The following is a 56,489-nucleotide window of genomic DNA, read 5'->3' as shown; positions in this document are numbered from 1 at the left end:
TCACCGCAGTCACCACCAATCACCGGTTCGACCTGGTCGCCGAGACCGAAGAAGAGTCCACCCTCTACCTCGACATTCTCGATGGCGAAGGCCGGGGACGCGACCACACCCAACTGTGGGGATTATCGGCCGTCCTGAGCCGCGCGCGCCGCGTCGTCGACGCCCCGGTGAACCCCGTGCGCGTCTCGCTGCGCCAGGCCGCGCCCGCGCACGTCGAAGGTTTCCGTGCGGTATTCGGTTCCGCCACGCTGGAATTCGACGCACCCACCGATTCGATGACCTTTCGCACTACAGACCTGGAACTGCCGCTGACCACCGCCGATCCGGTACTGGCCGCGGTCCTGCAACCGCTGGCCGCCGCGCTGGCGCCCCCGCCGACTCTCGTCTCCGCCTGGCCGAGACGAGTGGCCGACGCCCTGGACCAAGCTATCGAGGCTGGGGAGGTTTCCCTCCACAGCGTCGCCCGGATCCTCACCGTCAGCCCTCGAACCCTGCAGCGACGGCTGACCGAATCGGGCACGACCTGGCGGGCCGAACTGGATCGGGCCCGCAGTGCGCGCCTGTCTCAAGCGGTCTCCACGGGGTCACTCAACGGCGCCAGGCAAGCCGAGCTCCTCGGCTACTCCGATGCGGGCTCGTTGCGCAGGGCAGCCCGGCGCTGGTCATCGGATTCCCACCAGACCCGGCCCCTTACGTCCTGAGGTAGGTCGAGGCGATCTGCCAGAATGTTTCCCGCTCCAACAGGCGGAAATCCCATCCGTCGATGATGTCCCGGAACGCAGCGACTATCCCGGCGACATCGAAATCGTCCCGGGTCGCGGTCCCCTTCGCCTCCAGCGCGGAAATCACGTAGGCGGTGGCGCTCTCCCTTGTAACCGACACCGCAGCCTCCTATTGTTCAGACACCGACCATTTGAACGTAAGTCTTGAATCCCCTCGCGGCCACGACAAGGACAGAACGCGCCAACCTCCTGCCGAACGCGCCAACCTCGGGGCCGATCTGTCGACATGCGGCTTTCACCGGCGCCGACCTGGCATCGGGTTTCACCCGTTCCGGATGAGGTCGGCGCCGACGTTCGCTGGTTGGCTGAAACTCGCCGACCGCACGAACGGCGGTCCGAGGCGAGGAGCGTTCGTGAACACGTACCCGCCGATCGACGAGCACGGCATCGTCGGCGATTTGCAGACCGCAGCCCTGGTATCGGCCGCCGGAACCATCGACTGGTGGTGCGCGCCCCGGTTCGATTCGCCGAGCCTGTTCGCCTCGCTGCTCGACAGCGAGAAGGGCGGACATTGTTCGCTCGCCGTCGAACCCGCCGACAGCGCGGTGACTGTGCGGCAGCTGTACCTGCCCGACACCGCGATCCTGTTGACGCGGTTCTCCGGGCCCGACGGAGTGGGCGAGGTCGCCGACTTCATGGAACCGATTCGCGGCACCGAACCCGCCACCCGGCACAGGTTGGTGCGAGTCGCACGAGTGGTGCGCGGAACCTTGACGTTCGCCCTCGAGTGCCGCCCTCGGTTCGACTACGCGCGCGCCACCCACACCCTCGACCGAGTCGACGAACGAACCGCCGTCTTCCGTTCCGCCGACGCCGATCTCCATCTGCAGGCCACCGACCCGATCGCACTGCACCCCGACGGCGCCGACATCACCGCGCGGTTCACCCTGTCCGCTGGTGAGCGAGCCGCGGTCGTGCTCACCACCGCCCCCGCCGGCGCGGAGGTCACGTCGGCACCGATGTGGGAGGCGATCGCCCACGAATTCGACCAGTGCCGTCGCTTCTGGCAGACGTGGTTGCGCTCGTCCACCTACCGCGGGCGGTGGCGGGACATGGTCAACCGGTCCGCGATCACCCTCAAACTGCTCACCTACGCCCCGAGTGGCGCGCCGATCGCCGCGGCCACCATGGGGTTGCCCGAACAGATCGGCGGCGAACGCAATTGGGACTATCGCTACACCTGGATTCGGGATGCCTCGTTGTCGGTGCGGGCGCTGGTCGACCTCGGTTTCACCGAGGAGGCCTACGCTTTTCGTCGCTGGCTGCGCGAACGGGTCGAAGCGGGCGGCACCGCCTCGGGCGAACCGTTGCAGATCATGTATCGCGTCGACGGTGACCCACACCTCGACGAAATAATCCTGCCTCATCTGGAGGGATACCGGGGCTCGGCGCCGGTACGGGTCGGCAACGGCGCAGCCGACCAGATCCAGCTCGACATCTACGGCGAGGCCGCCGACGCGCTGGCGCAGGCAACCGATATGGCCGCCATCGCCGGCTGGCGGACCTTCACCGGCCTCATCGACTGGCTCGCCGACCACTGGGACCGTCCCGACGAGGGCATCTGGGAAACCCGCGGCGGCCGCCAGGAGTTCACCTACAGCCGACTGATGACCTGGGTGGCCTTCGACCGCAGCATCCGCATGGCGACCGAGAACGCCAGGCCCGCCGACGTGGTTCGCTGGACCGCCGAGCGCGACGCGGTCTTCCGACAGATCATCGATCGTGGCTGGAGCGAGAAGCGCCGAGCCTTCGTCCAGCACTACGCCACCGAGGTACTGGACGCCTCGCTGCTGCTCATGCCCCGGATGGGATTCCTGTCCCCCACCGACCCGATGTGGCTGAGCACGCTCGACGCGATGGACAAGGAGTTGGTCAGCGACAGCCTGGTCTACCGCTACGACCCCGAGGCGGCACCCGATGGCCTGCAGGGCACCGAAGGCACTTTCAACCTGTGCAGCTTCCTCTATGTCGAAGCCCTCGCCCGGACCGGCCGCGTGCAACAGGCCCGCTACGCCTTCGACAAGATGCTCACCTATGCCAATCACGTCGGCCTGTTCGCCGAGGAGATCGGCCCGTCGGGCGAGCAGCTGGGCAACTTCCCCCAGGCTTTCACCCATCTGGCCCTGATCGCCGCCGCCATCGCGCTCGACGAAGAACTCGATCGCGCCGAGGCCGAGCCGCCCTCGACGACACACTGATCCGGTGCACGCGCTGCCGTTTTGCACAGCACGCCATTCTGATCAGCTCTCGGCGGCGACGACGCAGAACTCGTTGCCGTGCGGGTCCTGCAACACGGTCCATCCGAAACCGGGCAGCGAGTGTTCGCCGAGGGCCGTGGCGCCGAGGGCCGTCAGCCGGGCGACCTCCGCAGCGCGGGTTGTGGTCTGGAAATCGATATGCACCCGATTCTTGGCCCCCTTCGCCTCGGGAACCTTTTGGAACGCGAGATAGCGCCCCTCCCCGAAACCGACGCCGGGCGGGGTGATCATGACGTAGTCCGCGGAGTCCGTGAGGACTGTGTAACCGAGTGCGGCGCACCAGAACTCGGCTAGTTCGGCGGGGTCGTCGGTATCGATGGTGATGCCGCCGACGGTGATGGTTTCCGACATGGACGCAACGCTATGCCGTGGCACCGACAACTACCGGCGTCACCGAATCCGACCGCCGTCGCTGCCCGATTCGGGCGCCATGTCGATCGGTCGGGGCACCGCAGACCCGACGGGCGTGCCAGACTAGCGACGTGAGCGGGTCGGTGAAGAAATCCAGTGGGGCGCAACCGAACGGAAAAGCGTCGCGTGATCGCGGGGACGTGATCGGCGGCGGGGTCCTGTGGCTGGCGAAATGGTCGCTGTGCATCGTGGCGATCGCGGCGGGAGCGTGGGTACTCGGCACGATCACCGCTCGGCTCTGGGTGGTGATCCTGCCTGTCGCGCTGGCGATCGTGGTGACCACCATCCTGTGGCCGCCGACCCGCTGGCTGACCGAGCAGAAGCTGCGGCCCGCGTTGGCCGCTTCGATCACCCTGCTGACATTCGTCGCAATGTTGGCCGGGGTCGTCGCGCTGATCGTGCCCTCGGTGGGCGATCAAGCACCTCAGCTCGCCGACAAGGCCACCGACGGGGTCAACCAAGTACGCGACTGGATCCAGGGACCACCGTTCCGCATCCGCGACGAGCAACTCGATTCCGCGGTCGAAGCGATCGTCGGACGGCTCCAATCCAGTGGTGCGCAGATCGCCAACGGTGTGTTCACCGGCGTGTCTACCGCCACCTCGGTCCTGATCACCGTGTTCTTGGTCTTGGTGCTGGTGTTCTTCTTCCTCAAGGACGGCCCCCGTTTCCTGCCCTGGATGCACGGGGTGTTCGGTAACCGCAGCGGCCGCCACGTCGAAGCCGTCCTGGCACGAGTCTGGGCGACCCTGGGTGGGTTCATCCGCACCCAGGCGATCGTCAGCATGGTCGACGCCGTTCTCATCGGCGCGGCACTGTTCATCCTCGATGTTCCCCTGGCGCTGGTGCTGTCGGTGATCACCTTCATGGGTGGATTCATCCCGATGGTCGGCGCTTTCGTCGCCGGCGCACTCGCCGTCCTAGTCGCACTGGTGGGCAACGGACCGACCACAGCACTGATCGTGCTGGGCATTGTCATCGCGGTGCAGCAGCTGGAAGGCAATGTGCTGCAACCAGTCCTCCAGAGCCGCAGCATGGAGCTGCACGCCGTCATCGTGCTGCTCTCCGTCACCGCGGGCGGCTCGCTCTACGGCATCACCGGCGCCTTCCTCGCGGTACCGGTGGTCGCGATGATCGCCGTGGTCATCCGCTATATCGGCGAACAGATCGACGCGGCCACCGGACGAGAACCAGAGGTCGATGATCCCGATACCGGCGAGGTGGTGACAGCGCCGTCGCCCGACTCCGGCACGTCACCCGACCCCAGCGCCTAGGCCTGCCTGTCAGCGAAGTTCCTCGACCAACCCGATGATGATGCCTCTCAGGTCCGGCGCATGAACGCGAGCATGTAGTACACGTTGTCGATGTTGCGTTCGACCACGCTGACCAGCTGCCAACCCTGGTTTTCGAGCATCTCGACGCCGTTGAGCAGGTGAACGACCGGTTCGAAGATCGCGCGCTGGTAGGCGGCCGAGCCGAATACGAAGCCACCGGTCTGCGGCGAGCTCAACACCAGATTGCGGCGCGGATAGGACTGAAGGTCCACTGCTCCGTTCAACACAGCGATGACATCGAAGACAGGTCCGGGCGCAGGAGCATTCACGCCTTCATCGTCCTATACGCGCTGCGCTCTCGTCGTCTTCTCGATCGACCGTTGGCAGCGCCGGTACTTACGAAGTAGGCAGCGCCGACGACGCGCGGTTCGCCTCGACGCCGGAGCGTCAGTCCGTCGGCTTCACGCCCGCGACCTGCAGAACCCCCGAGTTGTCGGTGAGCAGCAGCAGTCGGGCGATGAGATCGGTGAGATGTTCTCGCGTGGCGGCGAATTCCCCGCGCATCCACGCGGCGACCAGCTCGAGAGTTCCGCTGACGACCGCGTAGGCGGCCATGTCGGAGTCGAGGGGATCGACGACCGATTCGGCGACCAGTTCGCGGCCGACCGCCGACATGGCCCGGGCGATCGCGTGTTGAGTGGTGAGCCGCGCCGCTTGCAACGCCTCGGTGCTGTGCGCGTCGAGCAGCAGGGCCTGTCGGCGGGGGTCGGCCAGCAGAAACCCGATGGCCGCGTCGGCGGCGGCGTAGACCTGGCTGTGGAGGTCAGGGGCGGCCTCGTGGGCCGCGGTCACCACCGCGACGATGCCGAGTTCGGTGTGCTCTTCGACGAGCGCGGTGAGCAATGCGTCGCGGTCGGTGAAGTGATCGTAGAAGTAGCGGTCGTTGAGCCTGGCCCTGGCGCACACCGCTCGCTTGGTGACAGCGGGCGCACCGCCTTCGGCGAGCAAGTCCAGCGCGGCGTCGACCAGCGCGCCACGGCGGCGGGATCGGCGCTCGTCGGCTGCTACCCCGCCGTAGGCGCGCGGCGCCGCCGCGACATCAGCTTGCTCACGCATGCGCTCGATCGCCTCCGTTCCGATGCCCGCCACCGCAGCCGTGGTTGTGGAGCTGTAGTGCACCAGAGTAGTGGATAAGGACTCTTGACCATCCGGCAATTCTGGTGCACTCTGACACCACACACGTTGTGGTGCCGTGCAGCACCACAACCAGTGTTGGCGGGCTCGACACGACACAGCCCCCAACGGCGGAACAAAGGAGTTCACCGATGACCTGTCCCGTGCCACACCAGGAACTGCGTGCCGACAATGTCGCAGCCTCGGCGCTCGAATCGCACGCTGCCGTCGAACGATTCGAGCGCGTCGGCGGCTCTGTCCTGTTCAGCCTGTTCGGCGTCGGACTGTTCGATCAGCCGATGCTGCCACCGGTCTCGGCGGCACTCGAGGCGACCGGGCGTTCCCGATACGAGCCATGGGGACGCGCGGTCCGCACCGCCGCGGCCGACCAGCTGATCTACCACGGCGAGGACGTCGATCGCGACGCCGAGTCCCGCCGACTGATGCTGCTGCACCGCGACGTCAAGGGCGTCGGCCCCGACGGCGAGCGCTATTCCGCACTCAACCCGCACGCGTGGAACTGGATCCTCTACTCCACCTTCTTCGTCCAGCGCAGCGCCTACGTGGTGCTCACCGGTGACACACCGTCGGCGGCGGACAACCAGGCGATCTGGGAGCAGTACCTCCACAAGACGAGCGGGCTGCACCTGCCGGGCAATTCGGCGCCCATCGCCGACTACACCGAGCTGGTCGCCCACTACGACCGGATGGTCGCCGAGCTGCGCGTGACCCCGGCGCTCGAGGCCGCCACCAGCGAGGTGCGAAGCTCGGTGCGACCGTATTTCCTCCCCGCCGTCACCGAACCGCTGTGGCGGCTGAGCGCGCCAATCCTCGGCCATGTCGCGATGATCCTCGGCTGCGGCGTCATGCATCCCGAGGTCCGCGCGAAGATGCCGATCACGTGGACCAGCCGCCACGATCGGGAATTCCGGCTCCTCAGCGCGATACTGCGGATCGCCTTCGCCCGGCTGCCCGCGGCAGTCACCGACTCCCCCATGGCACGTAATCGCCGCAAGTATCAGCAACTGGTCGGCAAGTACCGCGAGGTCGGCTTGACCTCGTTCGCGCCCGATCCCGCCGTCCGCGCGATACGGCGCTGACGAGGTCTCGATGCCAGGAATCCGACGCCTCCGGCGACGCCCCGCAACCACCGAAGCCGCGAGCTTCGCTCCTGCCGCGCGTCGCCGGGGGCCGGCTCGACGAACGACGGAGTCCACGCGATAAGCCCGAACTAGGGCGCGTCACCGTAGATGACGAGCCAGATCGCGCGTCCGAGCGAATCGGCCAATTCCTCCTCGCCGATACCGGTTTCGACGGCGAAAGCGACCGAGATCGTGCGTTCGACCATCGACGTGAGAACCAGTGCGGTGGCCCGGGGGTCGAGCCGCTGTGCGATGTGGCCCTCGCGCTGTTCGGCTTCCAGTCGCGCGCGCACCAGTTCGGCGAAAGTCGCCACCCTCGAACGCCAGTAAGCACCGACTTCCCGGTCGTAGGAGCCGACTTCGGTGAGGGCGAGCAACAGATAGCGATGATCACGGAAACCGCCGATCATCGCGCGCATGGCACCGACGACCCCGGCCTGCTGATCGGTGTGCTCGGCACTCCACCACATCTCCGCCGCCGCGAACAGATCGGTGGTGGCCAGCTCGGCCATCCGGATCAGCAGCCTGCTCTTGTCCGGAAAGTAGCGATAGAAGGTGGACCTGGCCGACCCCGAAGCCGCGGCGATCTTCTGCACGGCGATCTCGGTGAACGGTGTTCCGTCGGCGAGCAGGTCTTCGACCGCGGCCAGTACACGACGCTCGAATTCGGCCCGCCGATCGTCGGCGGGTTTGCGCGCCGATCGCGGGACACGGGTCAGCGAGGGCATCGGCGATCCGTCGCCGAGGCAGCAGCTCGTGCGCTGGCATTGACCATGTGCCCATTGTGCCCGCAGCGCCGCGGGCCGCCGCGTCGGCGGGGTCCAGGCGACGGCAATCCCCCTGTCCAGGTTCGCTATTGACACCTGTCAGCGACCCGCCTCATCATCAATCGGACACACTGTCCGAGACTTAGTGACCGAGGTGGTTCCCATGGTCGATTCCCCTGCCACCACGGTCGAACGGGCCGACGTCGTCGTGGTCGGTGCGCGCTGCGCGGGATCGGCCACCGCGGCGATCCTGGCGAGGGCCGGGCACGACGTCGTCGTACTCGACGCCGCCACGTTGCCCTCGGACACGCTGTCCACCCACCTGCTCTGGCCTGGTGGACTGGCCGAACTTCAGCGCCTCGACATGTTGGCGGCAGTCGAAGCGCTCGGTGCGCCGCGCCTGACGAGGGCCTACGCACAGGGGGCCGGGTACGGTATCGGCTCCCCCTTTCCCCCGGTCGACGGCATCGACTATGCGATGTGCGTGCGTCGCACCGGGCTCGACGCCGCACTGTTGGGCACGGCGGTAGCCGCCGGCGCCGAGGTGCGGGCACGCTGCCGGGTCACCTCAGTGCTGTGGGACGAAAACCGTTGCGCCGGTGTGCGTTATCTCGACGCCGCGGGCCGGATCGTGGAGATCCGCGCCCCGTTGGTCGTCGGCGCCGACGGACGCCGCAGTACCATCGCCCGCGCGGTGGGCGCCGAGCAACCGTTTCTGACCGTGCCGAGCGGGCGCGACTGCTACTTCGCGTACTGGCGCGACACCGCCGACGCCCACCGCCACATCGCCGCCCAGTGGCGGGTAGGCGCCGACCTCGGCACAGCCTTCCCGTGCGATGACGGCCTGGTGCTCAGCCTGGTGCAGCCGCCTTCGGTCAACGAACCCGGACGCGGCCCCGGCGAGGCCGAACGCCGCTACACCGAGGCTCTCGCCCGGATTCCGGACCTGACCGACCGGCTGAGCGACTGTGAGCGGGTGGGCAGGGTCCGTTCGGCCACCGGCATCGCCTCGTACTTCCGGCGCTCCGCGGGCCCCGGGTGGGCCCTACCCGGCGACTCCGGGCATTTCAAGGATCCGGTCACCGCGCAGGGCATCCGCGACGCACTGCACTACGGACGCACCCTTGCCGAATCGGTCGCCGACGTTCTCGATGACCCGCGCGCACTCGACGCGGCACTGGCGGCGTGGGAGCGCCGTCGCGTCATCGAGTGCCGCGAGATCTTCCACTGGACCAATCGGCTGGCACGCGGTGAGACGATGCGGCCCTTGGAGATCGAGCTCTACCGCACCGCCGCCGACGATCCGGAACTGGCGCGGATCACCGCGGGCATCTTCTCCCGCACCCACCGGCCCGCCGAGCTGTACACCCCGTCCCGCGCGCTGGGTCTCATGGTCCGCGCGCTGCGCCATCAACGAGCGCATCTGCCCGCCCTCCTCACCGACGTGGCGCGCGAGATCCGTGACTCGACCAGCGAATGGCGCACCACGCGAACAACGTTGCGTGGCACCACACCACACGACGCGGCACCGTCCGCGCCGCGCTCCACCCTCACCATCGCAGGTCCAGGAGAACACCATGCCTGATCAGCCGACACCGTTGTCAGCACCGATCACCCGGCGCACCGCGTTGCGCGCCGGACTCGTCGCCGGAGCCGCACTAGCCGTCGCCGCTCCGAGCGCTGCCGCCGCTCCGGGCGTGCGGCGCTCACCACTATTGCGCTTCGGCGGTAGGGCGGTGGCGATATTCGGTGGCGGCATGGCCGGTCTGAGCGCGGCTCACGAACTGGCCGAGCGCGGATACGACGTCACCGTCTACGAACCCGCGTTCCTCGGCGGCAAGGCGCGCAGCATGGGTGTGCCGGGGACGGCGTCGCCCGGTCGCCAGGAACTGCCGGGTGAGCACGGATTCCGCTTCTTCCCCGGCTGCTATCAGCACGTACCCGACACGATGAGTCGAATCCCGTTCCCCGGCAATCCGAACGGCGTGCGCGACAACCTGGTGCGGGTCGAAGGTACGGTCGCCGGGTTCCAGGACCTCCCGCCGATCTTCGCGCCGGTCGAGCTCGGTGGACTGAGCCAGATCACGCCGGAGGTGGTGCAGAACAGCATCATCGGCGCGCTCGGCTTCATCCCCGACCTACCGCCGCACGAGCTGGCGTTCTTCGCCAAACAGATGCTCGTGTGGTTCACCTCCAGCACCGAACGGCGCTTCGGCCAGTGGGAATACGTAACCTGGGAACAGATCATGCAGGCCGAGGGGAAGTCGCCCGCGTACCGGAAGTACCTGGTGAACGCGCTCACCCGGATCACCGTCGCCGCGAAACCACAGACCAGCTCGGCCCGCACCATCGGCACGATCGGCGAAGCACTCGTCCTCGCCGCGTCCGGCACGATCCCGCAGTTCTCCGGCGGCGTCGACCGTATCCTCAACCGCCCGACCAACATCGCGTGGATCGATCCGTGGGTCGGGCACCTGCACTCGCTCGGTGTCCGCTTCGTCATGGGGCAGGGGCTCGCCGCGTTGCAGATGGCCGGAGGCCGCATCGCCTCGGCGACGGTGCGCGGAACGAGCGGAACCACGACGGTGACAGCCGACCACTATCTGTGCGCCATGCCGGTCGACCGCGTTGTCGATCTCCTCGACAACGACATCATCGACGCCGATCCGCGCCTGGGCGGCATGCGGAATCTGGTCACCGACTGGATGGTCGGCATCCAGTTCTACCTGCGTCGCACGACCGATATCCCCGAAGGACACATCGCCGCACTCGGCTCCCCCTGGGCACTCACCGCCCTGCGCCAAGCCCCCATGTGGGTGGGCGATTTCCCCGCCACCTACGGCGACGGCTCGGTGCTGGAATGCCTCTCTGTCGACATCTCCGACTGGGACACCCCCGGAATCCACTTCGGCCGCACCGCCAAGGAGTGCAGCGCATCCGAAATCGCCACCGAGACCTGGGCCCAGCTCAAAGCCTGGCTCAACACCGGCACCGACTGGCTCCGCGACGAGGACATCCATTCCTGGCACCTCGACCCCGGCATCACCTGGTCGGGCGGCGCCATCGACAACCAGACCCCGCTGCTGGTCAACACGGTCGGCTCCTACGACCATCGCCCCGACGCGCACTGCGCAATACCCAATCTCTACTTCGGCGGCGACCACGTCCGCAACCACATCGACCTGGCCACCATGGAAGGTGCCAACGAATCCGGTCGCGCCGCCGCCAACGCCATCCTCGATTCCGCCGACGACCCGAGCCCCCGCGCCCAGATCTTCCCGCTGGTCTCCCTCCCGGCGTTCGCTGCCGCCAAAGCCATAGACGCCGATCGCTTCCGTGCGGGCCTACCGCACCTGCTCGACGGCTGAACCGCCCGATCACCAGCCCTAGCAGGTTTTCGGAAGCGTCGGCGTCGCACCGGGTGTGAGGATCGTCAGACGTCGATCCGAGGAGAAATCATGCGACGACATGCTGGGCTGGCCTTGTTGGCGGCCGTGGGGTTGCTCAATACCGCACCCGCCCTCGGTGCGATCGCACCGACGGGAATGTACGCGGCCTACGGCATAACTCCGGCAGGGCCCGATCTCGAGGTGGTGCTGCGGCATCGGGCCGTACTGTTCGCCGTCATAGGTGCCGGTCTGGTGGTAGCGGTCTTTCGCCCCGCGCTGCGACCGATCGCGATACGCGCCAACGCGATCAGCTTCGCCAGCTTTCTCGCCCTGGTCATCGCCGACGGTTCGGTCGGCCCGGGGTTGATGCGTGTGGCAGCTGTCGACGTCGCGGGCCTGGTAGTGCTCGGAGCCGGCGCCGCGCTACTACGGGATGACCGCGCTGTCGAGCAGGAGCGCTCGGTGGTGGTAAGTCGATGAGAACCGTTGTGCTCTGCATTGTCGGTGTGCTGTTCGTGGGGATGGGGCTGTATGCGCTGGCCGCCCCTGCCGCGCTGGTGCGGCCGTTCGGATTGTCGGCGCCGACAGCGGCAGGCCGGTCAGAGATTCGCGCCGTGTACGGCGGTTTCGGCCTGGCTGTGGCAGGGGTGTTGTTCTGGTCGGCGTTCGGTGCCGACGAATTGCGGACCGGGGCAGCGTTGACAGTGGGGTTCGCGTTGGCCGGGATGGCGGGTGGCCGCGTCATCTCGAGGCTGGTCGACAGCGAGGTTCGCTTCTATCCGATCTGGTTCTACTGCGTGGTCGAGCTCGTGGGCGCCGCGCTGGTGCTCGGTGTCGCCTGACATGCTCGTACACGGCAGGTCTACTGCGATGATCACGCCTATGACAGTCGAACCGGGCGAGCGCACCCTGTGGCTCTGGCAGGGGCACGCGGCGTTCCTGGGCCCGTCGTTCCAACTGGACACGCATTCGACACCGGTTCAGTGCTTCGTTCTCGGCGTCGACGAGATGCTCACCGTGCGCACGTCCGACGGTGAGCGTCGGCGGCGCAGCGTGCTGATTCCAGCGCGCACGGCCCACAAACTCGAATCCGTCGGACGCGTCCTGTTCTACTATCTCGATCCCCGCTCGGCGGCGGCTGCCCGCCTGCGAGCCGCGATGAGGGAACCGCCGACGCCTGTAGCGGCGGGACACCGCGATGAAGCGACCTTGACCGCCTATCTGAATCGGCCCGACCCACCAGACCCTCGAGAGCTGCGCCGGATCATCGCAGGCCCCGAGGCACCGGCGACGATCGATGAACGGATCCGAGCGGTGATGAACACGATCGTCGACGATCCCGCCGGGCAGGCAGGGGCCGCCGAACTGGCCGCCGACCTCGGGATCTCCACTTCCCGTTTCCTGCACCTCTTCTCGGCCGACGCCGGGACCAGTTTCCGGCGCTATCGCCTGTGGGCACGGCTGTTGTCGGTCGCAGGTGCCGTCGCAGAGGGCGTCGATCTGACCCGCGCCGCGGCCGACGCGGGGTTCGCTTCGGCCAGCCATTTCAGCGACACCTTCCGAACACTGTTCGGGCTCACCGCGACCTCGGTACTCACCCAGGGCGTGCGCATCGTCCTCGTCCCCGACACAGCGCAGATCCCATGACGGGGACAGCCGCAGGGTGAATACCGACCGCGCTCAGAGCCGGGCGATCACCAAGGCGACACAACCGATCAGCGGAGGAAGCAACTGGATCAGTGCCGGACGCGCCCTACCTGGTGACGACGCCAGCAGCACCACACCCGCCGCCACCATCGAGCCGGCCCCGGCCAGCACCAGCGCCAGCCCGATTCCCTTGTCGCCGAACGCGGTGAACCCCATCCCGATCGCCGCGACAACGGCCAGGAAAAGGTTGTAGAACCCCTGATTGAAAGCCATTTCCTTGGTGGCCTCCGCGTCCGCGGCCGACATCCCGAACGTCGCCCGCGTCCGCGGCGCCGTCCACTGCAGTGACTCCATCACGAAGATGTAGCCGTGCAGCAGCACAGCCACTCCGGTGAAGACCAACCCGATTGCGGTCATCGATCCGCCTCCCACGGCCCAGCACCTGCCGAGCTTTCGCGGCGATTGTCGCCCATGTACTCAGTCGCCGCTCTTCTTGCCTTTGCCTTTTCCTTTGCCCTTACCCTCACTCTTGCCTTTGCCCTTCCCCTTGCCTTCGCTCCCGGAATCATCGGCGTTTTCGTCCGATGCCGCCTCGGGAGCAGACTTGCTACCGATTTCGTTCCCGGCCACCTCGCTGTGATGCTGCTGAGGGATTGGTGCCGATGGTTGAGCGGAGACGGTGCCCGCGGCCAGGAAAGCGGTGAGGATGCCGGCGGCGACGGCGAACTTATGATTCGACAACGTGTGAGCCCCTTCTCGTGGTGGAAGTGCTACGGCTGCTGTGATCAACCTACGAGCCCCGCGGATATGTCTGTGACGCGACGCGCGGACAGTCGAGCGCCATCGTGGCGAAGCAGCCATTTCGCGAGGACACTGTGAACAGACACGCCAACTCGTCCTCAGGAGGACACGCGATGGCAAATACCGGGCCATTCGGCATCGATCCAGAAGACTTCGAACGCGCACTGCGCGGGACGGGCGCCGAGCTCAGCGACCTGTTCGGGAAGGCCGGCGGCTACCTGGATCGGATAGATCAGGCCGGCGTCGGCGCACTGGCTTCACTGCTCGGACAGTTCGTCCAGCCTCAACGTCCACAGTCGACGGCACCCGAGGGCGAGACCACCGGCGAGACCGGCAGCGGAGTGTGGGCGATCTACACCGTCGACGATGCCGGTCAGGCCAGGATCGACCAGGTCTTTCCCGACGAGCTGGAGGCCTTACGCGCCCACCGCGACAATACCGACGACCGCCGTCGGGTGCGCTTTCTCCCGTATGGCGTTCCGGCGAGCGTGCTCGACTCGCCCTGATCGAAGCAGGCTCGGCCGGCGGGCTTCACCGACGGCCACCGAAGGTGAACCCGCGTCGTTGCCACGCAGGCAGCCCGACGCGGACCATAGTGGTCGAATGGGTAACAATGCCGCGATCGCCGCCGCGTTCGAACCTCTGCTGCGAGCCACCCTCGGCCCGCATCCGGCGGTGGGATTCGAATTCTGGGACGGCAGCACGATCCAACCCGATGGTGACAGCCCCGGCACGATGCGCGTGCGATCCGAGGATGCGCTGCGCCACCTCGTCTGGGCACCTGGCGAACTCGGCGTAGCGCGTGCGTTCGTCTCCGGCGCGGTCGATCTCGACGGCGACATCTTCACGATGCTTCGCGCACTCCAGTCGACCGCGCCGAACGACGCCCGTCTCGGCCTCGGTGCGGCCTGGCAGGCCATCGGCGCGGCGCGGCACCTCGGGGTGCTCGGGCGCCGCCCGCCACCACCACCGGAGGAAGCGCGACCACAGCGCGGACCGTTGCACACCAAACGTCGCGACGCGGCGGCGATCAGTCATCACTACGACGTCAGCAACGATTTCTACCGGCTGGTGCTCGGATCGAGCATGACCTACTCCTGCGCGCGGTTCGTGCCCGACGACGACGGCTCACTGGAGAACGCCCAGCGCGCCAAGCACGACCTGATCTGCCGCAAAGTGGGGTTGGCCGAGCGGTCGGGGATGCGCCTGCTCGACGTGGGATGCGGCTGGGGGTCCATGGCGATGCACGCGGCGTCGACCTATGGGGCGCAGGTCGTCGGCGTCACCATCAGCAGTGCCCAGGTGGAACTCGCCCGCAAACGAGTCGCCGAGGCGGGCCTCGCGGACAGTGTCGAGATCAGGCTCACCGACTATCGGGACCTGCGCGGCGAAGAGTTCGATGCCATCTCCTCGATCGGAATGTTCGAACACGTCGGCTCCCAGCGTGCCGCGGAGTACTTCGACACCCTGCGCGCACTGCTGCGCCCGCACGGACGGCTGCTCAACCACGCCATCTCCTCGCCGGGCGGCTCCGTCATCAGCGATCGTTCCTTCATCGGGCGCTATGTCTTCCCGGACGGCGAACTCGTCGACGTGGGCGAAGTCGTCCTGGCCATGGAACGCGCCGGCTTCGAGGTCCGTGACGTCGAGGCGCTGCGCGAGCACTACGCGCTGACCCTTCGCCAGTGGGTCGCGAATCTGGAAAACGCTTGGGAACAAGCGGTTTCACTCGTCGGCGAAGGGCGGGCGCGAATTTGGCGGCTCTATATGGCCGCCTCCGCCTTGGGCTTCGAGGACGGCGGACTCGGGATCCACCAGGTACTCGGCGTGGTGCCGGAAGCAACGGGGAACGCCGCGATGCCCGCGACACGACGCGCCTGGGGATAGATCCCGCCGAACGCTCGACAGCGCGTCCAGGACTCAGGGTTTGCGGCCGATACCTGCCCAGTACCAAGCACTTTCGGCCTCGGCGACGGCGACGGGACGGTCGACGAGTTCGGGTCGCCACGCGGCGACGGGGACCAGACCCGGATCGATGAGGGTGGTTCCGGTGAACAGCTCGCTGGTTTCGGAGTTGCTCCGTGGGTTGAAGGAGATCCCCGACGCTTCCGCGGCCGCCTTGACGCCGGCCATCGCCTCGGGTGCGAAATCCGCGGTGGGGTGCGTGATCACGACATAGCTGCCGGAGGGGACGGCATCGAGCAGCGCGGCGATGATGTCCTGGGGACGGTCGCTGTCGGCGAAGTACATCATGATCGCCACGAGCATGATGGCAACCGGTTCGGTCAGGTCGAGGGTGTCGGCGATATCGGGGTGGTCGAGGATGGACTGCGGGTCGTGCAGGTCCGCGTGAATGAATCGGGTGCGACCTTGCGGAGTGCTGTCCATCAACGCCCGAGCGTGGGCGAGCACGATCGGATCTTTGTCCACGTAGACGACCCGCGCGTTGGGATCGAGCTGCTGGGCGACCTCGTGCGTGTTTCCGGCCGTGGGTATTCCGGTGCCGATATCGAGGAACTGGGTGATCCCGGCGTCGGCGACCAGATGCCGGACCGCACGACCGAGAAAGGCGCGGTTGGCGCGCGCCATCGTCTTGATGGCAGGGACGTGCTCACCGATGGCGTCGCCGAGCGCCCGGTCCGCCGGGTAGTTGTCCTTGCCCCCGAGCCAGTAGTCGTAGACGCGGGCTTCGTGGGCGATGGTGGTGTCGACGTCGGTGGACAGTGGGGCACCGAAGGCGTTGTCTGACATGGGATCTCTGTTCTTGTCGGGTTCGCTAGAAGGAGAGGTCGACAGTAGCGGGGCTCGTTCGCAGCGTGTCCAACAGCTCGGTGGTCTGCCCGGGCGGAAGAGCACAGACACAGAGCCGATCCCAGGCCGCGTTGAATCGGTCCAGCTCGCCGGGCTTCTCGAGGAACTGGGGGCCCGACAGGTGCAGAAAGTGCGCGATATCGCTCAACTCGGGCGCCGCGAACCGCAACATGGTGAAGGGGGTCGCGCTGATGGCTGGGCCGCCGATGTGATCGGGCAGCACCTGCACGGTGATATTGGGGCGCTCCGCCAACTCGGCGAGATGCTCGAGCTGCGCCTGCCAGATCGCGGCTCCACCGATCGGTCGACGCAACGCGGCTTCCTCGATGACGAACCACGCCCGTGGCGGATCCGCGCGGGTGAGCAGTCGTTGCCGCCTGGCCAGCACTTCGATGCGGTGCTGGATCTGCGCGGCCGGTTGCTGGTCGGCGATCGCGAAGATCGTATGCGCGTAGGAGGGCGTCCACACCAACTCGGGCATCAAGCTCGGTGCGTAGCAACGGATCAGCGCGGCGGCGTCCTCGAGTGCCAGGTAGGTATCCGGACGCGCGACCGTCAGATCCGGACCGGCCTGCCAACGTCCGGTCCCGTTGGCCCGCTGCACCAGGAGCCGGTACTCGTCCCGCAGATCGGCATCACGCACCCCGTACGCGGTCAGTAGATCGTCGACGTCGGCCACACGGAAGCTGACTCGACCGGCCTCGAGACGACTGATCTTGGAATGTGAGGCACGAATCATCCGGCCTGCCGCGTCCCCGCTGATACCGGCCGCCTCACGCAACCGCCGCAGGCGCACGCCGAGTACCCGACGCAGCAGAGCAGGGTCTTCATCCGGATCCGGCCCGGTGCAGGCACCGACGACGGCGGTCAAATCCTCACTCACGGCCACTCCTGTCAGCATCGAACTTCGCGAAGCTGAGTGTGCCACAACCTATTACATGGCACAGCACGATGCCGTGCACGTGCAGATGCACGTGCAACACGTTAGGCTCCAGAAGGGAATCGGTACGGATTCCCGATTGGGGTTGCAATGAGAACGAGTGACACAGCCGCAAGATTCGCTTCCGCTCCGTGCGACAGAGTCGGGATCGCCGACGTCGTGCGGTCCTATGGCATCGACCGGGTACACAACCGGATCGAGCAACTGCGCGGCACCGGGATGCATCACGCGGCAGCGGCTATCGAGCGCGAGCTGAAGGAGCTCGGCTGATCGTCGATCGGTCCGGTGATCGCCCGGTGCGTTCGATCAGGTTGACCTGACCCAAGCGCAGACCGCGGCCACGCCGTCGACATCCAGGACGCCGAGGTCGCCGTAGTCCAGCCCGAGCCGACCGCGACGAAGCAGTCGCGGAACCCGACGGGATCCTTGGCGTCGCAGGCCCGGAAGTAGCGGTGCTCGAGCGCGATGATCGACTCTGTCGCCGCCAATCGCGCGAGCTGCCGGGCAATGCCATCTGAGTGCAGGGCCGCGGACGCACCGCCGCGGTACCGCGTCCTTCCGTCGCCGTGAGCACCAACCGTACGACCGCGGGCCGGCGCGTTCAAACCGATGACGGCATACGTATCGCAAGTCCATTCATTCAGACAAGATCAGTACCACGTAGAAACTTTTCTGGAATTAACTATTCGCAGTAAATATCTAATAGCGGATAATGATATTTCAGCACTCTTGAATTGACGATTTCAACCACAGAATTATGAGAACAGGTTATATTTTTTGAACATCCATTTTGCGGTTCGACTTCCCGTCATACCGCTGCTCTATTTCCTGGAGTTCGCCATGAGATCGACCTCGTCCCTGTTTCGTGCCGGCCTTATCGCTCCGGTGGCCATCGCCACCGTCTTTTGTTTGGCGGCACCGGTAAATGCCGCCCCCATCAGCGTGAACTGGAGCTGTAAGGGCACCGTCTTCGGCATCGGCCAAACCTCGAGTATGACCACCTCGGTCACCGGCACCGCACCGGGCTCCGCGGCGTCGGGCTCCGCGGTGGCCATCACCATCACACCGGGCGCCTCGTCGGTTCCCAGTTCGGCTGCCGGCTTCACCGTGAACAACATCAGCAACCTGAAGATGACCATTCCGACTCCGGCGAATTCGACATTGGTCTCGGCCACCGCCTCCGGGGGCACTGTGGCCGGCACCGTCGCCACGTCAGGCGGAAATGTCGTTCTGACCGTGCCGGGTCCGATTGCCGGCGGGACCAGCTTCACCCCGCCCGCGGTGACCATCAATGTCACCGCAGGCGCCGCCGGAACATCGATCACCAGCAAGTACGCGGGGACCAGCTACACCAGTCCCGGCATGACCATGACGACCAACGTCTCCTTCGTCGGCAACGTCGCGACCTCGTGCTACCCCAACCCGTCCCCGACCCTCACGACCACATCTGTCACCTAATCCCGCGGACAGGCGCCACAGCACGACGGCCGGTATCCGCCGGCGCCTGTGGCGAACATGCGGACCGGGTTGTGTCAGCAACCCGGTCCATCCGGAGCTGGTGACCACCGATGCCGATAGTGGTTGCCACGCTTCAGGTTTGACGTTGATGCAGCCACCTCGATCGAATAATTCGATGCGCAGTATCGCATCGGCCGCCGTGTCGTACAGTGCATATCCGACACAGCCACGTTTCGCTTCGACGGCCGGTGCGGTGCCGCTTTCGTGACGTTCGACAGGAGCCGAGATGTCATCCATCGAGACCACCGATCTCCCTGACTCCCCGGGACCGAATCGGGCGATCGACAACCGAGGACTCCCTGATCGGTGCCTCTGCTGAGCGGTTCTCTGTTTCAAGTGATCGATGGGAAAGCCTGTGTGCCCGACGACAAGCGAACCCGCCCGGATCTCGGTCGAGCTCAAGAGGGCGCTGGAGTTCTATCACGGAACCGTCGATGATCTGATCCGGGAATTGGTCCGAGTGCTCGGCGTGAACGAGACCGATCGGCGTGCACTGGAAATCGTCCTGCTCGGGGAGGAAAAGTCCACGACGCCGGGAACGCTGGCCGAACGGCTCGGCCTCACCGCGGCCGGCGTCACGATCATGCTCAACCGCCTGGAGAAGCAGGGCTATATCGCCCGCTCGCTGCACCCGACCGATCGTCGTCGCGTCATTGTGGTGGCCACCGAACTCGCAGCCCACCGCATACAGGAACTCGTCGTACCCATGATCGTCGAGAGCTACAAGATGTTGCTGAGTTATTACGATTCCACCGAACTCGAAATAATCGCCGACTTTCTCACCCGGGCGGGCGAGCTGCAACGAATCCACTCGAAACAGTTGCGCGAAGTGGATCCCTACTCGAGACCCTGAAAGGCTCGATCACATCAGTGCCCGGCGCGTCGCGAGGGAGAAAGCAGGAGTGGAATGCGAACCGTCGACAACAGCGCCGGAGCGCCATCGCCCGATCGGTTCCGGCGGCAGATGTCGCATGCGAGCGTGGTGACCGCATTGGTCACCACGGCGATCGGGATAACGCTCATGGTAAGGGCGGATTCGAGTCCGCCGCTGCGGACGAACAATGCGGAGCCGTTCTCGGGTGAATCGACGATACAGACTTCCGAGTACAGCGCCGTCCCGAGCCGGCCCGGCCTGACGGAGACGAGCACGACCTATGTCCTACCGAGCGAGATCCCCGTACCGAGCGACGTCTCGGCCGCCGACACGGCTGCCGTTCCCGGGACCGCCCAATCGACCGCCGATTCGACCGACCCTGCCACGAGCGCGGCCCCTGCCCCGGAAACGACGGCAGCCATGACCACGGATACCTCGCCCGAGAACTCGGCGGCGATATCGGTGAGCGCGAGTTTCTCGGCCACGGTGAGCCTTCCGGCTCCGGACCCGTCCGGTGCGCAGGACCCGAGCACGGTCGCCTCGACCTCGATATCCACGGTGACCGTCATCATGACCCCGACAAATACGTCGACGGTCACGGTGACAGCCGATCCGAGCACGGTGACGGTGTCGGCTGATCCCTCGACCACCACGGTGCCGACTACCACCACGACAACCACGATTCCGGCCCGCCCGACCACAACATCCACGTCGCCGGTGAAGTCGACAACGCCCGCATCACCGACGACCACATCGACTCGGCCCCCGACGATTACGACACCGACGACGACCGAGCCCCCGGCCACGACGAAGCCGACGCGTCCGACTCCGTCGCTCGCGCATCCACCGACCACATCACCGAAGGTCGCGTCAACCAGCTCTCCCCACCCCGAAAATCGTTAGCGCACCACAGCACCCCCCGGATCCGCACTCACGAAAACGCGGTCACTCCTACCTCGCGACGGCATCGCGGCGCGCTTGCTTCGTCGCGCGGCGCATCCGCAGCAGGTAGCGCGGCGTCGGCGGGTTCCAGCCGAGCTGCATGGACATCCCGAGATCGTCGCGGTTGGCCCAGTGCTCGACGACCTTGCCGTCGAGCACACGGATCCAGTGCGTCTGAGTGATCGCGAATGACTTACCCGTGGCCGGAAATGCCTGCGCGACGTCACCTTTCGCGTCATATGCGACGAAGGGACCGACCTGTCGCCCAGCCATCGTCACATGCACGGCGACCACGTCACCCTCGGTCACGACGGTGTGCACCTGCCAGTGCAGGTCCGCAAACGCCTGCCGCAGCCACAGGGCGGTGGCATAGAAGGCCGCGGGCCCGGTGCCCCGGCTCGCAGGGGGTTCCTGCACGCCTTCCCGGTTGAACGCCTCCGGATGGACCAACTCCTCGAAATCAGCAGGCTCTCCCGCCGACATGATCTGAATCGAGCGCACTGCCAGGTCTGCGATCGCGCCGTGTACGTATGCCATGATCGTGGCCTCCCAAGATTAGAATGAACGTCGATCTATTAGTTAGAACGTTGATCCATCGAAAGTGGTTCAAGGAGACCTGTGACCGGCAAGCGGCGATACTCGACGGCTCTGCGCACCCAGCAGACCGCCCTCACCCGCGCGCGCATCCTGGACGCCGCCCGGGAACTGTTTCTCGAGCACGGCTACCTCGGCACCACCATCACCGGGATCTCCCACACCGCGCAGGTCAGCGTGCAGACGATCTACAACACCATCGGCACCAAGCCTGCTGTGTTCAAGGCCGTCTACGACACGACGCTCGCCGGCGACGACGATCCGATCCCGATGATCGACCGACCCCAATTCCGCGCGATGCTCGCTGCCGAGACCGCCACCGAATGCCTCGCCCGCTATACCGCCATCGCCGCCACCATCGCCCAGCGCGTCCTCCCCTTGGTCTCGATGGCACTTGCCCAGTCCGCGAGCGGTGACCCCGAGCTACGCGATTTCACCGATACCACGGAAAACGAACGCAATTTCGGCGCTACCAACCTCGCCGACCACCTGCACCGCCGTTTCGGCCTGCGCTCCGGCCTCGCGCTGGTCGACGCCGGGGACATCCTGTGGGCCCTCACCGCCCCCGAACTCGCCGACCGGTTGGTCAACCGCCGCGGCTGGAGTTGGGACAAGTACCAGAAATGGCTCTACACCGCCGCCACCGAATCTCTGCTCGGCCCAACTCGATCGAGCCCTGAGCGAGGCAGCACTACACTGCTTCCATGACTGTCGGCTGGATCGTCTTCATGGTCATCGTCATCGTGGCGGTGGCACTCGCGGTCATCATGCTCATCACCCGATTCATCCTTCGCGCGATCCGCCGGACCGCCGAGGCGGCCATCGCGGAGAACTTCGCACCCGGTGAAGCCGTGCGCAGCGACCCTGTCGCCAACTACTTCGGGCGAGCCTCGAAGAACGGGCGACAGGTGCGCGGCAACGGCGCGCTCGTACTGACCGATACGCGACTGTGGTTTCGCCGAGCGGGCTCGGATGGCGCACTGGAGATTCCGCTCGCATCGATCACGTCGGTGGATCTCGTGCGCTCCCACGCCGGAAAATCGATCGGTCGCCCGCTGGTCAGCGTGAGCTTCAACGATGACAGCGCCGCGTGGTACGTGCGCGATTCGGCACAGTGGCACGACGACATCGCGCGCAGGTGCCCGGCAGCAGCATCTGATCAGTGAGCCAACCGCATCGACGGCGGCACCTGCGCACTGACCACTCTCGACCATCCGCAATTCGGTGATCGACGCCGCGACGGCCGTGATGATCTGGCAGGCGATGAGCGCCTGACCCTCGTTCGATACGGGTCGCGCCCAGGTAGCGCAGGAGTAGAGGCCCGCGCTACCCGGGCGATCGACACTATTCGCGCAGCCGAACCTTCTCGAGCATCGGCCGCGCCCCGCTCGGTACCCACCAGTTCCAGGTGCCCGCCAGTCGCATGAAGGCGGGGACCAGAATCATGCGGATCAACGTGGCGTCCACCAGAACAGCCAGCGTCAATCCGACGCCGAGCATGCGCATGATGGCGACCCCGCTCGTCGCGATCGCCGCGAAGATCACGATCATCATCGCCGCCGCCGCGGTCACCACCTGCCCGGAACGGGCGAGCCCGACCGCGACTGCCCGATCGTTGTCGGCGCTGGTGTGCCCGGAGGTCTCCCATTCCTCGGTGAAGCGCGCGAGCAGGAAGATCTCGTAGTCCATGGATAGCCCGAATGCCACACAGAACAGCAGCACCGGGACCGTGGCGACGGTGAAACCGGTTATCTCGGTGCCGAATCCACCGAGGTGTCCGGACTGGAACACCCAGACCATCGCACCGAAGGTCGCCGTGAGGGAGAGGACGTTGAGCGCCAGCGCCTTCAACGGCAACAGGAGGCTGCCGGTCAACAACATCAGCAGGATGAAGGTGGTGACGGCGATCCAGGCCAGGGCTTTCGGGAACGCAGCTGCGATCCCGGCTGCCGTGTCGCGCTTCTGCTGAGCCAAACCGCCGAACACCGCGTCGCCGGGTGCGGCGACCGCGTCGAGCTCGTCGAGTTGCCGCGCGGCGGCAGGTGAGTACGGATCGAGTGAGGTGGCGATCGTCAGATGGGTACTGTCGGCGCGCGCAGCGCCGGGATCGCCGGGCCCCACCGGTTGGCCGCCCGCATAGATCCCCGACGGCGCGAGCACCACATCAACATCGCGCACCCGAGACAGTGCGGCCGCGTACTCGGCCGTCGCGGTGTCGGCACCTTCGCGGTGGACGATGATGTGGACGGTGCCGGTGGCATTGGCGTCGAACTGTTCTCGGATCGTGTCACCGACCTGGCGTGCCTGCGCGGTGGCAGGCAGGACTCGATCGTCGGGCAACCCGACCTGGAGTCCCAGGACCGGCGCACCGGCGATCAGCAGAATTCCCAGCACCGGCAGCGCGATGAGCACGGGGTGCCTCTGCACCGCCACCGCCAGTCGGTACAGGAACATCGACTCGACCACAGCCGCCTCTCGCAACGGCTTTCGGGTGATTCGCTCACCGAGGAGTGCGAGCAGGGCGGGCACACACGTCAGCGCCAGCACGACCGACAGCGCGACCACGGCGACGCCCGCGTACCCGATGGAACGCAGAAAGTTCATCGGGAAGAACGACAATCCGATCAACGCGATCGCCACCGTCACCCCGGAGAACAGCACGGCCCGCCCACCGCGGCGCATAGCCAGTGTGATCGCGGTGTGCTGGTCGCGCCCACGAGCGACCTCCTCGCGGAACCGCCCGATGATGAGTAGTGAGTAGTCGATCGCCAGCGCCAGCCCGAGGGCGGTGGTGATGTTGAGCGCGAAGACCGACAGGTCGATGACGAAGGTCAGCACGAACAGCACCGCAGTGGTCGCGACGATGGCCAATACTCCCACCGCGATCGGAATCGCCGCGGCGACCACACTGCGCAGGAACCAGATCAGCAGCAGAAATGTCAGCGGAATCGCGATCGATTCCGCCAACGCGAGGTCACGCTCGGCGCGTACGTTGATCTCCTGGAACGCCATCGCCTGTCCGCCGGCGGTGACGGTGATCTCGCCCGTGGACCTGGTATGTCGGGCGGCCAGGTCGGCCGCGGTCTTCTGCGCTTGGTCGTCGTCGCCGGCCAGACCCGCCACGATCAGTCCGACGTGTCCGTCCCGGTCGGTCAACCGGGCGCGACTGTTCGGGTCGGTCCACGGCGAATCGACCGACAGAACCCGGTCGTCGACGCGCAGGTCGTTCACGATGTCGTTCGCGCGATCGGCCCCGGCGCCGGTGAGTACATCACCGGGTGCTTCGACAGTGAAGATCAGCTGCATTCCCGCGATGTCGAAGTCGCGGGCCAGTGCTTGCTCAGCCTGTGAGGACTCCGCGTCGGGGTCGAGAAACCCGCCCGCCGACAAGCGGTCGGTGACCTGGGCACCGAGCAGACCGAACAGCACTAACGCGATACCCGCCACGGCGAGAACCAGTTTCGGCGTCCGGATCGCGATCTCGGCGAACCGTTCGATCATCGCAGGACTGCGCGATCGCCCTGGGTCCACGCGACCGGCGCCACGCTGTGCCCGTAGCCGAGGTCGACGGGTTCGAGCACCTGCCAGCCGAGGATCTCGCACATCTCCCCCACTCCCACCCCCTTCGCCTCGCCGTAGCACGGCAGATTCTTCGCCCGCGCCACCTTCATCACCCGTGTGAACAGCGCGGCCCCGGTGCGCTCGTAGGCCAGCACATGCGCGCACTGTCCTCGCTGCCCGCGCTCGATGTTCGACGGCATTGTCGGTTGCATATTTCATTTCCCCTTCTCGGCGGGCACGGTGACCATCCGTGCGCACCCTGATAGCGAGCGTCGACCTTCGCGCCCTCGGCGGCGCGTGGCGGGCGTCGTCGATCATTCGCGTCGTCGGCGACCGGTGCGCTGAACACGACGTAGGCCTGGGCTTCGAGCAGATGATCCTGTGCGGCAAGACCTTCCATCAGGTCGCCGGGTGGCAGTGCCGACGCGCCGCGGACACGCCCGCTGACATGGACGACCGGCCACGGCAGGTCGAGCCCGCGCAAGGCGGCGTCGGCGCAGTCGAACGCTTCGGTGAGCTCCGCGTCGAGATCGTAGTCCGGGGCCGGTGCGAACGAACTCACGGAGCGCCGGGCCGGAATGAACCGCGCGAGATTTCCAGGAATCGAAGGGACCGCGTCGAAGAACACGGGTCAAGAATCTGTTGTTCGAATGTCATGCAGCCCCTCAGCACAACGGGATCAGGCTTGGCCGATATCACCACCTCCAGCACATACTGATCACCATATGCTTTGTGTCACAACTGTTTTCACGGCGCATCGGAAGGTCGATTCCTCACGCCTGCATGAAGGTTGGTCAACCGTTGACAGGCTGTCGAGACAGTGAGAGGCTTCGAGAGTCACTCTCTCACATGCGATCCGGCAGCCGCCAGTCTTCGAACGGGGTCAACGATGACCACACCACTTTCCGTACCCGCCGCACCCCATAGCCTGCGCGGTTGAGGAATTCATCGATGCACCGCCAACGAGGAACCTCGCTGCTGCGCCGGTACGTCGGCGATCGACGATTCCTGCTCGCCTTGCCGCGGGCGGTGGGGCTGCAGATTCTGCACCCGGCCATCGCGACGGCTCTCGACGAGCACCTGGCAATGAGGCTGTGGTACCACAAGGCACGGACCGTCTCGCAGACGATCGACATGGCCTATAACGACCGAGACCAGCGGCACCGCATGGTCAACATTCATGGGCACATCAGTGGAACCGACGACCGCGGTGCGCGCTTCCACGCGCTGAATCCGGACGTGTTCCACTTTCAGCACGCGACCTACATGGAGACGCTGGTAGTCGCGATCAATACCTTCATCTCGCCGATGTCGGATCGCGACCACGAACGCCTGTACGCGGAGTGCTGCGAATGGTATCTGCAGTTCGGGGTGTCCGCGCGGGCCATGCCACCGGACTGGGCGAGTTTCGGCGACTATTTCGAGCGGACCTGCGCGCAGCAGCTGCGTCTCACCCCAGCCGGTCGCACGCTCGCACCCGAGGTCTTACGTCCGACCAGCTGGGTTCCGCGGCTGCTGCCATCCGTCGCCGTGCGCGAGTTGCTACATCCTCGCACCAGGGAACTGCTCGACGTGCGAGCGCGACTGGGAGATCGGGCCGCGTTCCGCTCCTACGCCACCGGCCTCCGGATGGCGGCAACGATAGCGCCGTCAGGGATTCGCTACGTTCCTTCAGCACGTGCAGAGAGGTCACCGCGGCCCGCGTAGAAGGATGATTTACCTAGCCCCCGAGTCCGGGCAGACGGAGACCGCACCCCGCCTGCCCGGTCCTGCGCTACGGCAGCGGTGTCGACTCGGCACGACCTCGGCGAAACCTGGTCACCATTTCGACCCCACTTTCTCTTCGTTTACGAGAGAATGCTCGGTAACATAAGGCGGTCAATCACGGCTGCCACCTTCCGAATTTCGCGAGGCCGAGAAATAGCGCATGAACATGACCGATCCACCCCTCTTCGGCGGGCAGGGCCAGAGCTCCGCGCCGGGCGGTCGCAGCACCTGAACGGCAACTCGATGGGCGACTCAGCTATCGGCGTCACCAGATGCCGCCTCTGCGAGCCCTCCCCCACCCGACAGAACAACAGCATGATCCATCTCGTGACAGAGTGATATACAAAACATCTCACTCTGTCTAAGCTGGTCTGTAGACCGATACGGCTATCCAGGAGAAAATGTGTCTGAATCCGCAACACCCACCGTCGACGCCACTGAACTGGCTGTTCGAAACCCGGCATCCGGAGAATTGGTCGGCACCGTTGCCGTGTCGACCCCGGAGGAAGTAGCCGCAGCCGCGTCCGCGCTGCGCAAGGCGCAGCCGCGGTGGGCTTCGATCAGCGCGTCCGGACGGAAGCAGTGGCTGCTCAAGCTGCAGGATTGGGTGCTCGACCATACCGACGAGCTGGCGGATTCGATTCAAGACGAGTCGGGAAAGCCCCGCGTGGAGGCCGAGGTCGAGGTCGCGTTCACTGTCGATCTCCTGGGCTACTACGCACGCAACGCCGCGAAGTTTCTGGCCGATACCGCCGTGAGCCCCCACACCCCGCTGATGCGGATCAAGAAGTTGACCACCACCTACACGCCGTATCCGGTGGTCGGCATCATCACGCCGTGGAACTTTCCACTCGCCATGCCTGCCTCCGATCTCGTTCCGGCGCTCGCCGCAGGTGCCGCCGTGCTGCTCAAGCCCTCGGAGGTGACCCCGCTGACCCCGCTCGCGCTCGCCCGCGGCTGGGCCGAGATCGGCGCGCCGCCGGTGTTCACGGTGGTCTCCGGTGCCGGAGCCGCTGGTGCCGCGGTGGTCGAGAACGCTGATTTCATCCAGTTCACCGGCTCCGGCAACACCGGGCGCCGCATCGCCGTCGCGTGCGCGGAACGCACGCTGCCCTACAGCCTCGAGATGGGCGGCAAGGACCCGGCGATCGTGCTCGCCGACGCCGATCTCGACCGCGCGGCCAACGGCATCGCCTTCGGCGCGCTGACCAATGCCGGTCAGCTGTGTGTGTCGGTGGAGCGGGTGTATGTCGAAGCTCCGGTGTACGACGAGTTCGTCGACAAGCTGGTCACCCACGTCAAGTCGCTGAGGATCGGCCGCGACGACCGCAGCGGAAACATCGATATCGGTCCGCTCGCCAACCAGGCCCAGCTCGACATCGTCACCCGCCACGTCGACGACGCGATCGCCGGCGGAGCGCGCGCGCTCACCGGCGGAAAGGCCACGGGCGAGGGGAACTTCTTCGAACCGACCGTGCTGGTCGACGTCGACCATTCGATGTCGTGCATCACCGAGGAAACCTTCGGCCCGACCATCCCGGTCATCAAGGTCGCCGATGAGAACGAGGCGATCAAGCTCGCCAACGACTCCGAGTACGGGCTGTCGGCGTCGGTGTGGACGGGCAACAAGTCCCGCGGGCAGTCGATCGCGCGGCGATTGACCGTCGGCGCGGTGAATATCAACGACGCCACCATCAACCTGTTCAACTTCGCGCTCCCCCACGGTGGTTGGGGACAGTCCGGCACCGGATACCGATTCGGCGGCGCGGACGGCGTGCGTAAGTACTGCCGTAAGCAGGCGATCACGGCTCCGGCGCTGCCGACGCAGAAGTCCGAACTGGTCTGGTACCCGTACAGCCTGAAGAACTTCGGGTTCATGAGGAACGCGATGCGCGTGGCCGGTGCTCGCGGTCGGCGGCGCTTCGGCAAGTAAGTGAACTTTGCCTCGGGGGGATGTGTCGCCGACCGGTGACACATCCCCCCGAGGCGAGCGGTGATCAATGCCCCGCGCGTAGGACTTAGCGAGGCTCGGTGTCGGCCTCATCGCTAGCGGCGCGCACGTCCAGCGGACGGAACCCGGGTGCGATGTGATCGCGGGCGAACCTGCGTGCCGCGGCCTCGTCGTCGAGCGGGATGACCGTCGGCTTGGTCAGCACCAACGACAGCGCGGTGCGAGCCACCAACTCGGCTACGGGCAGCGGGTCGTAGGCGGGGAGCTTGCCCGCCTCCTGCAACCGGGTGATGAACTCGGCCAAGAAGTCTCGACCGAGCTCGATCACCGGCGCCCCACCGGTGGTGAGGTAGGGCAGCACGGTGGCGGCGTCCGTGGCGAGCAGGCGATCGAGCAGCGGGTTCTCCCGCAGGCCGAGGGCGAAGACGACGAACAGTTCGACAATCTGGTCTTCGGCGCTGGCACCTTCCTCCGCCTGCCGACGCATCGAGGCGTCGGCCTGCTCCAGCAGGTGGCGCACCTGCCAGAGCCCCACCGCCTGGACCACGTCGGTCTTGCCACCGAACCGGCGGTACAGGGTCGCCAAGGACAGCCCGCCACGGCGGGCCACCTCCCCCATACTGGTGCGCTTGATCCCGAAGTCCAGAAACGCGGCCAAGGCACCGTTCAGGACATCGGCGTTATCGCGTTCGACACCGCCGTGCCCGCGAATTCGGGCCAGCAACCTGATCGACTCGGCCATATCCCATTCCCCTCAGCTGACAAGAGCCCGAACATAATGTGGTCTGCCGGTGGCCCGCAACCTCGCTGCTCTCAGACCAACGGGCGGCCGAGTCGATGGCGGCGCCGCATGTCCCAGAGCACGGCCGAGTACGGCTCGATCCGCGCGCGGACGGGTAGCCGTCCGTAGACGGTTCCGATGGCTCGGAACATCAGCCGATGCCGCCGCTCCTGCGCGTCGGTCCACGGCAGGTAGAGCTGCGCGCGCATAGTCTCGGGCAGCAGACCGGTGACAGCGAAACGATGAAAATTGGCGAGCACACGCGGCCTCGGCACATTGCGCAACCCGACCAGCTTGCGCAGGTATTCGGCGACCACGTCGTCGATCTGCATGCTCGCCAGCCCGGCTTCGAAATAGCTTTCGAAAGCCGCCAGGTCTGCCGGCCACATGTCGGGCCGCATCTGCAATCCGGTGCCGAACTTGGCCGCGTACTGCACGAAGACTTCCTTGGTGGCCGTGTCCAGTGGCCCATAGAGGCGTTCGTGGGTGTCCATGACTCCCCAGCACAGGCAGACCGCGACCCACTTCTGCAGCTCGGGATCGAACGCGTTGTACTTCACCTCGGCGCCCGGCGCCGAACGAACGCGTCGATGGACGCTACCGACGGCCTGTCGATACACGTCCCGGTCGTCCTCGGTACCCAGCATCGCCACCGCGATGTAGGTCAGTGTGGTGCGCAGCCGCTTCCACGGATGGACATCGGCGCGACCGGAGTCGACAGTGCTCTGGACAACGCCGTACCCCACCGGCCGATTCGCCAGCTGCACGATGACATTCGCACCGGCCCCGGCGAAAGCGCCGATCCCGTCGAGAAATCGCTCGATATCGAAATCCTCGACAGTGCCGTAGCGGCACCTCAGGACCTCGCCGAGATCGTCGACCATGACGGGATCGCTCACCGTTGAAACTTCACGCATAGTCCTGCGTCTCCTTCTCCTGAGCCACGAAGGCTTGATACGTTGAGATGATATTCGACTAATCAACTCAAGGGAAGCCTTCGGCACGAACCGCTACGCACCGACGCCCCGTAGCGCCGAGGCGCTACGGGGCGTCGTGGTTTCCTGCCGGATCGCTATCAGGCGTGTTCCTTGCGGAGCAGGTGTTTGATCACCTTGCCGCCCGCGTTGCGCGGCAGTTCGTCGACGACGATCAGGTCCTTGGGGTGCTTGTACCTGGCCAGATTGGCGTCGAAATGCGGGGCGAGGGCGACGAGGGTGAGCTCGGCGTCAGGCTCGGCGACGACCACCGCGATGGCGACCTCACCCCACTTGTCATCGGCGCGCCCGATGACCGCGGCTTCGCGCACGGCGGGGTGGGCGAACAGGACGTTCTCCACTTCGGCGCAGTAGATGTTCTCACCGCCGGAGATGATCATGTCCTTCTTCCGGTCGACGACGTAGACGAATCCTTCCTCGTCTCGGCGGACCAGGTCACCGGAATGGAACCAGCCGCCTTCGAACGCTTCGGCGGTCGCCTCGGGCTTGTTCCAGTACTCGCGCATCATGGTCGGGCCCCGGTAGACGATCTCGCCGATCTCGCCGGGGGCGACATCGTTCATCTCGTCGTCGACGACGCGGGCGGCGATGGTCGGAATCGGCTGCCCCACGGAACCGAGTTTGCGGATCGCGTCCTTGCCCTCGAGGACACAGGTGATCGGCGACATCTCGGTTTGCCCGAAGACCGCGATGTTCAAGGCGTCGGGGAAAGTGTCGGCCATCGCCTGCAAGACGGTGTCGGAGGCCGGGGCCGCGCCCCAGCTGATCACCCGCAGACGCAGATCACGGTCGCGCACAGTGGGATCGGCGCACACTATCTGCCACTGCGCCGGTACCAGGAACACCGAGGTAGCCTTCTCGCGCTCCCACGCGTCGAGCACCTGACCGGCGTCGAAGGCGAGCAGCGGATGCAGCACGGTGAGGGTGCCGAGCACGAAACACGGTGCGATACTGCCCAATCCGGCGATATGGAACAGCGGCGCCGCGCAGAAGGCGACATCCTCGGTGGTGTATTGCATCGCGCGGATACAGGTGAGCGCTTGGGCCTGCATATTGGTGTGGGTCAGGACCGCGCCCTTGGGGCTGCCGGTCGTCCCCGAGGTGTACATGATCAGCGCGGCCGAGTCCTCGCTGACGTCGACCGCGGGATGGGGTACGCCCACCTCGGCCAGCAGTTGCTCATAACCCTCTGCGCCGTCACCGGTTTCGCCGCCGACGACGACGCAGGTGGTCAGAGCGTCGGTCTGCGCGCGCACCGCCGCGACGAGGGGGGCCAAGGCGGTGTCGGTCACGATCGCCTCGGCACCGCTGTCGGCGATCAGGTACAGGATCTCGGGTGGGGTGAGACGGAAGTTCACCGGGACCGCGATGGCGCCCAAGGTGTTGATCCCGAAGACCGCCTCCAGGTATTCGGTGCTGTTGAGCATCAACACCAGGACGCGGTCACCGAAACCGACACCGCGGCGGGCGAGCGCGTCGGCGAACGCTTCGGAGCGATCGTGCAGCTGCTGCCAGCTCGTGTCGACCCCGCGAAACCGCACGGCGGCGGCGTCGGGTTGGACAGTCGCCTGCAGGGCGACCTGGTTCATCCAGTGGTTGCGGCGCGAACGGATCGGTTCCACGTCGAGGTTCATTCGTTTCCTTGCGGTGCGTCGGTGAATCGGGGAGCACGCTTGCCGAGCATGGCCATGGTGCCTTCGTAGAAGTCGGGTGAGACGAGCAGTTCGATCTGGGCGGTTGCCTCGCGGTCGAATGCCGGTTCGAGTCGGTCCAGGGTCGCGGCGTTCACCGCGGCCTTGGTCAGCTCCAGTGCGCGGCGCGGCCCGGCGGCGAGGCGGGTGGCGATGGCGTACACGTGTTCGGTCAGCTCGGCGTCGGGCACGGCCGCGGTGATCAGACCGGCCGCGGCGGCCTCGGATGCGGGCAGCCGGTTGCCGAGCAAGGCCATTTCCATCGCGCGGGCGCGACCCATCCCCGCGGGGACCAGGGCGGTGGCGCCGCCGTCGGGCAACAGCCCGATGGCGGTGAAAGGCAGGAGGAGATAAGTGCTTTCGGCCGCATAGTGCAGATCGGCGGCCAGGGCCAGCGACGCGCCGACGCCCGCGGCGGGACCATTGATCTGGGCGATGACCGGGATGGGCGCTTGGACGACCGCGCGGATCATGCGCGCGGCTTCTGCCATCACCGTTTCCGGGGTCGCCTCGTTGCCGCCGGACGCGGCGGCCGCCGCGAGATCGGCGCCCGTGCAGAACGCACGCCCCTCGCCGGTCAGCACGATCACCCGGATGGTGGAATCCGCTGCGGCGCCGGCGATGACGTCGGCCAATTCGCTCATGGTGGCGAGGTCGATCGCGTTGAGCCGGGCGGGCCGATTGATGCAGATCCGCAGAATGCCGCCCGCGAGAGTGGTCTGCACCGACTCGCTCATGAGGCCACCGCCGTCACGACCGACCCCGCCAGCGATTCGGTGATCAGGGTCTGCGCCTCGGCCATGATGTTCGCGATCAGGTCGGCACAGGTGGGGATGTCGTGGATCAGGCCCTGGCATTGCCCGACGCTCCAGATACCGGCATCCACGTCGCCGTCCTCGTACACCTTGCGCCCGCGCGCACCGGACACGAGATCACGCACATCGTCGAAAGTGCCGCCGTTGCGCTCGATTTCGACGACCTGGCGGCTGACCGCGTTGTCCGCGACCCGCGCGGTGTTGTGCAGCGTCCGGAAGATCAGCTTGGTGTCGAGCTCGGTATTGGCCACGATCTTTTCCTTGACCACGTGCGCGATCGGCGACTCGACGGTGCACAGGAATCGCGTGCCCATATTGACCCCGTGCGCGCCGAGCGCCAGCGCCGCGACCAGTCCACGACCGTCCGCGAAACCGCCCGAGGCGATCATCGGGATCTCGATCTCCCTGGCCGCCGCGGGAATCAGCACCAGGCCCGGAGTGTCGTTCTCGCCGGGATGCCCGGCACATTCGAAGCCGTCGATGCTGATCCCGTCCACACCGACCTGTTGCGCCTTGAGCGCGTGCTTGACGCTGGTGCACTTGTGCAGCACCTTGATGCCGGCGTCCTTGAAATAGGGCAGGTGCGTGGCCGGGTTGCCGCCCGCGATCTCGACGATCTTCACCCCACTGTCGATGATCGCCTGCCGGTATTCCGCGTAGGGCGGAGGCGTGATCGAGGGCAGAATCGTGAGGTTGACCCCGAACGGCTTGTCGGTGAGGTCGCGGGTCCGGGCGATCTCGTTGCGCAGCTCGGCCGGGGTCGGCTGGGTCAGGCCGGTGATGATGCCGAGCCCGCCCGCGTTGGACACCGCAGCGGCCAGCGGGGCGCGGCCGACCCACATCATGCCGCCCTGGACGATCGGGTGCTCGACACCGAATACCTCGGTGAATCTGGTGCGCAGCATGGAGCCTCTCTCCGCTCAGGAGTTCCGCACCGGTCGAAACGAAACCCTCGGGCCTCTTTGCTTCCGGCGAGAATGGTGATTAACTTAACGAGAATTGCAGTTAACTTATCTGGGTTGGGGCTGCTGTGTCAACGGCCACACCCCCCACCTCGATCCGGTGGATCCTGCGACCGCGCTCTCGCGCGAGCGACCTGGCTCTCATCTGACCGAGAATCGAAGGAGAAAATCACTATGGGCGTCGAATTCAGCCCGGAACAGCAGGATTTCGCGGCGGCGGTCGCCGCGTTCGCCAAACGCGAGGCAGGCACCAGGGAAAAGCGTGACGCGCTGACCGAACACGACGCCGAGCAACACAACCCGGCGCTCTACGCCAAGATGGCCGAACTCGGCTGGCTCGGCCTGACCGTGCCAGAGGAATACGGTGGCTCCGACGCCACGATGGTCGATATGTGCATCCTGCTCGAGGAAGCCATGCGTGGCATGCTCCCGATCGGTGCGATCGGGCCGACGCTGATCACCGGTGGCGCCTACGCCAAGTTCGGCACCGAGACACAGAAAGACGATGTGTTGCGTGGCATCGTTCGTGGTGCGTCGCAGTCGATCTCGATGTCAGAACCCGAAGCCGGGTCCGACGTCGGTAACATCACCACCCGCGCGGAGAAGACCAACGACGGGTGGTTGATCAACGGGCAGAAGACCTGGTGTTCCAACGCCCATATCTCCGAGAACATTCTGCTCGTGGCCCGTACCGACCGTGGTGGCGGCAAGCACGAGGGCTTGACCATGTTCCACGTGCCCGCGGGCACCCCGGGGCTGAAGGTCAACCCGATCGAGTTGATGGGTAACCAGAAAGAAACCAACGACCTCTACTTCACCGACTGCCTACTCCCGGAGGACGCGGTCGTGGGTGAGGTCGGTAACGGGTGGCGTCAGCTGATGACGGGGTTGAACTTCGAACGGCTGATCCTGGCGGCGATGAGTTTGGGTGCGGCCGAGCGTGCTTTCGAGGACACCTTGCAGTTCGTGTCCGAGCGTAAGCAGTTCGGTAGGCCGATCGGGACGTTCCAGGCGTTGCGTCACCGGGTCGCTGACCTCGCGACCGAGATCGAGTGCACCAAGCTGCTGGTCTACAGCGTCGCCGCCGCAGTGGACGCGAACCCGACCAAGACCTTCGCCCGGGAGGCGTCGATGGCCAAGCTCAAGGCCACCGAGACCTCCAAACAGGTCGCGTTGGCGGGGATGCAGATGATGGGCGGTTACGGGTACGCCCGCGAATTCGACATGGAAAAGCACGTCCGTGGCGCCCTGGTCTCGACCATTTTCGGTGGCACGAGCGAGATCCAACGCGACATCATCGGCAAGACCTACGGACTCTGACGTACCCGGCGCCCGGCCGTACGGTCGGGCGCTCGCCGTCGCCCGCGGCTGTGCGCTAGCGGGGTAACGGCTGACCGAGGGCGACAGCCTCGAGGAGCCGAATCACCTTCTCCTGCGGGCAGATCCCCCCGTCGCCGAAGATTCGGACGAGGTCGACGACGAGGCTGAAGCAGGCATGCACGAGGACGCGCGCCTCACCCATCGTCAGCTGCGGGCGTGCCCCGACGACCAGCTCGGCCCACTCGGTGATGATCAGTTGCTGCAGGTGTCGCAGCGCGACCTGGTCGGCGGGGTCGATGTGACCGAACTCGGCGTAGTAGACGAAGGCCAGGGCACGTTCGGCGAACGAGTCGCGAACGTAGAGGTCGATCAGCACACCGAGCGCCTCCCCGGGGGTATCGGCGGCCAGTACCGCGGGGGTGATCGCCGTCGATACCCGATCGGCCGCCAGCCGGAACGCGGAGCTCAACAGATCGCTCTTGCCACGGTAGTAGCGGTATATCGCCGACGCCGCCGACAGGTTCGCCGCGACGGCGATATCTTCCATGCTGACGTTCGGGTAGCCCCGCTCGTGGAAGAGCGTGACTGCCGCACGCAATAGCTGCTCGTGCTCGAACAACTGCCGGTCGGCGTCGGGCTTCGTCTCGTCCGTGGAGATAGGCGGCGCGGTCAGATCGGCATCGATGACCGCCCAGCAGGCAGAACGTAGGAGTGCGGCAAGAGTTTGCGCGGGCACGGCGACATGGTGGTCGCCGATGCTGCTGGTCAGCGCGAAGATCGACACCGCGCGGACCGCGCGATCGTGCCCGCTCAGCTCAGGGCGTACCTGGCCGATCAGGGCGCGCAGCACGCGGATCGACGAGGTGAATTCGTCGATGAACTGCTGGTAGTCGGCAGGCTCGAGGTAGCGACGGTCCCAACGGGCCAGCCCGACAGTCGTCCGATTGGTGATCGTCATCGTGATCATCGAGTCGAGGAAGTGGTCGACGCGCTCGCGCGGGGACCACTTCTCGGCATCCTCGGGCAGCGCGGCAGCGCGCACCATGAGCCCCGCCAACCGAAAGAGCTCTTCCCGGAACAGCGCGTACTTGCTGGGGAAGTGCCGGTACAGCGCGGTCGGACTGATATCGAGCCGCTTGGCGATGTCGTCCATGCTGACACTGTGGTACCCGTGCGCGCCGAACGCCGCCGCCGATTCCGCCGCGATCTGGGCGCGCCTGTTCTTCGGTCTACGCCTGACCTGGCGCCGCTGCGGGCCTGCCCGCGGCCCGTCTGCCTGTGTGCTCGTCGTGTCGCCCTTTGTTCAACGCGCTGCGTGCGAGGTCGTCTAGCCCTTGCTGACATGATATGCCCGCGTGCACGCAGCGCCGACACGGCAAACGTCGAACGGTGACGAGAGCCTCAGCCCCGAAGCGAGTAGCGCAATGCGGCGGGCGCGGTAGCGGGGACAGCGGGCTGCTTCGGCATCACCGGTTCGACGCGGACGTACGCCGAACCCAACGCGGGACGGGGGTCGGCCTCGCCCTTGTTGGGCCAGAACGCCATCGCGCGCTCCGCTTGCGCGGTGATGGTCAACGACGGGTTCACGCCGAGGTTGGCCGTGACCGCACTGCCGTCGGCGATATGCAGGCCCGGATATCCGTAGACCCGCTGCCATGGGTCGACGACACCGGTGTCGGCGCAGTCGCCGATCGTGGCGCCGCCGATGTAATGCGCGGTGGCCGGGATGCCGAGCAGGTCGGTGACTAGATTTCCCGCGTCACCGTCGATTTCGGCGGCGTACTCGCGAGCGATGTCGTGCGCGATCGGGATCCATTCGGGATTCGGTTCCCCCGACCCCTGCTTGGTGACCAGACGTCGCCCTTTCAGATAGGACGTCAGCGAGTTGTCCAGTGATTGCATCACCAGCAGCACGACCGAGCGCTCGGCGGCGCGATAGACATTCTTCAGCCGGATGAACTGGAGCGGATGCGCCAGCACCATGAGCAGCAGCCGCAGCACCCGGAAGGCGCCGCCGTCGACCATCGGCAGACCCTGGGTGAACAGCGCGTTCTGCCCCTTGCCGTACGAGCACACCTCGATATGGGTTTGCGGCTCAGGATGAATCGAGGAGGTGATCGCCACGCCCTCGGACATGTCGTATCGACTACGACTGCACACCGCGACCACCGCCTCGGAATTGCTTCGGGTCAGCTCACCGAGCCGTGGCGACAATTCGGGCAGCACACCATCGTTTCGCATGCGGTGCAGCAACTTCTGGGTTCCCAGAGCGGCCGCGGCGAAGACGACTTGGCCCGCGGTGAACGTGCGCCGATCCTTTCGGACGATACCGCCCGAACGCATGGTGCCTACGACATACCCGCCGTCGCCGTCGGGCCGCACCGAGGTGACCGTGGTGAGCGGGTGCACCTCGGCGCCGTTGCGCTCGGCCAGGTACAGATAGTTCACCGTGGTGGTGTTCTTGGCGTTGTGCGTGCACCCGGTCAGACATTCGGAGCAATGAATGCAGCCGGCGCGCGTCGGCCCGGCACCACCGAAATACGGATCGGGCACCTCGGTGCCCTCCTCGCCCTCGTTGAAGAAGACCCCGACATTCGTGCGGTGGAACGTGTCGGCGACCCCGCGCCGCTCGGAAATCTTCAGCAGCACAGCATCTTTGGGTCCTACGCGCGGATTTGTTCGCACGCCGAGCATCCGTTTGGCCTGGTCGTAGTACGGCGCCAGCTCCGACTTCCAGTCCGTGATGTGCGACCACGCGCGATCCTCGTAGAACGCGGGCAGCGGCTCATAGAGGGTATTGCCGTAGATCACCGACCCTCCCCCGACCCCCGACCCGCTGAAAACCGCGCACTTGCCGAGAACGCTGATCCGCTGCGGTCCGGTCAAGCCGAGTCGGGGCATCCACAGCGACTTGCGGAGATTCCAAGCGGAGATTCCAATTGGACTTCGGGAAATCCTCGGGATTCCACCGCCGTCCGGATTCGAGAACGCCGACGCGGTAACCCTTCGGTCAGCCGCAGGGCCGTGACGCTGCCGCCGAACCCGGAACCGATCACAATCACGTCGTAGTCGTACTCGGTCATGGCTTCGCTCATTGCCCCACCTGCCTGTCGACGACGTACTCGGTCAGCGCCTTGCGCACGATCTTGCCGGTGGGGTTGCGCGGCATCTCGTCGAGGAACACCACGTCACGGGGCACCTTGTACCTGGCGAGGTTGTCCTTGACGTAGTCCTTGATCTCCTGCGCGTCCGGCGTGTGGTCGGCCGCGGGAACGACGAAGGCGCGCAATCGCTGTCCGAAGTCCGCGTCGTCGACACCGATCACGGCGACGTCGGCGATATCGACGCGACCCATCAGCAGATTCTCCACCTCCAGCGGATAGACGTTCTCGCCGCCGCAGACGACCATGTCGTCGTCGCGGCCGTCGATGAACAGCAGCCCGTCGGCGTCGAAGTGGCCCATGTCCCCGGTCGACATGTACCCGTCGATGATCTGTTTGGTCTTCCCGTCGGTGTAGCCCTCGAACGGGGCGACGGTGCGAGCGAAGATTCGCCCCGAGACGTTCGCCCCGGTGATCCGGCGATCCTCGCTGTCGTAGAGCGCGATGCGCGCGGTGACCGGTGCCCGGCCGACAGTGCCTGGCGCACGCCGCAATTCGTGCGGCTGGGCGACGGCGGTGATCGCGACCTCGGTGGAGCCGTATCCGTTGTAGAGCACGTCGCCGAAGGCGTCCTGCCATCGGATCGCGAGGTCGGGTGGCAGCGGCGCGCCGCCGACGAAAACGGTGCGCAACGTCGAGGTGTCGTACTCGGCGATGGTCTCGGGACCGAGCGCGAGAATGCGGTTCAACTGGGTCGGCACCGCGACCAGCATCTCGACCGAATGCTTCTCGATCGCTGCCAACGTGGCCTTCGCGTCGAAGCGGCGCCGCAGCACGATTTCGGCGCCGAGCGCGCTGGCTATCGTCCAGGTGCCCATACCCGTGGTGTGAAAGACCGGGGTCGCGATCATGACGACCCCGCCGCGCGGAAACGGCACCCGGTCGACGACGAGTGCGGTGGCGAACGGAGATACCTTGGTACGCGGCGCACCCTTGGGCAGACCGGTGGTGCCACTGGTGAGAATGATGAAGCCGGCGGGCTGGTCCGGCGGTGGCAGCGGGTCACTGCTGTTCGCCGACACCAGCATGGCGATGGTCACCGCGCCCAGCGGCAGCGTGTGTTCCTCATCGACCCAGCTGAGGATCCGTGGCATGTGCGCGGGCAGCGCATCGACCAGTCCGGCGAATTCGCTGTCGAACAGAATCGCGCGAACCTTCTCCCGCACAGCGACTTCGGTGAGCTGCGGCTTGGCGAAACTGGTGTTCAGCATGGCCAGGCGCAACCCGGCCTTGCCCGCTGCCACCATCGCCAGCACCAGGCCACGATGGTCACGGGCCAGCACGCCGATCACCTCGCCGCCACGCAAGCCCTGCCCGAGCAAACCGTGGGCCAGGGCGTTGGACTGCTCGTCGAGCTCGCGATAGGTCAGCACCCCGCGCTCGTCGGTCAGCGCGGGGTGGTCGGGCCGATCGGCCGCCCCGGCGCTGATCATCGCCGCCTGGGGGCCGTAGGAGTTGTTGAGCGCGATCATGCGCTTGATCCGGCGCGGTCGCCACAGGTCGATCAGGCCGGTTTGGTGCAGTCGGCGCACTGCCGTCAACTTCTCGCGTACGTCGGCCACAGTGCCGTTCGTCAGCTTCATCGAAGATCCTCTGGTGAGTTCTGGTCGGCGAAAATCACTGGCCCGCGGTCGTTGTCGTGCCGGCGCGCAGGTGATAGTGCTCGGGGCGCAGCGTTCGGGTCTGCAGTCGGTAGCTCACGACCGCGCCCGGCCAGTTGTTGGTGATCCGGCCTGCGGCGTTGCGGTACCAGCTCGAGCACAGACCCCACGGCGTACGGTCGAGCCGGGCTTGCAGCTTCACGTCGTATTCCTCGGCCACCGCACGCCGGACATCGAGAGTGTGCGCCGGATTGCGGGACAGTTCCTGCATCCCCTGGCGGATATAACGAGCCTGCGATTCGATCATGTAGACGATCGAGCCGACGCCCAGGTTCGTATTGGGCCCGTACACCATGAACATATTCGGGAATCCCGGCACCGACATGCCGTGATAGGCACGGGCACCGCCTTGCCATTCGTCCTCTAGCTCGAGCCCGTTCGCGCCGTGGATCTTCATCGGCCACAGGAATTCGGTGCCCTTGAACCCGGTTCCGTAGATGATCACGTCGACCTCGTGCAGCACACCGTCGGCGGTTTTCACCCCGGTCGGCACGATTTCGGCGATCTCGGTCGTCTCCACCCGCACGTTGGGCTGGGTGAGCGCCGGATAGTAGTTGTTGGAGAACAGCCCGCGCTTGCAGCCGGGCGCGTAGTCGGGCGTCAGTTTCGCGCGCAACTCCGGGTCGGTGACCTGCTTGCGCAGATGATTCACCGCGACCTTGCTGACCAGACCCCTGATCGCGGGGACATCGGCGATGCCGAGCGACAGGAACTCACACAGCGCCCACACCGCGAACCGCTCGGCGAGCCGGACCGGCGGCACCGCCGCGAACATCCGGTGATGCCACGGCTTGTACTCGACATCGGGCTTGGGCAGCACCCACGCGGCCGAGCGCTGGAACAACGTCAGCGCCGCCACCCGCGGCTGGATCGCGGGCACGAACTGGATCGCGCTGGCGCCGGTACCGACAACGGCTACCCGCTTGCCGGTCAGGTCGATGCTGTGGTCCCACTCCGCGGAGTGGAACGCGGGTCCGTCGAACGAGCCGATGCCCGCGATGGTGGGCAGCGCGGGCCGCGACAGCTGGCCCACCGCGGAAATCAGCACGTCGGTGGTCACCTCGTAGCCGTCGGCGGTGCGCACCGTCCATGTCCCGCTCGCATCGTCGAACTCGGCTTCGGTCACCTCGGACTCGAACCGGATCCGCTCGAGCAGACCGTTGTCGCGCGCCACCTCACGCAGATAGGCGTGGATATCGGACTGTCCCGAAAACCGCTTGGGCCAATCGGATTTCGGCACGTAGGAGTAGGAGTAGAGCGGGGACGGAATATCGCAACCGGCGCCCGGGTAGGTGTTCTCCCGCCACACGCCACCCACATCCGAGGCCCGCTCCAGGATGACGAGGTCATCGAAACCATGGCGCAGCAGTTCCATCGCCATACCGAGGCCGCCGAACCCGGTGCCGATGATGACAGCGGACGGCGTTGTCCGAGTGCGCATAGCGAAGCTCCTCATGTCATGGGTATCTCGGGTCAACGGTAGGTCGCCGTCGACGCGGTGACGAGGATGCTCGCGGACAGAAAATTGACATTTCAGGCCATAATGGAGGGCATGCGTGCGCGGCAGGAGCCAGAAGTGGACACGTGGGACTTCCCACGGGGCGTCGCCAGTGTCGCCGTGATGTCCCGGTTCGCGGTCGAGCACGGCGCCGATGCCACGTCCGTCCTCGCCGGCAGCGGTCTGTCCGTCGCCGACCTCGACTCCGCCGACCGACAGATCGATGCCCGCACGGAGCTGCTGGTGGTGCGCAATCTGCTGCGCGAGCTCGGAACCAGGCCGGCGCTCGGCATCGAGGTGGGTCGTAGTTATCGCATCAGCGCCTTCGGCATCTACGGCTACGCCTGGATCACCAGCCCCACCCTGGGCGAGGCGATCTCCTTGGCGCTGAGCTACTTTCAGTTGAGCTTCGCATTCTGTACACCGGACGTGGAAGTCAACGACCAGCAGATGATCGCCCGGATCCGACATGATCGGATCCCGGAGGATGTACGGCAATTCCTCGTCGAGCGCGACACCTTCGCGATGCATAGAGTGCTCGGCGACCTACTCGGGCGACCGGTCGACATCCACCATGCGCGGTTCGCTTTCCCCGAACCCGACTACGGGGACCAGATCGCCGCGATCCTGGGCGTACACCCCCGATACGCGCAGGCCGAAACCAGCATTTCGGTCTCCACCGAAACCCTGAACCAGCCACTGCCGCAGGCGAATCAGGCCACGTTGGCACTGTGTCTGACGCAATGCCGTGAGCTGATCGACCGCCGGACCACCCGCACCGGGATAGCGGCTGACGTGCGCGACCACCTCCTGGCAGGCAGCGGTAGTGCGGGGATCGCGATACCGCCGTCGCTGGACGCGGTCGCCCACGACCTCGGCATCACCGGCCGCACTTTACGACGACATCTCGCCGCGGACGGGACCAGCTACCGCGTCTTGCTCGACGAGGCGCGGCGCGGTCTGGCCGAGGACATGTTGGCCGCTACCGCGCTCTCGGTCGAGGAGATCTCCGCGCGACTCGGCTACACCGAGGCAGGCCCCTTCATCCGCGCCTTCAAACGCTGGACGGCCACCACGCCGGCCGCCTACCGGCGCACCCGAGGTCGCCGCTGATCACCACGACCCGGACCGCACACAGCTCACTGTTGACGTTCTGCCAATATATCTGACAATCTGTTTTCGCAGATTGAGGCAGATGGCGTCCCGGGAGGCACTGATGACCGCACACGCGGGCTGGGTAGACGATGAGATCGTGGCTGTTCGCGAACTCGCGACGAAGTTCTTCGAGAAGGAGGTGCTTCCTGGTGCCGAGCGGTACAAACAGCAGGGCCACCCCGACCGTGACCTGTACCGGAAGGCAGGCAAGCTCGGTCTGCTCGCCCCGTCCGTGCCGGAAGAGTACGGCGGCGGGGGCGGCACCTTCGCCCACGAAGCGGCGATCATCGAGGCCCAATCGCGGGCGGGCGATACGTCCATGGGCATCTCGATCCACTCCGGGATCATCGCGCCCTATCTCGTCGAGTTCGCCTCCGAGGAGCTCAAGCGGCGCATTCTGCCCGAGGTGACCAGCGGCGAGTGCCTGCTCTCGATCGCGATGACCGAACCGGGCACGGGCTCGGACCTGCAGAACATCCAGACCAGGGCGGTGCGTGACGGCGACGAGTACGTCATCACCGGTTCGAAGATGTTCATCAGTAACGGCGCGCTCTGCGATGGGGTGATCATCGCCGCGAAGACTGACCCCGACAAAGGGGCCGAGGGGGTCTCGCTCATCTTCGCGGAGGTCGGTGACGACACCCCCGGCTTCACTCGCGGGCGAACCCTGTCCAAGATCGGCGGCACCGGCCAGGACACCGCTGAGCTGTTCTTCGACGGCTTGCGGGTGCCGGTCGGCAACCTGCTCGGCGAGGCCGAGGGGCAAGGCTTCTATCAGATGATGACGCTGCTCCAGCAGGAGCGACTCGTCTGCGCGGTGATGGCTGTGGCGTCGATGGAGGCCGCGGTGGCGATGACCGTCGCGTACACCAAGGATCGGCAGGCCTTCGGAAAGCCGCTGCTCGGCTTCCAGAACACCAAGTTCGAGCTCGCCGAGTGCGCCACCATCGCCCGAATCAGTCGTGTCTTCCTCGACGACTGCCTCACCCGACACCTGGCGGGCGAACTCGATGTGGCCACGGCGTCGATGGCGAAATACTGGCTCACCGATCAGTTGAGCGTGGTGGCCGACCGGTGCCTGCAGTTGTTCGGTGGATACGGATTCATGACCGAATACCCGATCTCGGAGATCTTCACCAGCGCGCGGGTGCTTCGCATTCTCGCGGGAACGAACGAGATCATGAAGGAACTGATCTCCCGTTCCCTGTAGCCGCTCCGGCACAGAACCCCCCGCCGCCCGGGAATACCGGGCGACGGGGGGTTCTGTTCGTCGTAGAACGGTCAGCCGAGCGTTTCCCCGGCAGCGGCCTTGACCCGCAACGACTCCGGGACCTCGAACCGCGCGCCGTAGGCGGCCCGCAGTTCATCGGCCCGCGCGACGAATCCGGCCAGGCCGCCCGCGTACTGGTTGATGTACTGGATCACGCCGCCGGTCCAGGCCGGGAACCCGATGCCGAAGATCGACCCGATGTTCGCGTCCGGCACGGTGCGCAGCACACCCTCGTCGAAACACCGCACGGTATCGAGGGATTCGGCGAACAGCATCCGTTCCTGCATGTCGATGAACGCGATGCCGTGATCGTCACGGGTGTACTTCTCGACCAGCCCCGGCCACAGGCCGAGCTTCTTGCCGTCGGCGTCGTATTCGTAGAAGCCGCGACCCTCGAGTCGGCCCGGGCGATCGAAGTCGTCGACCATCGCGTCGACGAGCGGGTAGGCCTTCGAGTCGACCCACTCCTTGCCTTCGGCGAGCAGGTTCTCCTTCAGGCTGCGCCGGATCTTCTGCGCCAGCTTCATATTGATCTCGTCGGCCAGCGCCAACGCGCCCACGGGGTAGCCGGCCTGCGTGGCAGCCTGCTCGACCGAAGCCGGGTGCACGCCCTCGGCGACCAGCGCGATGGCCTCGTCCATGAACTGGCCGATGACCCGGCTGGTGAAGAAGCCGCGGCTGTCGTTGACCACGATCGGCGTCTTCTTGATCGCCAGGGTGTAGTCGATGGCGCGGGCGATGGCTTCGTCGCTGGTTTCGTCGCCGACGACGATCTCGACCAGTGGCATCTTGTCCACCGGGGAGAAGAAGTGCAGACCGATGAAGTCCTTCGGCCGCTTCACGCCGGTGGACAGATCGGTGATCGGCAGGGTCGAGGTGTTGGACCCGAGCAGGGCATCGGAGTTCACCAGGTGTTCGATCTCGCCGAACACCTTCTTCTTCAGGCTCGGATCCTCGAACACCGCCTCGACCACGAAGTCGCAGCCCGCGGCGTCGGCCGGATCCGCGGACGGGTGGATTCGACCGAGGATCTCGTCGTACTTGTCCTGCGTGATCGCGCCCTTGCCCAGCGCCTTGTCGAGCAGCTTGCGCGAGTAGGCCTTTCCGCGCTCGGCCGCCTCGATGGTGACGTCCTTCAGCACGACCTGCATGCCGGCGCGGGCCTGCACATAGGCGATGCCCGCGCCCATCATGCCCGCGCCGAGCACGAGGACCTTCTCCGGTGTGCGCACGGGGAAGCCTTCGGGGCGGCTGCCGCCCTTGTTGATCGTTCCCAGATCGAAGAACAGGGACTTGATCATGTTCGTCGAGACCTGGCCACAGATCAGGTTGGTGCAGTAGCGGGTCTCGATCGCGAACGCGGTGTCGATGTCGACCTGCGCGCCCTCCACCGCGGTGGCGAGCACCGCGATCGGTGCGGGCATCGGCGAACCCTTGAGCTGCTTGCGCACGTTGGCCGGGAACGCGGGCAGGTTCGCCGCGACCGCCGGGCTCGACGGGGTGCCGCCGGGGATCTTGTAGCCCTTCACATCCCACGGCTGCGCGGCCTCGGGGTTGGCCGTTATCCAGGCACGGGCCTGCGCGAACATCGCTTCGCTGGTGGCGGCGACCTCGTGGATGATCCCGACCTGCAACGCCTTGGCAGGCTTCATCCGCTGGCCCTGCCCGACGACATTGAGCACCGCGTTGGTGATGCCGAGCAGCCGCACCGTCCTGGTGACGCCACCCGCGCCGGGCAGCAGCCCGAAGGTGACCTCCGGCAAGCCGAGCAGGCTGCCCTTGGCGTCGAGCGCGATCCGGTGGTGGGTGGCGAGCGCGACCTCGAAGCCGCCGCCGAGCGCGGTGCCGTTGATCGCGGCGACCACCGGCTTGCCCAGCGTCTCGAGCCGACGGAACGCGGCCTTGTAGGTGTCGAGGCCGAGCGCGATCTGCGGTGCGGTCTCCGGTGTCGCGTTCATCAGCAGGTTCAGGTCACCACCGGCAAAGAAGGTGTCCTTGCCCGAGGTGAGGATGACGCCGTCGAAGCTGTCCTTCTCTGCCTCGAGCCGGTCGACGGCCGCGGTGAGGTCGCGGGCGAACGCCTCGGTCATCGTGTTGGTGGACTGGTTCGGGTCGTCGATGGTGAGCACGAGCACCCGGTCGGCGCCGAGGTCCCAGGCAATCATGTTGTCAGTCATTGCTTTTCGTATTCCTTCGGTATCGGGTCCGACGCTCAGACGCGCTCGATGATGGTGGCGATGCCCATGCCGCCGCCGATGCACAGCGTGATCAGCGCACGACGCGCCCCCCGACGCTCGAGCTCGTCGACCATGGTTCCGGTGATCATGGCGCCGGTCGCGCCCAGCGGGTGGCCCATGGCGATGGCGCCGCCGTTGACGTTGAGCTTCTCGTCGGGGATGTTCAGCTTCTTCTGGAAGTTGAGCACCACCGACGCGAAGGCCTCGTTGAGCTCGAACAGGTCGATGTCATCGACCGTGAGCCCCGCCAGCGCCAAGACCTTCTCGGTCGCCGGGACCGGCCCGGTCAGCATGATCGTCGAATCGGCGCCACTCACCGCGGCGGCGACCACCCGGGCGCGCGGCGTGAGACCCGCGGCGACACCGGCGGATTCACTGCCGATCAGGACCAGCGCCGAACCGTCGACGATGCCGGAGGAGTTACCGGCGTGGTGGACGTGGTTGATCTTCTCGACCTGGTGGTAACGCTGCAGGGCGACGGCGTCGAAGCCACCCATCTCCCCCATCACCGCGAACGACGGGGGCAGCCCGGCCAGGCTGTCCACCGTGGTGTCGGGGCGCATGAACTCGTCGTGGTCGAGCAGCACCGCGCCGTTGATATCGCGCACCGGGACGATGGATTTGGCGAAGTAGCCGCCCGACCAGGCCGCGGCGGCCTTGCGCTGCGACCGCACCGCGAAGGCGTCGACGTCCTCACGGCTGAAGCCCTCGATCGTGGCGATCAGATCGGCGCTGACGCCCTGCGGCACGAAGTAGGTGCTGTAGTTGGTGACCGGGTCCATCGCCCACGCGCCGCCGTCGGAGCCCAACGGAATCCGCGACATCGACTCCACGCCGCCGGCGATGACGAGCTGCTCCCAGCCCGAGCGAACCTTCTGGGCGGCGGTGTTGACGGCCTCGAGGCCCGAACCACAGAACCGGTTGAGCTGCACACCGGCGACGGTGTCGGGCAGACCGGCCGCCAAGGCGGCGGTCTTGGCGATATCGGCGCCCTGATCGCCGACCGGCGACACCACGCCGAGCACGATGTCATCGATCGCGGCGGGGTCGAGTCCGGGGTGGCGGGTCTTCAGTTCGTCGATGAGCCCGACCACCAGATCGAGCGGCTTGACGCCGTGCAGGGCGCCGGTCTTCTTGCCGCGCCCGCGCGGGGTGCGGATCGCCTCGTAGATGAATGCCTCGGTCATGGTTCCCTCTCCTCGCTCAAATCTGACAATAGGATGCCGCAGATTTGGAAATCTGACAAGGCTTTGTGGCAGACTCGGCGCATGGTGAAGGATCGCGCGTATGCGGGCGTGCCTGCCGAGCAGCGGCGCGCACAGCGTCGGACCACATTCCTGGAGGCCGCCCGGGAGATCGTCGGCACCCAGGGCTCGGCTCGACTCACCGTCGGCGGCCTCTGCCGCCAGGCCGGGCTGACCGAGCGATACTTCTACGAGAATTTCACCAACCTCGACGCCGTCGTCGCCGAGGTCTACGACCAGGCGATCGGCGAGCTGACCGACCTGATCGCCGGCCGGGTGCGCGCCGCCCCTGATCCCCTGCGCGACAAGGTGCACGCGGCCATCGCCGCGGGCCTGCAAGCGGTCGCCGACGATCCGCGGCTGATCCGCATCGCCTTCACCGAAGCCCAGCTCAATCCCGCCCTCAACGAGCGCCGCACCGCGACGATCCGCAGCTTCGCCACCCTCGTTCTAGCGACGGTGAACAAGCGACTCAGTCCCGAGAGCACCGCGACCGCGGGGGCATACGGCGAGCTCGCCGCGATGCACCTCGTCGGCGGGCTGTACGAGACCGTCTACGGCTGGCTCAACGGAACACTCGACCTGACCAGAGAGGAACTCGTCGACGAGTCGACCGAGATCTTCCTCGTCGTCGTCGAACAGATCCTGGGACCCGAAAGTCTTCTGCGGCGTCGGCGCGTGTCCCGACCTTGATCAACCGCGCGGAATAGCCCCTTCGAACCGCGTCCCCATTCACGCCCCATCATGAGGCGAGTTCCGTTCTGCACGAGCGGGTTCGACCCTGTACGAACATGCCGACGCTATGCGAGTATGACGAGACTATTCTCTCATTCATTCTCGCATTCATCGATTGTCCGGAGGTACCGATGGGGCAGCAAGAATCCCCGCACATCTTGGTCGCGGGCGCGGGCCTGGCCGGATTGGCCACCGCGGTCTGGCTCGCGGAGGCAGGTCACCGGGTCACCCTCGTCGAGAAGCGGGGACGGCTCGGCGGTCGCACGATCTCGTTCGAAGTGCCCGGTATCGAAGGCAGGGTCGACAACGGCCAGCACCTGTTCGCCGGTTGCTACGACGCGCTGCTGCGCTACGTCGACACCATCGGCACGCGGGATCAACTTCGCTGGGACGCACCACCTTTCGCGATCAGGACCGGGCCCGACCAGCTGTTGACCCTGCGCGCACCCACCTGGTTGCCCGGCACGCTACGTCGTGCCGTCGGGCTGTCCTGGATGGTCTGGCCGCCGATCCCGCTGCGCGAGCGACCCGCCGCCCTGCGCACCTGGGCGCGGATCGCCCGCGCCGCGCTGCGCCCGGCACCGGAACTCGACGATCTGACCGTCGATCGCTGGTTCACCCAGATCGGCGCACCGGCATCGTTGCGCGCGCTGGTGCTCGATCAGTTCGTCATCGGGCTGCTCAACGAGAAGACCGAGCACGTGTCGGCCTCCATGTTCGTCCAGACCCTGCACTGGATCGGCAAACGCGCGCTGTCGGGGAACACCAGGGCCGGCGACGCGGTCTGGCCGCGGGTGAGCCTGCACGAGTTGTTCGTCGCGCCCGCCGAGCGTTATCTGCGGGCGCACGGTGGAGAGATCGTCGTCGGTGCCGGTGTCGCCGATGTCGAGATCACCGACGACGGGCTCACCGGTGTACAGCTCTCCGACGGGCGCGTCATCGAGGTCGACGCGGCAGTTCTCACGTTGCCCCCGTGGTCGCTGACGACTCTCCTCGATCGCGGTCGGCTCGGGCAGTACGACCACTTCACCCCCGTGCGCAAGATCGAGGCTGCCCCGATCTCGAGCGTCTACGTCTGGCTGGATCGCCCACTGAAGATGCGCAGGCTCGCGGAGAATCTGCGCGACACCACCATCGAGTGGGTTTTCGACACCACGGGCATGCACGGCGTCGAGACCGAGGCAGGGCACTGCTATTCGCTGGCGGTCAGCGCCTCGTGGGATGTCGTCCATCTGCCCAACGCCGAATTCGCCGCGGCCGCACTGGAATCGTTGGTCAAGCACTACCCCGAGGTCGCCGAGGCCGAGGTGCTGCGCACCCATGTCATCCACCAGCCGCAGGCGACCTTCTCGGCGCAGCCCGGTTTCGACGAGTTGCGCCTGCCGCAGCGCACGCCGATCGAGGGCCTGTTCCTGGCGGGCGACTGGACCGAGACCGGGATGCCCTCGACGATGGAAGCCGCTGTCGAGAGCGCGGTCCGCGCCGTCGACGCCGTGGGCGAATACCTCGGCACCCGCAGCGGCGTCATCGGATCTAAGTGAATCATCATTCTGGGCAAAAACGCCTCATTGGCAGTTGATTCCGCACTGAGACAGAAGTACATTGTGTCTCACACAGACGCAGGTCTGCACGGACACAACGGCGCACATACCTCCGGAGGGTTGATGGATTACGACTGGTCAGCGGCCGATATGGCCTTTCGAGACGAGGTTCGGGCCTTTCTCGACGAGAAGCTGACACCCGAACTACGCCGCGCCGGACACTTGGCGACAAGTGTCTATCCGGATCACGAAGCCAGCATGAAGTGGCAGCACATTCTTCACGAGCGCGGCTGGGCGGCACCGGCGTGGCCGGGCGAATACGGCGGCTGCGACTGGAGCCTCACCCAGCACTACATCTTCGGGCGGGAGTTGATGCAGGCCGGTGCGCCCGCGCTGTCGCCGATGGGCATCAGGATGGTCGCGCCCGCGATCGTCGCCTTCGGCACCACCGAGCAGAAGGCGTACTACCTGCCACGGATCCTGACCGGCGAGGTGTTCTTCTGCCAGGGGTATTCGGAGCCGGAATCCGGGTCGGATCTGGCATCGCTGACGATGGCCGCTGTCGACGACGGTGACGATTTCGTGTGCACCGGAAGCAAGATCTGGACCACCCACGCGACAGAGGCGAATTGGATCTTCTGTCTGGTCCGCACGTCGCGCGAGGGCAAGAAGCAGCAGGGCATCACCTTCCTGCTCATCGATATGACCTCGCCGGGCATCGAGATCCGCCCGCTGGTGATGACCTCCGGCGAGCAGGTCCAGAACCAGGTCTTCTTCGACAGCGTCCGAGTGCCGAAAAGCAATGTGCTCGGCCAGATCGACGACGGCTGGACCGTGGCGAAATATCTGCTCGTCCACGAACGTGGTGGGGCACTGTCGCCGATGTTGCAGGTCATGGCCCAGGAAGTCGCTACCGCGGCAGCCGGGCAGACCGGTCCGGACGGCAATCCGCTCATCGATGACGCCACCTTCGCGGCGAAGTTGGCCGAGGCGCGGATTCGCACCGAAGTACTCGAGATCCTCGAGTACCGAACGCTGTCGGTGATGGCGCAGGGCAAGAACCCCGGTCCCGCCTCGTCGATGCTCAAGATCCTGGCCACCGAACTGAGCCAGAAGATCACCGAATTGGCGCTCGAGGCGGCAGGTCCGCGCGGTCGGGTGTACCAACCGCATGCGACGAAACCCGGCGGCCCGATCGCCGAATTCCAGCCACCGGCCGACGGCTACCGCAGCGGCGAAGAATGGCAGGCCGTCGCACCGCTGCGCTACTTCAACGACCGGGCAGGCTCGATCTACGCGGGCAGCAACGAGATTCAGCGAAATATCCTCGCCAAGGCAGCATTGGGGCTCTGATGGACTTCACCTTCACCAAAGAGCAGGAACTCCTGCGCGATTCGGTGGCCCGATTCCTCGGTGCCCGCTACGACCTGGAGAAGAGTCGCAGCGCGGTCAAGTCCGACGCGGGGTGGCAGCCCGCTGTGTGGCGCGGTTTCGCCGAGGAGCTGGGCATCCTCGGTGCGACCCTGCCCGAGGATGTCGACGGTATGGGCGGTGGACCGATCGAAATGATGGTCATCGCCGAGGAACTCGGGCGCGCGCTCGTCGTCGAACCGTATGTCGACACGGTCGTAGTCGGAGCGGGCCTGCTGAGGCGCTCCGGCGGCGCGGCTGCCGACGCACTGCTGCGCCAGATCGTGGACGGTACGGCGCGCACCGCGTTCGCCGCACTCGAGCCGACGTCGGGTCACTCGATGCACGACCTTTCGACGACCGCGCGCCGCGACGGTGATTCATGGGTGCTCGACGGCAGCAAGACCGTCGTGACCAGTGCGCCGTTGGCGACCCATCTGATCATCAGCGCCCGCACCTCCGGTGCTCGCCGCGACGAATCCGGTATCTCGTTGTTCCTCACCGAATTCGACGCGGCGAATCCGCCGGCCGGGGTGGAAATCCACTCCTACCGGACGATCGACGATCGGGTCGCCTCCGATCTCACCTTCACCGAATTCCGCTTGCCCGCCACCGCGCTGCTCGGCACCGAAGGCGACGCATGGTCCTCGATCGAGGCCACCGCCGATGACGCGATCGCGGCGATCGCCTCGGAAGCGGTCGGCTGTATGCGCAAGGTGCTGGCCGATACCGTCGAATACGCCAAGCAACGCCAGCAATTCGGTCAGCCGATCGGCAGCTTCCAAGTTCTGCAACACCGCATGGTCGACATGTACATGGAGCTCGAACAGGCTATTGCCGCAGCATATTTGGCGATTCACTCGTTGAACGCGGCACCAGCGGACCGGGCGCGGGCGGCATCGGCGGCCAAGGTCACCGTCAGTCGTGCCGCTCGGTTCATCGGCCAGAACTCCGTCCAGTTGCACGGTGCGATGGGCATGACCGAAGAACTCGCGATCGGCCACTATTTCAAGCGACTGACCGCGATCGAGCACGAATTCGGATCCACCGACCACCACCTCGCCCGCTACGCCGAGTTGACGAGGCCGTAGTCGTGACCAGCGGCACGGTGCGCGAGGACATCATCGACCTCGCGCACCGGTGGTTTCTCGAGGGCCGCCGCATCGATATGCAACAGCTGGCCCGTGAATCGGGGATCGGCCGCGCCACGCTGTATCGCTGGTGGGGTAGTCGGGAAGTCGTGATCGGTGAAGTGGTCTGGCGGATCATCGCGGAGGCGATCAGTCGCGTCGAGGCGCGCGACGCGAGCGTGTCCGATGATCCCGCCGGACGCTTCGTGCGCAACTTCGGCACCCTCGCGGATACGGTCCGCAGCTTCGAACCGCTGACCCGATTCGTCGCCGACGACCCGGAATACGGCTTGCGCGTACTGACTTCGGGCTACACGGTCGTCCAGGGTCGCATGATCGACTGGGTCGCGTCGCGACTGACCGACCTTCCCGATCTCGATCCGCGCATCGAAGTCCACGATCTCGCCTATGCGATCGTGCGCGTCGGCGAAGCTTTCGTCTGGAGCGACATCATCACCGGTGACCCGCCACAGTCCGGCAAGGCCACCGCCATGGTCGAGTTGCTCGTTTCCGCCGCATCCGGCAGACGCTGAACCAAGGAGTCGAATTGACATACAAGGCCATCACTTACAGCGTGGATGCGGCCGTCGCCACCATCACGCTGAATCGCCCCGAGGCGCGCAACGGCTTCACCACCGAGATGGCCGACGAACTCGGCGCCGCCTTCACCGAAGCCGACCGCGACGACGACGTTCGTGCGGTGATCTTCGCCGCCGCGGGGCGAGACTTCTGCGTCGGCATGGATCTGACAGCGGGTGGATCCGATGAGGACGTCACCGACCCCGAATGGGTCGAGTGGTCGACCCGGGTCGTGCGCCCGATGACCGACCTGAACAAACCCGTCATCGTCGCCATGCAGGGCGCCGCCATCGGCGTCGGCCTGTCGATGACCCTCGCCGCCGACTTCCGCCTTGCCGCAACCGATTCCCGCTTCGGTTTCGTCTTCGCCCGCCGGGGCCTGTTCCCCGAGGGTGGTTCGCTCTGGTTCCTGCCCCGCATCGTCAGCCTGGCCAAAGCCAAGGAATGGATGATCACCGGCCGCGTTTTCGGCGCCGACGAAGCCCTCGCCGCGGGCCTGGTCACCAGCCTGCACGCCACCGAAGACCTCCTGCCCGCCGCCGAGGCCCTCGCCGCCGAACTGACCACCCAGGTGGCCCCCGTCTCCATCGCCGCCATCCGCCGCGGCCTGGTCGCCATGTCCGGCGACAAAACCCCCGACGACGTCTTCACCCTCGACGCCCGCCTAATCTCCTATGCCTTCTCCAGCGCCGACCTGCGCGAAGGCATCATGTCCTTCCTCCAGAAGCGCCCACCCCACTTCACCGGCAAGGTAGCCACCGAACTCCCCCACCTCGACGACTGGCTGTCCTGACACTCAGCCGTTAACAACACCCGAATAACAGCGTGCTCTACGTGACCGAATTGGCCCCGAGAATCACACGATCGCGGTTATCGGACACGATCGAGGCCCTCGGGACCGGTCCGCTATCGAACCGAGTTGGTGGCCTCGATGATGGTGTCGGCGACGGTGTCCGGCTGGGAGACCAGCGATGCGTGCGACGCGCCGATTTCTCTGGTTGTGGCCGGGGCGGCGCGGCCTGCCATGAATCGTTGGGCGGCAGCCGGAATGACGTTGTCCTCGCCCGAGATCAGGTACCAGCTGGGCGTGATCGCCCATGACGGCGGGCCCGAGGGCTCGAGGTTGGCATTCAATGCGGCCGACTGTTGATGGGCATACATATCCGCGGCGGTCGCCGCACTCACATCCTGGGCGAAAATCTTGTGAAAATACGACGCGTCGATGTAGCCGTCGACATTTCGACCCGCGATGCCGGTGGGGTCGTCCACTACCCGAACCTGTAGTGCGGGCGGCAGGAGTTGACTGCCGGGGAAGCGGATCGGGTCGAGCAGGCCCTGCACGAATTCGCCCTGTGCCGGCGCGAAGGCCGCGATGTAGACGTTGGCTATGACCTTGGGGTTGTGGGTGTTGGTGATGACGGCCCCACCGTAGGAGTGTCCGACGAGTACGACCGGCCCGTCGATGCTGTCGAGAACACCCTGAAGCGCCTGCGCGTCGTTGTGCGGACCGCGCAGCGGATTATTCACCGCGACGACCGGATAGCCGCGCTCGCGCAGCTCGGCAGCGACCCCGTCCCAGCTGGTCGCGTCGGCGAACGCACCGTGCACCAGCACCAGCGTGGGCTCGCCGGGATCGGCGGTCGCGAGTGTCGGGAGTACTGGACTGACGGCGACAACTGTCGCGGCCACTACGCTCAGCAGCCGACGACGGCGCGGATTCGGGACATGAGACGACATGGTCGATCACCTTTTCGGTAACGCTCAGTGTGCGAGCGGTGGAGTGGGAGAGGGGAATTCGACAGCTTGTCCCGGCGGCAGCCACTGCACCCGGTGGTGCACGCCCTCGGATTCCTCGAGCAATCGCACACGAGCACGATCGTGGCTTTCGCTGAAGTGGGACCAACCTTCGTAGTGCACCGGAAGTGCGATGCGTGGTTCGAGCAGCCGGATGAACCGGGCGGCATCGCGGGCGTCCATCGTGTATTTCACCGGCCCGGTGAGTCCGAATCGGACGGCGCCGATGTGCAGCAACGCGATATCGACGTCGAGACGGCGAGCGACCTGCTCGAGTCCCCGGAAATAGACCGAGTCCCCCGACATCCACACCGCCACCTGCGCTTGCGACGGCCGCTGGATCGCGAAGCCGAGGTTCTCGCCTACCAGAAGGCGGCTCAGCGGTGGCCCATGTCGGCTCGGCGTCGCTGTCACCCGCAGCGATGCTCGGCCGGGAGCGCTCAGGACGGTTTCCTGCCAGGGCACCATCGCCTCGGCGTGCGCGAGTCCGAGACGGCGACTGCCGCTCGACGTGGTGATGACCCGCGGCACGGTGTGCAGCAGTGCGCGGCCGCCGTGGTCGAGGTTGTCGGCGTGGTGGTCGTGGGAGAGCAACACGACGTCGATCGCGGGCAGGTCGGTCACCCGGATCGCCGGACCGATGGTCTTCACCGACGAGGTTCCGAGGGCGAAGTCGTAGCGCTGTCCCGGCTCGTCGAAGGTCGGATCGGTGAGGATGTTCCACCCGTCGATCTCGATGAGCACGGTCGGCCCGCCGATGTGGGTGATTCTGACGCCCACGGTGGCCGCTAGGTCGCCTGCGGGAATCGGGTCGCGGCGTGCCGCAGCGACCAGTCAAGGGCGTAGTCGGCGATCTCTTCCCACCCGTCCTGGCTCACGAGCCGGTGGGTGCGATCGGGGAATTCCACCCGCTCGACCAGCGCGGTGCCCTTGGCGTATTTGCGCAGGGCGGCTTTCTGGATGGCGGGTGGGGCGACGTGGTCGATTCCACCGGAGACGAGCAGCAGCGGTGCGCGGTCGGGCTTGTGGAAGTCGACAGCGGTGATGCCCGACTTCTTCTTCGGCAGTGACAGCACGCCCTCGAAGAACACCCGGTTGGAGGAATTCACCGCGCTCGCTTCCCATTCCAGGTCGGAATCGGCGCGGCTGAGGTCATTGCCGAACGTGTAGTGGAAATGGCGCTTGGAGATCGGGCTGGCTTTGCCTTTACGGAACGGGTTCGACAGCACCGGCAGTCCCGTGCGCAAGGTCGAGAAGGGCAGTGTCAGAACACCGGCCGGTTGTCCTGGCGCCACCCCGACGCCGGCGATGCCGAGGCCTCGATCGAGCAGCATCTGGGTGAAGATGCCGCCGAACGAATGGCCCATGATCACGGGCTGTTCCGGTAGCGACGCGATGAGATCGGCGTAGAAGTCGACGATCTCCACGATGCCGACGCCTTCGAGCGCGCTCGGATCCGCCCTGACATCGGCCGGGGCGCGGTCGCCGATGCCGGGCCAACCCGCGGCGACGACCTGGTGTCCGAGGTCGCGGTAGCGCTGGGCCCAGGTGTCCCAGCTCCGGGGTGTCATCCAGAGTCCGTGGATGAGGACGATGGGCGGCTTGGCGGTGTGTTTCGGCTGGTTCATTTCGATGTGCTCCGTTTCGGCGATCAGGACTCGATGAAGTCGAGCAAGTCCTGGGACAGTCGGTGTCTTTCGGTGTCGGGAAGCGCATGACCCGCGCCTTCGTAGATCTTCAGTTCGGCGCCGGCGATGAGCTCCGCCGAGCGCAGGCCACCGACTTCGATGGGGACGATCTGGTCGTCGTCGCCGTGGATCACCAGCGTCGGCACGGTGATCTCGGCGAGATCGCCACGGAAGTCGGTGGCCGAGAACGCGGCGATGCACTCGTAGGCGCCGCGATGGC

General features: G+C 66.2%; 56 protein-coding genes and 1 pseudogene (2 of these 57 running past the window's edge). 27 read left to right on the top strand and 30 right to left on the bottom strand.

Annotated features, from left to right (window positions below; translation table 11 throughout):
• On the top strand, positions 1-701 hold the 3' portion of the coding sequence (locus tag IBJ82_RS23600) for an AraC family transcriptional regulator ligand-binding domain-containing protein (protein ID WP_194828145.1). It extends 301 nt beyond the left edge of the window; the window shows 701 of its 1,002 coding nt (coding positions 302-1,002); its start codon lies beyond the left edge, outside the window; the stop codon is at positions 699-701.
• On the opposite strand, the gene IBJ82_RS23595 is transcribed toward IBJ82_RS23600, so the two are convergent.
• Complete coding sequence (locus IBJ82_RS23595; protein WP_194828144.1) at positions 691-882, bottom strand: hypothetical protein; 192 nt, start codon at positions 880-882, stop codon at positions 691-693. The genes IBJ82_RS23600 and IBJ82_RS23595 overlap by 11 nt on opposite strands.
• A gap of 253 nt (positions 883-1,135) precedes the next feature.
• On the opposite strand from IBJ82_RS23595, the gene IBJ82_RS23590 reads away from it, so the two are divergent.
• Positions 1,136-2,980, top strand: coding sequence for a glycoside hydrolase family 15 protein (locus IBJ82_RS23590; RefSeq protein WP_194828143.1), 1,845 nt, complete (start codon positions 1,136-1,138; stop codon positions 2,978-2,980).
• Between the two features lie 42 nt (positions 2,981-3,022).
• Here the strand turns inward: IBJ82_RS23590 and IBJ82_RS23585 are convergent, their stop codons facing one another.
• Positions 3,023-3,391 carry a VOC family protein gene (locus tag IBJ82_RS23585; RefSeq protein ID WP_194828142.1) on the bottom strand — a complete coding sequence of 123 codons (369 nt, stop codon included), beginning with the start codon at positions 3,389-3,391 and terminating at the stop codon, positions 3,023-3,025.
• 131 nt (positions 3,392-3,522) lie between these two features.
• On the opposite strand from IBJ82_RS23585, the gene IBJ82_RS23580 reads away from it, so the two are divergent.
• On the top strand, positions 3,523-4,725 hold the full coding sequence (locus IBJ82_RS23580; RefSeq protein ID WP_194828141.1) for an AI-2E family transporter: 1,203 nt from the start codon (positions 3,523-3,525) through the stop codon (positions 4,723-4,725).
• 47 nt (positions 4,726-4,772) lie between these two features.
• Here IBJ82_RS23580 and IBJ82_RS23575 read toward each other — a convergent pair whose 3' ends face one another.
• Both IBJ82_RS23575 and IBJ82_RS23570 read right to left on the bottom strand, forming a co-directional pair.
• Positions 4,773-5,054, bottom strand: a complete 282-nt coding sequence (locus IBJ82_RS23575; RefSeq protein WP_194828140.1) for a hypothetical protein — start codon at positions 5,052-5,054, stop codon at positions 4,773-4,775.
• A gap of 118 nt (positions 5,055-5,172) precedes the next feature.
• Positions 5,173-5,904, bottom strand: a complete 732-nt coding sequence (locus IBJ82_RS23570; RefSeq protein WP_194828139.1) for a TetR/AcrR family transcriptional regulator — start codon at positions 5,902-5,904, stop codon at positions 5,173-5,175.
• Between the two features lie 146 nt (positions 5,905-6,050).
• Between IBJ82_RS23570 and IBJ82_RS23565 the strand changes: the two genes are divergently transcribed.
• Positions 6,051-6,998, top strand: coding sequence for an oxygenase MpaB family protein (locus tag IBJ82_RS23565; RefSeq protein WP_194828138.1), 948 nt, complete (start codon positions 6,051-6,053; stop codon positions 6,996-6,998).
• A gap of 131 nt (positions 6,999-7,129) precedes the next feature.
• On the opposite strand, the gene IBJ82_RS23560 is transcribed toward IBJ82_RS23565, so the two are convergent.
• Positions 7,130-7,768 (bottom strand): TetR/AcrR family transcriptional regulator, encoded by a 639-nt coding sequence (locus IBJ82_RS23560; RefSeq protein WP_194828137.1) that lies wholly within the window; start codon positions 7,766-7,768, stop codon positions 7,130-7,132.
• A gap of 202 nt (positions 7,769-7,970) precedes the next feature.
• Between IBJ82_RS23560 and IBJ82_RS23555 the strand changes: the two genes are divergently transcribed.
• The 5 genes from IBJ82_RS23555 to IBJ82_RS23535 all read left to right on the top strand — a co-directional run bounded on the left by IBJ82_RS23555 (position 7,971) and on the right by IBJ82_RS23535 (position 12,843).
• Complete coding sequence (locus tag IBJ82_RS23555; protein ID WP_194828136.1) at positions 7,971-9,392, top strand: NAD(P)/FAD-dependent oxidoreductase; 1,422 nt, start codon at positions 7,971-7,973, stop codon at positions 9,390-9,392.
• Positions 9,385-11,175 carry an FAD-dependent oxidoreductase gene (locus tag IBJ82_RS23550; protein ID WP_194828135.1) on the top strand — a complete coding sequence of 597 codons (1,791 nt, stop codon included), beginning with the start codon at positions 9,385-9,387 and terminating at the stop codon, positions 11,173-11,175. Before IBJ82_RS23555 ends, IBJ82_RS23550 begins: the two co-directional genes overlap by 8 nt.
• 90 nt (positions 11,176-11,265) lie before the next feature.
• A complete protein-coding gene (locus IBJ82_RS23545; protein WP_194828134.1) occupies positions 11,266-11,676 on the top strand; it encodes a phosphopantetheine adenylyltransferase in 411 nt (136 codons plus the stop codon).
• Positions 11,673-12,038 carry a DUF4345 family protein gene (locus tag IBJ82_RS23540; RefSeq protein WP_194828133.1) on the top strand — a complete coding sequence of 122 codons (366 nt, stop codon included), beginning with the start codon at positions 11,673-11,675 and terminating at the stop codon, positions 12,036-12,038. The genes IBJ82_RS23545 and IBJ82_RS23540 overlap by 4 nt, the downstream gene beginning before the upstream one ends.
• A 40-nt stretch (positions 12,039-12,078) precedes the next feature.
• Positions 12,079-12,843, top strand: coding sequence for an AraC family transcriptional regulator (locus IBJ82_RS23535; protein WP_194828132.1), 765 nt, complete (start codon positions 12,079-12,081; stop codon positions 12,841-12,843).
• 33 nt (positions 12,844-12,876) lie between these two features.
• Here the strand turns inward: IBJ82_RS23535 and IBJ82_RS23530 are convergent, their stop codons facing one another.
• The gene (locus IBJ82_RS23530; RefSeq protein ID WP_194828131.1) at positions 12,877-13,260 is read right to left on the bottom strand and encodes a DUF1304 domain-containing protein; all 384 of its coding nucleotides are present in this window, start codon (positions 13,258-13,260) and stop codon (positions 12,877-12,879) included.
• A gap of 60 nt (positions 13,261-13,320) precedes the next feature.
• Positions 13,321-13,584: a hypothetical protein gene (locus IBJ82_RS23525; protein WP_194828130.1), complete on the bottom strand. Its 264-nt coding sequence runs from the start codon at positions 13,582-13,584 to the stop codon at positions 13,321-13,323.
• Between the two features lie 173 nt (positions 13,585-13,757).
• Between IBJ82_RS23525 and IBJ82_RS23520 the strand changes: the two genes are divergently transcribed.
• Positions 13,758-14,150 carry a hypothetical protein gene (locus IBJ82_RS23520; protein WP_194828129.1) on the top strand — a complete coding sequence of 131 codons (393 nt, stop codon included), beginning with the start codon at positions 13,758-13,760 and terminating at the stop codon, positions 14,148-14,150.
• Between the two features lie 97 nt (positions 14,151-14,247).
• Complete coding sequence (locus IBJ82_RS23515; RefSeq protein ID WP_228537560.1) at positions 14,248-15,531, top strand: cyclopropane-fatty-acyl-phospholipid synthase family protein; 1,284 nt, start codon at positions 14,248-14,250, stop codon at positions 15,529-15,531.
• Positions 15,532-15,564: 33 nt separating this feature from the next.
• Here IBJ82_RS23515 and IBJ82_RS23510 read toward each other — a convergent pair whose 3' ends face one another.
• The 3 genes from IBJ82_RS23510 to IBJ82_RS23500 all read right to left on the bottom strand — a co-directional run bounded on the left by IBJ82_RS23510 (position 15,565) and on the right by IBJ82_RS23500 (position 18,684).
• Positions 15,565-16,395, bottom strand: a complete 831-nt coding sequence (locus IBJ82_RS23510; protein ID WP_194828127.1) for an SAM-dependent methyltransferase — start codon at positions 16,393-16,395, stop codon at positions 15,565-15,567.
• 25 nt (positions 16,396-16,420) lie between these two features.
• Positions 16,421-17,338 carry a helix-turn-helix domain-containing protein gene (locus IBJ82_RS23505; protein WP_370585444.1) on the bottom strand — a complete coding sequence of 306 codons (918 nt, stop codon included), beginning with the start codon at positions 17,336-17,338 and terminating at the stop codon, positions 16,421-16,423.
• 878 nt (positions 17,339-18,216) lie between these two features.
• On the bottom strand, positions 18,217-18,684 hold the full coding sequence (locus IBJ82_RS23500; RefSeq protein WP_194828469.1) for a hypothetical protein: 468 nt from the start codon (positions 18,682-18,684) through the stop codon (positions 18,217-18,219).
• Here IBJ82_RS23500 and IBJ82_RS23495 point away from each other — a divergent pair.
• Positions 18,677-18,853, top strand: a complete 177-nt coding sequence (locus tag IBJ82_RS23495) for a hypothetical protein (RefSeq protein WP_228537559.1) — start codon at positions 18,677-18,679, stop codon at positions 18,851-18,853. The genes IBJ82_RS23500 and IBJ82_RS23495 overlap by 8 nt on opposite strands.
• Positions 18,854-19,256: 403 nt before the next feature.
• Positions 19,257-19,766, top strand: a complete 510-nt coding sequence (locus tag IBJ82_RS23490; protein WP_228537558.1) for a MarR family winged helix-turn-helix transcriptional regulator — start codon at positions 19,257-19,259, stop codon at positions 19,764-19,766.
• 14 nt (positions 19,767-19,780) lie between these two features.
• Here the strand turns inward: IBJ82_RS23490 and IBJ82_RS23485 are convergent, their stop codons facing one another.
• From IBJ82_RS23485 to IBJ82_RS23475, 3 genes are all read right to left on the bottom strand, one after another.
• Entirely contained in the window at positions 19,781-20,062 is a 282-nt protein-coding gene (locus IBJ82_RS23485) for a hypothetical protein (protein ID WP_194828125.1), read from the bottom strand.
• A gap of 3 nt (positions 20,063-20,065) precedes the next feature.
• Positions 20,066-20,641: a hypothetical protein gene (locus IBJ82_RS23480; protein WP_194828124.1), complete on the bottom strand. Its 576-nt coding sequence runs from the start codon at positions 20,639-20,641 to the stop codon at positions 20,066-20,068.
• Between the two features lie 97 nt (positions 20,642-20,738).
• On the bottom strand, positions 20,739-21,266 hold the full coding sequence (locus tag IBJ82_RS23475) for an ester cyclase (RefSeq protein WP_194828123.1): 528 nt from the start codon (positions 21,264-21,266) through the stop codon (positions 20,739-20,741).
• An 81-nt stretch (positions 21,267-21,347) separates the two neighbouring features.
• Between IBJ82_RS23475 and IBJ82_RS23470 the strand changes: the two genes are divergently transcribed.
• Both IBJ82_RS23470 and IBJ82_RS23465 read left to right on the top strand, forming a co-directional pair.
• Positions 21,348-22,031, top strand: a complete 684-nt coding sequence (locus IBJ82_RS23470) for a TetR/AcrR family transcriptional regulator (RefSeq protein WP_194828122.1) — start codon at positions 21,348-21,350, stop codon at positions 22,029-22,031.
• Positions 22,028-22,489: a hypothetical protein gene (locus tag IBJ82_RS23465; RefSeq protein ID WP_194828121.1), complete on the top strand. Its 462-nt coding sequence runs from the start codon at positions 22,028-22,030 to the stop codon at positions 22,487-22,489. Before IBJ82_RS23470 ends, IBJ82_RS23465 begins: the two co-directional genes overlap by 4 nt.
• Positions 22,490-22,667: 178 nt before the next feature.
• Here the strand turns inward: IBJ82_RS23465 and IBJ82_RS23460 are convergent, their stop codons facing one another.
• Positions 22,668-24,824 (bottom strand): MMPL family transporter, encoded by a 2,157-nt coding sequence (locus IBJ82_RS23460; RefSeq protein ID WP_194828120.1) that lies wholly within the window; start codon positions 24,822-24,824, stop codon positions 22,668-22,670.
• Positions 24,821-25,096: a hypothetical protein gene (locus IBJ82_RS23455; RefSeq protein WP_194828119.1), complete on the bottom strand. Its 276-nt coding sequence runs from the start codon at positions 25,094-25,096 to the stop codon at positions 24,821-24,823. Before IBJ82_RS23455 ends, IBJ82_RS23460 begins: the two co-directional genes overlap by 4 nt.
• A 38-nt stretch (positions 25,097-25,134) precedes the next feature.
• Between IBJ82_RS23455 and IBJ82_RS23450 the strand changes: the two genes are divergently transcribed.
• From IBJ82_RS23450 to IBJ82_RS23440, 3 genes are all read left to right on the top strand, one after another.
• Positions 25,135-25,602, top strand: a complete 468-nt coding sequence (locus IBJ82_RS23450) for a hypothetical protein (protein WP_194828118.1) — start codon at positions 25,135-25,137, stop codon at positions 25,600-25,602.
• Between the two features lie 233 nt (positions 25,603-25,835).
• Positions 25,836-26,591 (top strand): oxygenase MpaB family protein, encoded by a 756-nt coding sequence (locus IBJ82_RS23445; RefSeq protein WP_194828117.1) that lies wholly within the window; start codon positions 25,836-25,838, stop codon positions 26,589-26,591.
• 463 nt (positions 26,592-27,054) lie between these two features.
• Entirely contained in the window at positions 27,055-28,584 is a 1,530-nt protein-coding gene (locus tag IBJ82_RS23440) for an aldehyde dehydrogenase family protein (RefSeq protein ID WP_194828116.1), read from the top strand.
• Between the two features lie 85 nt (positions 28,585-28,669).
• On the opposite strand, the gene IBJ82_RS23435 is transcribed toward IBJ82_RS23440, so the two are convergent.
• The 5 genes from IBJ82_RS23435 to IBJ82_RS23415 form a co-directional block, all read right to left on the bottom strand.
• On the bottom strand, positions 28,670-29,344 hold the full coding sequence (locus tag IBJ82_RS23435; RefSeq protein WP_194828115.1) for a TetR/AcrR family transcriptional regulator: 675 nt from the start codon (positions 29,342-29,344) through the stop codon (positions 28,670-28,672).
• Positions 29,345-29,415: 71 nt separating this feature from the next.
• Positions 29,416-30,300, bottom strand: a complete 885-nt coding sequence (locus tag IBJ82_RS23430; protein WP_228537557.1) for an oxygenase MpaB family protein — start codon at positions 30,298-30,300, stop codon at positions 29,416-29,418.
• Between the two features lie 158 nt (positions 30,301-30,458).
• Positions 30,459-32,012: a fatty-acid--CoA ligase FadD5 gene (gene fadD5, locus IBJ82_RS23425; RefSeq protein WP_194828114.1), complete on the bottom strand. Its 1,554-nt coding sequence runs from the start codon at positions 32,010-32,012 to the stop codon at positions 30,459-30,461.
• Positions 32,009-32,806, bottom strand: coding sequence for an enoyl-CoA hydratase (locus IBJ82_RS23420; RefSeq protein WP_194828113.1), 798 nt, complete (start codon positions 32,804-32,806; stop codon positions 32,009-32,011). Before IBJ82_RS23420 ends, fadD5 begins: the two co-directional genes overlap by 4 nt.
• Entirely contained in the window at positions 32,803-33,789 is a 987-nt protein-coding gene (locus IBJ82_RS23415; protein WP_194828112.1) for a nitronate monooxygenase family protein, read from the bottom strand. Before IBJ82_RS23415 ends, IBJ82_RS23420 begins: the two co-directional genes overlap by 4 nt.
• Before the next feature lie 231 nt (positions 33,790-34,020).
• On the opposite strand from IBJ82_RS23415, the gene IBJ82_RS23410 reads away from it, so the two are divergent.
• Positions 34,021-35,166 (top strand): acyl-CoA dehydrogenase family protein, encoded by a 1,146-nt coding sequence (locus IBJ82_RS23410; protein ID WP_194828111.1) that lies wholly within the window; start codon positions 34,021-34,023, stop codon positions 35,164-35,166.
• Between the two features lie 55 nt (positions 35,167-35,221).
• On the opposite strand, the gene IBJ82_RS23405 is transcribed toward IBJ82_RS23410, so the two are convergent.
• The 4 genes and pseudogenes from IBJ82_RS23405 to IBJ82_RS23390 all read right to left on the bottom strand — a co-directional run bounded on the left by IBJ82_RS23405 (position 35,222) and on the right by IBJ82_RS23390 (position 41,429).
• Positions 35,222-36,373, bottom strand: coding sequence for a TetR family transcriptional regulator (locus IBJ82_RS23405; protein WP_194828434.1), 1,152 nt, complete (start codon positions 36,371-36,373; stop codon positions 35,222-35,224).
• Positions 36,374-36,567: 194 nt separating this feature from the next.
• Positions 36,568-38,249: pseudogene (locus IBJ82_RS23400) on the bottom strand (GMC oxidoreductase).
• Between the two features lie 8 nt (positions 38,250-38,257).
• Positions 38,258-39,910 carry an acyl-CoA synthetase gene (locus tag IBJ82_RS23395; protein ID WP_194828110.1) on the bottom strand — a complete coding sequence of 551 codons (1,653 nt, stop codon included), beginning with the start codon at positions 39,908-39,910 and terminating at the stop codon, positions 38,258-38,260.
• Positions 39,911-39,944: 34 nt separating this feature from the next.
• Positions 39,945-41,429, bottom strand: a complete 1,485-nt coding sequence (locus tag IBJ82_RS23390; RefSeq protein WP_194828109.1) for an NAD(P)/FAD-dependent oxidoreductase — start codon at positions 41,427-41,429, stop codon at positions 39,945-39,947.
• A gap of 111 nt (positions 41,430-41,540) precedes the next feature.
• Between IBJ82_RS23390 and IBJ82_RS23385 the strand changes: the two genes are divergently transcribed.
• Both IBJ82_RS23385 and IBJ82_RS23380 read left to right on the top strand, forming a co-directional pair.
• A complete protein-coding gene (locus IBJ82_RS23385; protein WP_194828108.1) occupies positions 41,541-42,599 on the top strand; it encodes an AraC family transcriptional regulator in 1,059 nt (352 codons plus the stop codon).
• A 103-nt stretch (positions 42,600-42,702) separates the two neighbouring features.
• The gene (locus tag IBJ82_RS23380) at positions 42,703-43,851 is read left to right on the top strand and encodes an acyl-CoA dehydrogenase family protein (RefSeq protein WP_194828107.1); all 1,149 of its coding nucleotides are present in this window, start codon (positions 42,703-42,705) and stop codon (positions 43,849-43,851) included.
• Between the two features lie 71 nt (positions 43,852-43,922).
• On the opposite strand, the gene IBJ82_RS23375 is transcribed toward IBJ82_RS23380, so the two are convergent.
• Both IBJ82_RS23375 and IBJ82_RS23370 read right to left on the bottom strand, forming a co-directional pair.
• A complete protein-coding gene (locus tag IBJ82_RS23375; protein WP_194828106.1) occupies positions 43,923-46,088 on the bottom strand; it encodes a 3-hydroxyacyl-CoA dehydrogenase NAD-binding domain-containing protein in 2,166 nt (721 codons plus the stop codon).
• A gap of 35 nt (positions 46,089-46,123) precedes the next feature.
• Positions 46,124-47,335, bottom strand: a complete 1,212-nt coding sequence (locus IBJ82_RS23370; RefSeq protein WP_194828105.1) for an acetyl-CoA C-acetyltransferase — start codon at positions 47,333-47,335, stop codon at positions 46,124-46,126.
• 81 nt (positions 47,336-47,416) lie between these two features.
• Here IBJ82_RS23370 and IBJ82_RS23365 point away from each other — a divergent pair, with 81 nt between their 5' ends.
• From IBJ82_RS23365 to IBJ82_RS23340, 6 genes are all read left to right on the top strand, one after another.
• Complete coding sequence (locus IBJ82_RS23365) at positions 47,417-48,085, top strand: TetR/AcrR family transcriptional regulator (protein ID WP_194828104.1); 669 nt, start codon at positions 47,417-47,419, stop codon at positions 48,083-48,085.
• 173 nt (positions 48,086-48,258) lie between these two features.
• Positions 48,259-49,668 (top strand): hydroxysqualene dehydroxylase HpnE, encoded by a 1,410-nt coding sequence (hpnE, locus tag IBJ82_RS23360; RefSeq protein ID WP_194828103.1) that lies wholly within the window; start codon positions 48,259-48,261, stop codon positions 49,666-49,668.
• Between the two features lie 123 nt (positions 49,669-49,791).
• A complete protein-coding gene (locus IBJ82_RS23355; RefSeq protein WP_194828433.1) occupies positions 49,792-51,021 on the top strand; it encodes an acyl-CoA dehydrogenase family protein in 1,230 nt (409 codons plus the stop codon).
• Complete coding sequence (locus tag IBJ82_RS23350; RefSeq protein ID WP_194828102.1) at positions 51,021-52,169, top strand: acyl-CoA dehydrogenase family protein; 1,149 nt, start codon at positions 51,021-51,023, stop codon at positions 52,167-52,169. Before IBJ82_RS23355 ends, IBJ82_RS23350 begins: the two co-directional genes overlap by 1 nt.
• Positions 52,170-52,171: 2 nt before the next feature.
• Positions 52,172-52,741, top strand: a complete 570-nt coding sequence (locus tag IBJ82_RS23345; protein WP_194828101.1) for a QsdR family transcriptional regulator — start codon at positions 52,172-52,174, stop codon at positions 52,739-52,741.
• Between the two features lie 14 nt (positions 52,742-52,755).
• A complete protein-coding gene (locus IBJ82_RS23340) occupies positions 52,756-53,580 on the top strand; it encodes an enoyl-CoA hydratase-related protein (protein WP_194828100.1) in 825 nt (274 codons plus the stop codon).
• A 113-nt stretch (positions 53,581-53,693) separates the two neighbouring features.
• Here the strand turns inward: IBJ82_RS23340 and IBJ82_RS23335 are convergent, their stop codons facing one another.
• The 4 genes in view from IBJ82_RS23335 to IBJ82_RS23320 are tightly spaced (at most 24 nt apart) and all read right to left on the bottom strand, a layout consistent with a single transcriptional unit that may run on beyond the window.
• A complete protein-coding gene (locus tag IBJ82_RS23335; protein ID WP_194828099.1) occupies positions 53,694-54,524 on the bottom strand; it encodes an alpha/beta hydrolase in 831 nt (276 codons plus the stop codon).
• 24 nt (positions 54,525-54,548) lie between these two features.
• Positions 54,549-55,361, bottom strand: coding sequence for an MBL fold metallo-hydrolase (locus tag IBJ82_RS23330; RefSeq protein ID WP_194828098.1), 813 nt, complete (start codon positions 55,359-55,361; stop codon positions 54,549-54,551).
• 8 nt (positions 55,362-55,369) lie between these two features.
• On the bottom strand, positions 55,370-56,209 hold the full coding sequence (locus IBJ82_RS23325) for an alpha/beta hydrolase (RefSeq protein WP_194828097.1): 840 nt from the start codon (positions 56,207-56,209) through the stop codon (positions 55,370-55,372).
• Between the two features lie 23 nt (positions 56,210-56,232).
• On the bottom strand, positions 56,233-56,489 hold the 3' end of the coding sequence (locus IBJ82_RS23320; RefSeq protein WP_194828096.1) for an alpha/beta fold hydrolase. Its footprint extends 571 nt past the window's final position; the window shows 257 of its 828 coding nt (coding positions 572-828); the start codon falls outside the window, past its right edge; the stop codon is at positions 56,233-56,235.

It is taken from the genome of Nocardia sp. XZ_19_231 (assembly GCF_015355705.1).
GTDB classification, from domain to species: Bacteria; Actinomycetota; Actinomycetes; order Mycobacteriales; family Mycobacteriaceae; genus Nocardia; species Nocardia salmonicida.
This window is presented reverse-complemented; position numbering and strand designations above follow the sequence as displayed.

Coding starts and splice junctions, on each gene's coding strand:
- IBJ82_RS23585 (WP_194828142.1), bottom strand. CDS start 3,391: ATGTCGGAAACCATCACCGTCGGCGGCATCACCATCGATACCGACGAC.
- IBJ82_RS23565 (WP_194828138.1), top strand. CDS start 6,051: ATGACCTGTCCCGTGCCACACCAGGAACTGCGTGCCGACAATGTCGCA.
- IBJ82_RS23560 (WP_194828137.1), bottom strand. CDS start 7,768: ATGCCCTCGCTGACCCGTGTCCCGCGATCGGCGCGCAAACCCGCCGAC.
- IBJ82_RS23555 (WP_194828136.1), top strand. CDS start 7,971: ATGGTCGATTCCCCTGCCACCACGGTCGAACGGGCCGACGTCGTCGTG.
- IBJ82_RS23550 (WP_194828135.1), top strand. CDS start 9,385: ATGCCTGATCAGCCGACACCGTTGTCAGCACCGATCACCCGGCGCACC.
- IBJ82_RS23545 (WP_194828134.1), top strand. CDS start 11,266: ATGCGACGACATGCTGGGCTGGCCTTGTTGGCGGCCGTGGGGTTGCTC.
- IBJ82_RS23540 (WP_194828133.1), top strand. CDS start 11,673: ATGAGAACCGTTGTGCTCTGCATTGTCGGTGTGCTGTTCGTGGGGATG.
- IBJ82_RS23535 (WP_194828132.1), top strand. CDS start 12,079: ATGACAGTCGAACCGGGCGAGCGCACCCTGTGGCTCTGGCAGGGGCAC.
- IBJ82_RS23530 (WP_194828131.1), bottom strand. CDS start 13,260: ATGACCGCAATCGGGTTGGTCTTCACCGGAGTGGCTGTGCTGCTGCAC.
- IBJ82_RS23520 (WP_194828129.1), top strand. CDS start 13,758: ATGGCAAATACCGGGCCATTCGGCATCGATCCAGAAGACTTCGAACGC.
- IBJ82_RS23515 (WP_228537560.1), top strand. CDS start 14,248: ATGGGTAACAATGCCGCGATCGCCGCCGCGTTCGAACCTCTGCTGCGA.
- IBJ82_RS23510 (WP_194828127.1), bottom strand. CDS start 16,395: ATGTCAGACAACGCCTTCGGTGCCCCACTGTCCACCGACGTCGACACC.
- IBJ82_RS23500 (WP_194828469.1), bottom strand. CDS start 18,684: ATGGTCACCGCGGGCGGGGTGAAGCTGGTCCCGCCGGCAATCGGACCC.
- IBJ82_RS23490 (WP_228537558.1), top strand. CDS start 19,257: ATGGGAAAGCCTGTGTGCCCGACGACAAGCGAACCCGCCCGGATCTCG.
- IBJ82_RS23475 (WP_194828123.1), bottom strand. CDS start 21,266: ATGGCATACGTACACGGCGCGATCGCAGACCTGGCAGTGCGCTCGATT.
- IBJ82_RS23465 (WP_194828121.1), top strand. CDS start 22,028: ATGACTGTCGGCTGGATCGTCTTCATGGTCATCGTCATCGTGGCGGTG.
- IBJ82_RS23460 (WP_194828120.1), bottom strand. CDS start 24,824: ATGATCGAACGGTTCGCCGAGATCGCGATCCGGACGCCGAAACTGGTT.
- IBJ82_RS23455 (WP_194828119.1), bottom strand. CDS start 25,096: ATGCAACCGACAATGCCGTCGAACATCGAGCGCGGGCAGCGAGGACAG.
- IBJ82_RS23445 (WP_194828117.1), top strand. CDS start 25,836: ATGCACCGCCAACGAGGAACCTCGCTGCTGCGCCGGTACGTCGGCGAT.
- IBJ82_RS23435 (WP_194828115.1), bottom strand. CDS start 29,344: ATGGCCGAGTCGATCAGGTTGCTGGCCCGAATTCGCGGGCACGGCGGT.
- IBJ82_RS23430 (WP_228537557.1), bottom strand. CDS start 30,300: ATGCGTGAAGTTTCAACGGTGAGCGATCCCGTCATGGTCGACGATCTC.
- fadD5 (WP_194828114.1), bottom strand. CDS start 32,012: ATGAACCTCGACGTGGAACCGATCCGTTCGCGCCGCAACCACTGGATG.
- IBJ82_RS23420 (WP_194828113.1), bottom strand. CDS start 32,806: ATGAGCGAGTCGGTGCAGACCACTCTCGCGGGCGGCATTCTGCGGATC.
- IBJ82_RS23415 (WP_194828112.1), bottom strand. CDS start 33,789: ATGCTGCGCACCAGATTCACCGAGGTATTCGGTGTCGAGCACCCGATC.
- IBJ82_RS23410 (WP_194828111.1), top strand. CDS start 34,021: ATGGGCGTCGAATTCAGCCCGGAACAGCAGGATTTCGCGGCGGCGGTC.
- IBJ82_RS23395 (WP_194828110.1), bottom strand. CDS start 39,910: ATGAAGCTGACGAACGGCACTGTGGCCGACGTACGCGAGAAGTTGACG.
- IBJ82_RS23390 (WP_194828109.1), bottom strand. CDS start 41,429: ATGCGCACTCGGACAACGCCGTCCGCTGTCATCATCGGCACCGGGTTC.
- IBJ82_RS23385 (WP_194828108.1), top strand. CDS start 41,541: ATGCGTGCGCGGCAGGAGCCAGAAGTGGACACGTGGGACTTCCCACGG.
- IBJ82_RS23380 (WP_194828107.1), top strand. CDS start 42,703: ATGACCGCACACGCGGGCTGGGTAGACGATGAGATCGTGGCTGTTCGC.
- IBJ82_RS23375 (WP_194828106.1), bottom strand. CDS start 46,088: ATGACTGACAACATGATTGCCTGGGACCTCGGCGCCGACCGGGTGCTC.
- IBJ82_RS23370 (WP_194828105.1), bottom strand. CDS start 47,335: ATGACCGAGGCATTCATCTACGAGGCGATCCGCACCCCGCGCGGGCGC.
- IBJ82_RS23365 (WP_194828104.1), top strand. CDS start 47,417: ATGGTGAAGGATCGCGCGTATGCGGGCGTGCCTGCCGAGCAGCGGCGC.
- hpnE (WP_194828103.1), top strand. CDS start 48,259: ATGGGGCAGCAAGAATCCCCGCACATCTTGGTCGCGGGCGCGGGCCTG.
- IBJ82_RS23355 (WP_194828433.1), top strand. CDS start 49,792: ATGGATTACGACTGGTCAGCGGCCGATATGGCCTTTCGAGACGAGGTT.
- IBJ82_RS23350 (WP_194828102.1), top strand. CDS start 51,021: ATGGACTTCACCTTCACCAAAGAGCAGGAACTCCTGCGCGATTCGGTG.
- IBJ82_RS23335 (WP_194828099.1), bottom strand. CDS start 54,524: ATGTCGTCTCATGTCCCGAATCCGCGCCGTCGTCGGCTGCTGAGCGTA.
- IBJ82_RS23325 (WP_194828097.1), bottom strand. CDS start 56,209: ATGAACCAGCCGAAACACACCGCCAAGCCGCCCATCGTCCTCATCCAC.